The sequence below is a fragment of the Planococcus sp. 1R117A genome, from assembly GCF_051417975.1.
In the GTDB taxonomy this organism is placed as follows: Bacteria; Bacillota; Bacilli; order Bacillales_A; family Planococcaceae; genus Planococcus; species Planococcus shenhongbingii.
The window spans coordinates 980,416-1,036,995 of sequence record NZ_JBPRLO010000001.1 but is presented as its reverse complement, the minus strand read 5'-3'; the positions used below and the strand labels follow the sequence as shown (position 1 = coordinate 1,036,995).

Annotated in this window: 57 protein-coding genes, 1 pseudogene and 2 riboswitches (2 of these 60 cut by a window edge); of the genes and pseudogenes, 37 read left to right on the top strand and 21 right to left on the bottom strand. The window is 45.6% G+C overall.

Features of this window, described 5'->3' with window-relative positions; genetic code table 11:
* Nucleotides 1-395, top strand: partial view of an NUDIX hydrolase gene (locus tag ACSFXN_RS04870; protein ID WP_437149049.1) — the 3' portion only. The gene continues 220 nt to the left of window position 1, outside the view; only the last 395 of its 615 coding nucleotides appear in the window; its start codon lies beyond the left edge, outside the window; the stop codon is at nt 393-395.
* Nucleotides 396-592: 197 nt separating this feature from the next.
* Nucleotides 593-1,666, top strand: a complete 1,074-nt coding sequence (locus tag ACSFXN_RS04865; protein ID WP_437149164.1) for a branched-chain amino acid aminotransferase — start codon at nt 593-595, stop codon at nt 1,664-1,666.
* Nucleotides 1,667-1,931: 265 nt separating this feature from the next.
* Here the strand turns inward: ACSFXN_RS04865 and ACSFXN_RS04860 are convergent, their stop codons facing one another.
* From ACSFXN_RS04860 to ACSFXN_RS04850, 3 genes are all read right to left on the bottom strand, one after another.
* On the bottom strand, nt 1,932-2,732 hold the full coding sequence (locus ACSFXN_RS04860; RefSeq protein WP_437149048.1) for a hypothetical protein: 801 nt from the start codon (nt 2,730-2,732) through the stop codon (nt 1,932-1,934).
* A gap of 183 nt (nt 2,733-2,915) precedes the next feature.
* Complete coding sequence (locus tag ACSFXN_RS04855; RefSeq protein WP_437149047.1) at nt 2,916-3,902, bottom strand: hypothetical protein; 987 nt, start codon at nt 3,900-3,902, stop codon at nt 2,916-2,918.
* Nucleotides 3,903-3,979: 77 nt separating this feature from the next.
* Complete coding sequence (locus ACSFXN_RS04850) at nt 3,980-7,954, bottom strand: Ig-like domain-containing protein (RefSeq protein ID WP_437149046.1); 3,975 nt, start codon at nt 7,952-7,954, stop codon at nt 3,980-3,982.
* Between the two features lie 446 nt (nt 7,955-8,400).
* Here ACSFXN_RS04850 and ACSFXN_RS04845 point away from each other — a divergent pair, with 446 nt between their 5' ends.
* Nucleotides 8,401-9,285, top strand: coding sequence for a proline iminopeptidase-family hydrolase (locus ACSFXN_RS04845; protein WP_437149045.1), 885 nt, complete (start codon nt 8,401-8,403; stop codon nt 9,283-9,285).
* 319 nt (nt 9,286-9,604) lie between these two features.
* On the opposite strand, the gene ACSFXN_RS04840 is transcribed toward ACSFXN_RS04845, so the two are convergent.
* Entirely contained in the window at nt 9,605-10,684 is a 1,080-nt protein-coding gene (locus tag ACSFXN_RS04840; RefSeq protein WP_437149044.1) for a winged helix DNA-binding domain-containing protein, read from the bottom strand.
* Between the two features lie 310 nt (nt 10,685-10,994).
* Between ACSFXN_RS04840 and ACSFXN_RS04835 the strand changes: the two genes are divergently transcribed.
* Nucleotides 10,995-11,864, top strand: coding sequence for an amidase (locus tag ACSFXN_RS04835; protein ID WP_437149043.1), 870 nt, complete (start codon nt 10,995-10,997; stop codon nt 11,862-11,864).
* 98 nt (nt 11,865-11,962) lie between these two features.
* Here the strand turns inward: ACSFXN_RS04835 and ACSFXN_RS04830 are convergent, their stop codons facing one another.
* Nucleotides 11,963-12,343, bottom strand: a complete 381-nt coding sequence (locus ACSFXN_RS04830; protein WP_437149042.1) for a VOC family protein — start codon at nt 12,341-12,343, stop codon at nt 11,963-11,965.
* A gap of 319 nt (nt 12,344-12,662) precedes the next feature.
* Between ACSFXN_RS04830 and proB the strand changes: the two genes are divergently transcribed.
* Both proB and ACSFXN_RS04820 read left to right on the top strand, forming a co-directional pair.
* Complete coding sequence (gene proB, locus ACSFXN_RS04825) at nt 12,663-13,796, top strand: glutamate 5-kinase (protein ID WP_437149041.1); 1,134 nt, start codon at nt 12,663-12,665, stop codon at nt 13,794-13,796.
* On the top strand, nt 13,789-15,057 hold the full coding sequence (locus ACSFXN_RS04820) for a glutamate-5-semialdehyde dehydrogenase (RefSeq protein WP_437149040.1): 1,269 nt from the start codon (nt 13,789-13,791) through the stop codon (nt 15,055-15,057). Before proB ends, ACSFXN_RS04820 begins: the two co-directional genes overlap by 8 nt.
* A 64-nt stretch (nt 15,058-15,121) precedes the next feature.
* Here the strand turns inward: ACSFXN_RS04820 and ACSFXN_RS04815 are convergent, their stop codons facing one another.
* The 5 genes from ACSFXN_RS04815 to mtnW all read right to left on the bottom strand — a co-directional run bounded on the left by ACSFXN_RS04815 (nt 15,122) and on the right by mtnW (nt 18,724).
* Nucleotides 15,122-15,535, bottom strand: a complete 414-nt coding sequence (locus ACSFXN_RS04815) for a DUF4395 domain-containing protein (protein WP_437149039.1) — start codon at nt 15,533-15,535, stop codon at nt 15,122-15,124.
* A gap of 125 nt (nt 15,536-15,660) precedes the next feature.
* On the bottom strand, nt 15,661-16,197 hold the full coding sequence (locus tag ACSFXN_RS04810; protein WP_437149038.1) for a 1,2-dihydroxy-3-keto-5-methylthiopentene dioxygenase: 537 nt from the start codon (nt 16,195-16,197) through the stop codon (nt 15,661-15,663).
* A 27-nt stretch (nt 16,198-16,224) separates the two neighbouring features.
* Complete coding sequence (locus tag ACSFXN_RS04805) at nt 16,225-16,842, bottom strand: methylthioribulose 1-phosphate dehydratase (protein WP_437149037.1); 618 nt, start codon at nt 16,840-16,842, stop codon at nt 16,225-16,227.
* Nucleotides 16,839-17,504 carry a 2-hydroxy-3-keto-5-methylthiopentenyl-1-phosphate phosphatase gene (locus ACSFXN_RS04800; RefSeq protein ID WP_437149036.1) on the bottom strand — a complete coding sequence of 222 codons (666 nt, stop codon included), beginning with the start codon at nt 17,502-17,504 and terminating at the stop codon, nt 16,839-16,841. The genes ACSFXN_RS04805 and ACSFXN_RS04800 overlap by 4 nt, the downstream gene beginning before the upstream one ends.
* Before the next feature lie 5 nt (nt 17,505-17,509).
* On the bottom strand, nt 17,510-18,724 hold the full coding sequence (gene mtnW / locus ACSFXN_RS04795; protein ID WP_437149035.1) for a 2,3-diketo-5-methylthiopentyl-1-phosphate enolase: 1,215 nt from the start codon (nt 18,722-18,724) through the stop codon (nt 17,510-17,512).
* A 73-nt stretch (nt 18,725-18,797) separates the two neighbouring features.
* Nucleotides 18,798-18,907, bottom strand: a riboswitch (SAM riboswitch).
* Nucleotides 18,908-19,089: 182 nt separating this feature from the next.
* A riboswitch (SAM riboswitch) is annotated at nt 19,090-19,244 on the top strand.
* Nucleotides 19,245-19,317: 73 nt separating this feature from the next.
* Between mtnW and mtnK the strand changes: the two genes are divergently transcribed.
* The 5 genes and pseudogenes from mtnK (at nt 19,318) to ACSFXN_RS04770 (ending at nt 25,274) form a co-directional block, all read left to right on the top strand.
* Nucleotides 19,318-20,508 carry an S-methyl-5-thioribose kinase gene (mtnK, locus tag ACSFXN_RS04790; RefSeq protein WP_437149034.1) on the top strand — a complete coding sequence of 397 codons (1,191 nt, stop codon included), beginning with the start codon at nt 19,318-19,320 and terminating at the stop codon, nt 20,506-20,508.
* Nucleotides 20,505-21,563: an S-methyl-5-thioribose-1-phosphate isomerase gene (gene mtnA, locus ACSFXN_RS04785; protein WP_437149033.1), complete on the top strand. Its 1,059-nt coding sequence runs from the start codon at nt 20,505-20,507 to the stop codon at nt 21,561-21,563. Before mtnK ends, mtnA begins: the two co-directional genes overlap by 4 nt.
* A complete protein-coding gene (locus ACSFXN_RS04780) occupies nt 21,563-22,645 on the top strand; it encodes a sugar ABC transporter substrate-binding protein (protein ID WP_437149032.1) in 1,083 nt (360 codons plus the stop codon). The genes mtnA and ACSFXN_RS04780 overlap by 1 nt, the downstream gene beginning before the upstream one ends.
* A gap of 112 nt (nt 22,646-22,757) precedes the next feature.
* Nucleotides 22,758-24,313 (top strand): annotated as a pseudogene (locus ACSFXN_RS04775) (sugar ABC transporter ATP-binding protein).
* Nucleotides 24,237-25,274, top strand: coding sequence for an ABC transporter permease (locus tag ACSFXN_RS04770; RefSeq protein ID WP_437149031.1), 1,038 nt, complete (start codon nt 24,237-24,239; stop codon nt 25,272-25,274). Before ACSFXN_RS04775 ends, ACSFXN_RS04770 begins: the two are co-directional and overlap by 77 nt.
* A 25-nt stretch (nt 25,275-25,299) precedes the next feature.
* Here ACSFXN_RS04770 and ACSFXN_RS04765 read toward each other — a convergent pair whose 3' ends face one another.
* Both ACSFXN_RS04765 and ACSFXN_RS04760 read right to left on the bottom strand, forming a co-directional pair.
* On the bottom strand, nt 25,300-26,097 hold the full coding sequence (locus ACSFXN_RS04765) for a hypothetical protein (RefSeq protein ID WP_437149030.1): 798 nt from the start codon (nt 26,095-26,097) through the stop codon (nt 25,300-25,302).
* 208 nt (nt 26,098-26,305) lie between these two features.
* The gene (locus tag ACSFXN_RS04760; RefSeq protein WP_437149029.1) at nt 26,306-26,842 is read right to left on the bottom strand and encodes a dihydrofolate reductase family protein; all 537 of its coding nucleotides are present in this window, start codon (nt 26,840-26,842) and stop codon (nt 26,306-26,308) included.
* 378 nt (nt 26,843-27,220) lie between these two features.
* Here ACSFXN_RS04760 and ACSFXN_RS04755 point away from each other — a divergent pair, with 378 nt between their 5' ends.
* From ACSFXN_RS04755 to ACSFXN_RS04745, 3 genes are all read left to right on the top strand, one after another.
* Entirely contained in the window at nt 27,221-27,613 is a 393-nt protein-coding gene (locus ACSFXN_RS04755) for a cbb3-type cytochrome c oxidase subunit I (RefSeq protein WP_437149028.1), read from the top strand.
* 133 nt (nt 27,614-27,746) lie between these two features.
* A complete protein-coding gene (locus tag ACSFXN_RS04750) occupies nt 27,747-28,757 on the top strand; it encodes an EAL domain-containing protein (protein WP_437149027.1) in 1,011 nt (336 codons plus the stop codon).
* Between the two features lie 97 nt (nt 28,758-28,854).
* Nucleotides 28,855-29,448, top strand: coding sequence for a flavin reductase family protein (locus ACSFXN_RS04745; protein ID WP_437149026.1), 594 nt, complete (start codon nt 28,855-28,857; stop codon nt 29,446-29,448).
* A gap of 45 nt (nt 29,449-29,493) precedes the next feature.
* On the opposite strand, the gene ACSFXN_RS04740 is transcribed toward ACSFXN_RS04745, so the two are convergent.
* The 4 genes from ACSFXN_RS04740 to ACSFXN_RS04725 all read right to left on the bottom strand — a co-directional run bounded on the left by ACSFXN_RS04740 (nt 29,494) and on the right by ACSFXN_RS04725 (nt 33,281).
* Complete coding sequence (locus ACSFXN_RS04740) at nt 29,494-30,501, bottom strand: FecCD family ABC transporter permease (RefSeq protein ID WP_437149025.1); 1,008 nt, start codon at nt 30,499-30,501, stop codon at nt 29,494-29,496.
* Complete coding sequence (locus tag ACSFXN_RS04735; protein ID WP_437149024.1) at nt 30,498-31,496, bottom strand: FecCD family ABC transporter permease; 999 nt, start codon at nt 31,494-31,496, stop codon at nt 30,498-30,500. Before ACSFXN_RS04735 ends, ACSFXN_RS04740 begins: the two co-directional genes overlap by 4 nt.
* A gap of 66 nt (nt 31,497-31,562) precedes the next feature.
* Nucleotides 31,563-32,483: an iron-hydroxamate ABC transporter substrate-binding protein gene (locus tag ACSFXN_RS04730; protein WP_437149163.1), complete on the bottom strand. Its 921-nt coding sequence runs from the start codon at nt 32,481-32,483 to the stop codon at nt 31,563-31,565.
* Nucleotides 32,484-32,489: 6 nt separating this feature from the next.
* Nucleotides 32,490-33,281, bottom strand: coding sequence for an ABC transporter ATP-binding protein (locus tag ACSFXN_RS04725; RefSeq protein ID WP_437149023.1), 792 nt, complete (start codon nt 33,279-33,281; stop codon nt 32,490-32,492).
* A 229-nt stretch (nt 33,282-33,510) separates the two neighbouring features.
* Between ACSFXN_RS04725 and ACSFXN_RS04720 the strand changes: the two genes are divergently transcribed.
* On the top strand, nt 33,511-34,560 hold the full coding sequence (locus ACSFXN_RS04720; RefSeq protein ID WP_437149022.1) for an NAD(P)/FAD-dependent oxidoreductase: 1,050 nt from the start codon (nt 33,511-33,513) through the stop codon (nt 34,558-34,560).
* Between the two features lie 92 nt (nt 34,561-34,652).
* Here the strand turns inward: ACSFXN_RS04720 and ACSFXN_RS04715 are convergent, their stop codons facing one another.
* On the bottom strand, nt 34,653-35,852 hold the full coding sequence (locus tag ACSFXN_RS04715; protein ID WP_437149021.1) for an MFS transporter: 1,200 nt from the start codon (nt 35,850-35,852) through the stop codon (nt 34,653-34,655).
* Nucleotides 35,849-36,247, bottom strand: coding sequence for a MarR family winged helix-turn-helix transcriptional regulator (locus ACSFXN_RS04710; protein ID WP_437149020.1), 399 nt, complete (start codon nt 36,245-36,247; stop codon nt 35,849-35,851). Before ACSFXN_RS04710 ends, ACSFXN_RS04715 begins: the two co-directional genes overlap by 4 nt.
* 224 nt (nt 36,248-36,471) lie before the next feature.
* On the opposite strand from ACSFXN_RS04710, the gene ACSFXN_RS04705 reads away from it, so the two are divergent.
* The 17 genes from ACSFXN_RS04705 to ACSFXN_RS04625 all read left to right on the top strand — a co-directional run bounded on the left by ACSFXN_RS04705 (nt 36,472) and on the right by ACSFXN_RS04625 (nt 50,653).
* Entirely contained in the window at nt 36,472-37,287 is an 816-nt protein-coding gene (locus ACSFXN_RS04705) for a protein phosphatase 2C domain-containing protein (RefSeq protein WP_437149019.1), read from the top strand.
* Nucleotides 37,288-37,300: 13 nt separating this feature from the next.
* A complete protein-coding gene (locus ACSFXN_RS04700) occupies nt 37,301-37,876 on the top strand; it encodes a GNAT family N-acetyltransferase (protein WP_437149018.1) in 576 nt (191 codons plus the stop codon).
* A gap of 124 nt (nt 37,877-38,000) precedes the next feature.
* Nucleotides 38,001-38,858: an effector binding domain-containing protein gene (locus ACSFXN_RS04695; RefSeq protein ID WP_437149017.1), complete on the top strand. Its 858-nt coding sequence runs from the start codon at nt 38,001-38,003 to the stop codon at nt 38,856-38,858.
* A 156-nt stretch (nt 38,859-39,014) separates the two neighbouring features.
* A complete protein-coding gene (gnd, locus tag ACSFXN_RS04690; RefSeq protein ID WP_437149016.1) occupies nt 39,015-39,905 on the top strand; it encodes a phosphogluconate dehydrogenase (NAD(+)-dependent, decarboxylating) in 891 nt (296 codons plus the stop codon).
* 34 nt (nt 39,906-39,939) lie between these two features.
* Complete coding sequence (gntK, locus tag ACSFXN_RS04685; RefSeq protein WP_437149015.1) at nt 39,940-41,484, top strand: gluconokinase; 1,545 nt, start codon at nt 39,940-39,942, stop codon at nt 41,482-41,484.
* Between the two features lie 356 nt (nt 41,485-41,840).
* Nucleotides 41,841-43,499 (top strand): FAD-binding dehydrogenase, encoded by a 1,659-nt coding sequence (locus ACSFXN_RS04680; protein WP_437149014.1) that lies wholly within the window; start codon nt 41,841-41,843, stop codon nt 43,497-43,499.
* Complete coding sequence (locus tag ACSFXN_RS04675; RefSeq protein WP_437149013.1) at nt 43,499-43,837, top strand: hypothetical protein; 339 nt, start codon at nt 43,499-43,501, stop codon at nt 43,835-43,837. Before ACSFXN_RS04680 ends, ACSFXN_RS04675 begins: the two co-directional genes overlap by 1 nt.
* A gap of 137 nt (nt 43,838-43,974) precedes the next feature.
* The gene (locus ACSFXN_RS04670; protein ID WP_300990714.1) at nt 43,975-44,379 is read left to right on the top strand and encodes a GNAT family N-acetyltransferase; all 405 of its coding nucleotides are present in this window, start codon (nt 43,975-43,977) and stop codon (nt 44,377-44,379) included.
* Between the two features lie 194 nt (nt 44,380-44,573).
* Nucleotides 44,574-45,488 carry a DMT family transporter gene (locus tag ACSFXN_RS04665; RefSeq protein WP_437149012.1) on the top strand — a complete coding sequence of 305 codons (915 nt, stop codon included), beginning with the start codon at nt 44,574-44,576 and terminating at the stop codon, nt 45,486-45,488.
* Between the two features lie 136 nt (nt 45,489-45,624).
* Complete coding sequence (locus ACSFXN_RS04660) at nt 45,625-46,161, top strand: GNAT family N-acetyltransferase (protein WP_437149011.1); 537 nt, start codon at nt 45,625-45,627, stop codon at nt 46,159-46,161.
* A 120-nt stretch (nt 46,162-46,281) separates the two neighbouring features.
* Nucleotides 46,282-46,911 (top strand): nitroreductase family protein, encoded by a 630-nt coding sequence (locus tag ACSFXN_RS04655; protein WP_437149010.1) that lies wholly within the window; start codon nt 46,282-46,284, stop codon nt 46,909-46,911.
* 119 nt (nt 46,912-47,030) lie between these two features.
* Nucleotides 47,031-47,573, top strand: a complete 543-nt coding sequence (locus ACSFXN_RS04650) for a GNAT family N-acetyltransferase (RefSeq protein ID WP_437149009.1) — start codon at nt 47,031-47,033, stop codon at nt 47,571-47,573.
* A gap of 1 nt (nt 47,574) precedes the next feature.
* A complete protein-coding gene (locus ACSFXN_RS04645) occupies nt 47,575-48,273 on the top strand; it encodes a Type 1 glutamine amidotransferase-like domain-containing protein (protein WP_437149008.1) in 699 nt (232 codons plus the stop codon).
* Nucleotides 48,274-48,440: 167 nt separating this feature from the next.
* Nucleotides 48,441-48,962 carry a GNAT family N-acetyltransferase gene (locus tag ACSFXN_RS04640; protein ID WP_437149007.1) on the top strand — a complete coding sequence of 174 codons (522 nt, stop codon included), beginning with the start codon at nt 48,441-48,443 and terminating at the stop codon, nt 48,960-48,962.
* A gap of 71 nt (nt 48,963-49,033) precedes the next feature.
* A complete protein-coding gene (locus ACSFXN_RS04635; RefSeq protein WP_300990708.1) occupies nt 49,034-49,498 on the top strand; it encodes a nucleoside deaminase in 465 nt (154 codons plus the stop codon).
* Nucleotides 49,499-49,541: 43 nt separating this feature from the next.
* The gene (locus tag ACSFXN_RS04630) at nt 49,542-49,748 is read left to right on the top strand and encodes a hypothetical protein (protein ID WP_437149006.1); all 207 of its coding nucleotides are present in this window, start codon (nt 49,542-49,544) and stop codon (nt 49,746-49,748) included.
* 209 nt (nt 49,749-49,957) lie between these two features.
* Entirely contained in the window at nt 49,958-50,653 is a 696-nt protein-coding gene (locus ACSFXN_RS04625) for a DUF2294 domain-containing protein (protein ID WP_437149005.1), read from the top strand.
* 75 nt (nt 50,654-50,728) lie between these two features.
* On the opposite strand, the gene ACSFXN_RS04620 is transcribed toward ACSFXN_RS04625, so the two are convergent.
* Nucleotides 50,729-50,923: a hypothetical protein gene (locus ACSFXN_RS04620; RefSeq protein WP_301855884.1), complete on the bottom strand. Its 195-nt coding sequence runs from the start codon at nt 50,921-50,923 to the stop codon at nt 50,729-50,731.
* A 482-nt stretch (nt 50,924-51,405) separates the two neighbouring features.
* On the opposite strand from ACSFXN_RS04620, the gene panB reads away from it, so the two are divergent.
* The gene (panB, locus tag ACSFXN_RS04615) at nt 51,406-52,239 is read left to right on the top strand and encodes a 3-methyl-2-oxobutanoate hydroxymethyltransferase (RefSeq protein ID WP_437149004.1); all 834 of its coding nucleotides are present in this window, start codon (nt 51,406-51,408) and stop codon (nt 52,237-52,239) included.
* A 231-nt stretch (nt 52,240-52,470) separates the two neighbouring features.
* On the opposite strand, the gene ACSFXN_RS04610 is transcribed toward panB, so the two are convergent.
* Both ACSFXN_RS04610 and ACSFXN_RS04605 read right to left on the bottom strand, forming a co-directional pair.
* Nucleotides 52,471-53,769, bottom strand: coding sequence for a murein hydrolase activator EnvC family protein (locus tag ACSFXN_RS04610; RefSeq protein WP_437149003.1), 1,299 nt, complete (start codon nt 53,767-53,769; stop codon nt 52,471-52,473).
* Between the two features lie 273 nt (nt 53,770-54,042).
* The gene (locus ACSFXN_RS04605; RefSeq protein ID WP_437149002.1) at nt 54,043-54,495 is read right to left on the bottom strand and encodes a universal stress protein; all 453 of its coding nucleotides are present in this window, start codon (nt 54,493-54,495) and stop codon (nt 54,043-54,045) included.
* 202 nt (nt 54,496-54,697) lie between these two features.
* On the opposite strand from ACSFXN_RS04605, the gene ACSFXN_RS04600 reads away from it, so the two are divergent.
* From ACSFXN_RS04600 to ACSFXN_RS04585, 4 genes are all read left to right on the top strand, one after another.
* Nucleotides 54,698-55,399, top strand: coding sequence for a Crp/Fnr family transcriptional regulator (locus ACSFXN_RS04600; RefSeq protein ID WP_437149001.1), 702 nt, complete (start codon nt 54,698-54,700; stop codon nt 55,397-55,399).
* 292 nt (nt 55,400-55,691) lie between these two features.
* Nucleotides 55,692-55,814, top strand: a complete 123-nt coding sequence (locus ACSFXN_RS04595) for a cytochrome C oxidase subunit II (protein WP_300990701.1) — start codon at nt 55,692-55,694, stop codon at nt 55,812-55,814.
* A 45-nt stretch (nt 55,815-55,859) separates the two neighbouring features.
* On the top strand, nt 55,860-56,327 hold the full coding sequence (locus ACSFXN_RS04590) for a cytochrome c oxidase subunit II (protein WP_437149000.1): 468 nt from the start codon (nt 55,860-55,862) through the stop codon (nt 56,325-56,327).
* Nucleotide 56,328: 1 nt separating this feature from the next.
* Nucleotides 56,329-56,580 carry the beginning of a b(o/a)3-type cytochrome-c oxidase subunit 1 gene (locus ACSFXN_RS04585; RefSeq protein ID WP_437148999.1) on the top strand. The gene runs 1,401 nt beyond the window's last position, so the window shows 252 of its 1,653 coding nt (coding positions 1-252); the start codon lies at nt 56,329-56,331; its stop codon lies beyond the right edge, outside the window.

The following is a 56,580-nucleotide window of genomic DNA, read 5'->3' as shown; positions in this document are numbered from 1 at the left end:
CTGCTTTGCGCGAAACCGATGAAGAACTTGGAATCAGTGAAGACGAAATTTCAGCCGTGTTCCCGCTTGATTATATGGTGTCCCCGTTTGGCATGATTATTTACGCGTTTGCGGGTTTTATCGACCCGGCAGCGGAGTTCAAGCCGAACCCTGCAGAAGTGGGAGAGCTGTTCAGCGTGCCGCTGTCTTTTTTCCTTGAAAATCCACCGCGGGTTTACCAAATCAACTTTGATGTCCAGCCGGAGGAAAGTTTTCCTTATGATCTGATTGTGGGGGGCCGGGATTACAGCTGGAGAACGCGGAATTTGGAGGAGTATTTCTATCTCTACGAAGACAAAGTAATCTGGGGACTGACCGCCAGAATCCTGTCGCATTTCATTGATATCATCAAATAAGAAAGTGTTGCTGCGAAAGCCTTGTAATAGGTATCGAAGCAACACTTTTTATTTATCATTTCAAAGAAAGGGTTCGGGTCTTTTTTCTTAATTTTTTCAGTATTTCAAAAGATGTCTTTCGAAAACTTGTGTATAAGTGTATGATTATTCACATTACGTGATAATATTGTTCATTTTGGAAGGAGTGCTTCATCTTGTTGACCATCAATGAATTGGAAATCGTACAAAGCACAACAAAGAAAGATAAGCCATCACAAGACCAGGTCCCTTTTGGAACCATATTCACTGACCATATGTTCACGATGGATTATGAAGCGGGCAAAGGCTGGCATGAACCGAAAATCGTTCCTTACGCTCCCATTACATTAGATCCGGCGGCTATGATTTTTCATTATGGCCAAACGGTTTTTGAAGGGTTAAAAGCTTACCGTACAGAAGAAGGGCGCGTCTTATTGTTCCGCCCGGAAAAGAATTTCGAACGCCTGAACCTATCGAGCGAACGCTTAAGCATCCCGCCGATTGATGAAAAGGCAGTGCTGGAGTATTTGACGAAGCTGATTGAACTTGAAAAAGACTGGGTGCCTTCAACGGCAGGAACGTCGCTTTATATCCGTCCGTTCATCATCTCAACAGAAGCCAATCTGGCTGTCGGACCGTCCCGGACTTATAAATTTATGGTCATCCTGTCCCCTGTTGGTTCGTATTTCACAGGCGGATTGAAGCCGGTGACGATCCACGTCGAGGACCAGTTCACAAGAGCTGTAAAAGGCGGTACCGGAATGGCGAAAACAGCCGGCAACTATTCTTCAGGGTACCAGGCGCAGGCCAATGCGAAAAAACTTGGCAATGCGGATGTGCTGTGGCTTGATGGGGTAGAAAAGAAATACATCGAAGAAGTCGGCAGCATGAACATTTTCTTCAAAATCAATGGAGAAGTGGTTACACCTGCGCTAAACGGCAGCATCCTGAAAGGGATTACCCGCATGTCGATCATTGAATTGCTGGGTACTTGGGGAATTTCTGTCACTGAGAAGAAAATCTCCATCGATGAACTTTATCAGGCATTCCAGGACGGTTTGATCGAAGAAGTATTCGGTACCGGAACGGCAGCCGTCATTTCACCAGTGGGAGAACTTAACTGGCAAGGCAAGAAAATGGTCATCAACAACCACGAAATCGGTGAATTGTCCCAAAAACTATACGATACGATCACCGGCATCCAGACCGGCAAAGTGGAAGATACGCTTGGGTGGACAGTGGAAGTGAAATAAATAATATGAACAAAAGCATCCAGCTTACAATGGATAATCCGTTCAGTTATGTAGTGCAAAATCTAAATTAATCATATAAAAAGAGTCCAAATTCGCATAAGAATTGGACTCTTTTTATATGGATAAATAAGGCTTTGTAAAACGTTTACTGATTATTCAAATATAGTCCAGGAAAGCCATAATGCCAATTCAGTTTTAACTGCTTCCTTTAACGAAGTTTAGAGCAGAATAAGAAAGCGAGTTCAAGGTTTACCGGAATAGGATGTTAAGAACCTAACCCTGCAAGTCCTTGCATGACGACAAAGATGATGAAACCGATGATCGGTATACCAAAAGTAAGAATCCAAAGTGAAACTGTATTTTTTCTTGTTAGAAGGACTGGATTTACAACAGCTGCCTTTCTAAAGTAACCGTATGTTAAAATCAGCGCCGGTATAATTAGAAGAAGGCTGAATGCGTCAATGGTATCCAATGGGTATATTCGCAAGAACTTATTGAATAGCTCATTGTACGTATAAGGCAACAAATGGAATGAAAAAGACAAGAAAACAGCAATTATATTGTACTTTGCGATTGCGTTATTTGAATACATTTTATAAGTCGAAAACAAATAAAATATAAGTACGAAGAATGTAATAAGGTATGTAGCAATATGACTTATATAATAATTCATTATCCCAGAAATGACGAGATAAAAACAAATGGTATTAACCATAATAAAAGCGATTTTCTTTTTGTCAGCATGTTCGGCTTTGCGCATGTAAATCATCCAAATTGCTAATCCTACAAATATGAAAAAATGCAATTCGGGTGAAAGCAGTAAAATGAGTGTCCCTAAAATAAAAGAGAAAAAAAGGTTTGGCATCGTCTTGTGCAATGAATGGTAGACTGTTTTTTTATTTCGCCAAACCGAAAAAATAATCAAACTAAGAACCGAAGTCCAAAATCCATAAACTAATAATGAATTTCTTAAAGCGTAATGGTAGCTTAAGTAACCTTCTATTTGAAGTATATTGAATGCAAATACGATAAAAGCAAGCCATTGCAAGACTAAATAATAGAACAAAATATCAACTCCTTTTCCTTATCTTATTCCAGAGGGTTCCAATATCAAGAAAAACCCATGATGCAAAACAGCATGAGTTATCAGAAAGGACGCTAAAATACTGATTTTATTTTAGTATGTTCGAGTGAATTCTTTATTCAACTTATCAGCTTTATTAATTGAGTAGGATGTTTTATGCTGCGTTCATTTTTTTATATAGACAAGGGATGGTTCATTTTCGAGACGAACGGTTAATTTTCCGTCTTCCAGCTGGAGTTCAGTGTCCGTACCGTCCAAGTAGTTCAGCTGATCGCTCCTGGAAGAAAAGATTCCCCCTATTTTTTTATCAGGGAAGTCGTCGCCGAGATAGACGGCGTAATTATCGGGTTCTTTATCCCAATAACCGCTCGAAGAAAGTTCATTGAAGCTTACCCGGTATTGGTAAGGGAATTGCTGTTCCGGAAGATAGCCTATTTCTTCATCGATAACGATTGAATAATAATAATTAGAACCTTGCTCTTCAATATATTCGCCGGCAAGGCCTTCCAGAAGAGTGGCTTCCCTGAGCAATACTTCTTTACTTAAAGGGTCAAAAGTATCGGCATCATAAGAAATTCTGTATTCCTGCAATCCTTCGCAAATCTGGGAGTGACAAGCCGCTTGTTCCACGTAAAACCGGATAACAAGTTCCACCGGGCCTTCCGTGGAATAATTGCCTCTCGGGCTGCCGCTGTAAAAAGTGTAAAAATCCGTTTCATAATGGGAGTTTTGGTAGATGAGCTCGTATCCCAGTTCTTGCTCGAGGGCATCCAGCTTCTTTTGAGCATAACGATCGATATTGTCCTCAAACGCATATTTTTCAATGTGCTTTGTCATATAGGCATTGCCAATGGTGCCATGGACAGCTATCAGTGAATGGAAAGCAACAAAGCACAGCAATGTATAAGCGACCAGTTTCAAGATGGAATATTTATGTTTCTCAATACGAAGCCGTTTTGACAACAAGGACATAGCTGCGAGATGGCATCCGAAAATAATGAGAGGAAAACCGAAAAAAGCACCCATAAACATGATTTCTGCCAATAAATTCGTAGGATCATACCAATTATCGATGATGCAGCTGATATAAATGGCGATAAAAAGGAAATTGCCGCCTGAAAACACAACAGCTTCTTTTACCCAATTCTTCATTCTTTTTCACCTGTCCATTCGTTTAGTTGGCAATTAATAAAACAGCACCGCCGAAGCGGTGCTGGATGTCTGTCTATCTATTTCTTAATGCTGAACACTGGCGAATCCTTAATGGTTGTCTGGCCGTCAAGCGTGATAGTGATGACCGCTTTATACTGGCCGACTTCCAAATCTTTCGTCCCCAGATTGAAGATGTACTGGTTGTCAGATAAGTCGTAGCGGAACAGATTGCCCACTGTTGCGTTTGAAGTAGAAGTCACTTGAACTTCTTCGCCAACAGCGTTGCCAGATGCTTTGACCAAATGGATCGTAGCCGTTGCATCTTTCGCAAACAAGCTGCCGTCTGCGATCTGGAATTTCACTGGTACGGTTCTGTTTTTCTGGAATGCGCTCTTGCCGTCAGCTTTGACCGGCTCAAGAACACCGCTAAAGCCGTAGACATGGTAGGACATTGTATAGGTGCTCACATTGCCTGCTTTATCCGTTGCAGAGACAGTCACTGTCTGTTTCCCGGTTTTTGACGTATCCAATTTAGTTGTTGCCAACTGGAGGTCCTGGTCAAGATTGTCAGCCGCTACAGGAATGACATTTACGTCTTGGCCTTGCATGAAGCGCTGTCCGTCAAACAGGCCTTGCAAGCCGCTGATGACTGGAGCTGAATTGTCCACTGTGTAGCTGATCGATGCGGTTGTTTGGTTGCCTGCTGCATCGAGCGCCGTAACATTTAGCGTATGTGTGCCTTCAGACGTGATCAATTCATCCGCTTGCACTTTTCCTAAATGGGTATCTGTTGCTGTGAAATAGTTGCCGCTGCCTAAAGCATCAACAAGAGACTTGCTAGTGTAATGAGCACCGTTTTTCAACTGAAACGCGATTTCCGGAGTTGTGTTGTCCACTGTATACGCAATAGTAGAAGTGGACGAGTTGCCGGCACGGTCAACAGCTGTAACGGTTGCTTTGTAGCTGCCATCCGCTTTCGTTTCAAGTGCATCAGCTTCTACAGTGAAGTTTTCGTGATTGTCTTTGACTGCGTAATACTGTCCAATATTTTCTAATGCTGCAGCGTTGTATACGCCATTTTCATCCAGTAGGAATGAAATGCTTGGCGCTGAGTTATCAACTGTATACGAAATTGTTTTCTCAGTTTTGTTGCCTGCTTTGTCGGTTGCCGTAATGGTGTATTCATGTGTTCCTTCTTCAGTTTCGAAATCGCTTGCGCTGTCAGAAGCCGGGTTGGCGTCAACGATTGTATAAGGCTTTTCAGTCAGTGACTGAAGATGCGCGCCGTTATAGAAACCGCCGTCTGCCAGTTTTTCTTCTTCAAGCTCAATGACTGGAGCCGTATTGTCGACATGGTATTCAACGGAAACCGTTGTTTCGTTGCCCGCTTTATCGATTGCTGTCACGGTCGCAGTGTGCGTGCCGTCTGTTGTAGCAAGTGGAGAAGCGTCGACGTCATACAAGTTAGCATCTGTTGCTTTCCAGTACTGGCCTAATTCTTCTAATGCAGCAAGGGTATAGTATTTGCCTGCTTCAAGAGACACTGAAACTTCAGGTTTCGTGTTGTCGATCGTGTAGCTGGCTGTAGCTGAGTTGGTGTTCTTTGCCAAATCGGAAGCACTGACTGTCACGCTGTTTGTGCCTTCAGCCAAACTTGCTTCCTCTGCAGAAACAGATTTTTCATCCAGGTTTTCATCTGTTACCGTATAATACGGATTAAATGCCTTGAAATTATTCGTTGTATAGAATCCTTCGTTGTTAAATCCGAACAAAATAGTCGGTTTTGTGTTGTCCACCGTGTAATGGATTGCTTTTTCGGCTTTGTTGCCGGCTTTATCGGTTGCGGTAATCGTTGCTACATGCTTGCCTTCAGTCAAAACCAGCTCGCTTGCAGCAATTTTTTCTGCATCCAGGTTAGCATCTGAAACGCTGAAGTATTCACCAAGCGTTTGAAGGGATTCCGCGTTGTAGAATCCGCCGTCCACTAAAGCAGACGTGATTTCTGGAGCTGTATTATCAACTGTGTAAGTTACTTCGGCTACGCCTGCATTGCCGGCTTTATCGGTTGCTGTGACGCTAGCTGTATGGGCCGCTTCATCAGTCGTGTTCCAGCCGATGACGTTCGACGTGTAAGCATGCGCTTCATCCACTGTGAAAGCAGGCTCTTCCGGCAGATCAGCCGACTTGTAGACACCGCCGTTAGCAGGTGCACTGATTGCCACTTTCGGTGCTGTATCATCCACTGTATAAGAAACGCTGTTAGTTGTGCTGTTGCCTGCTGCGTCCATGACGGTTACGGATAAAGTATGGGTGCCTTCAGCAGCATTAAATTCATCTGCAGAAACTACACTGACAACGCCGTTGTTATCTGAAGCGGTAAAGTAGTCTTTTGGAAGATTCGCTGATTGGTAGAAACCGCCGTCTTCAAGGTTGAATGAAAGTTCAGGAGCTGAATTGTCCACTGTGTAAGTGACGGTTTCAACAGAAGCGTTGCCCGCTTTATCTGTAGCCGTTACAGAGAAAGTGTGAGTGCCTTCTTCAAATTTCAATGAATCAGCCACAACTTTTTCGTCATCCAGGTTGGCATCTTTGGCTGTGTAAAAATCAGCCAGCTCTTTCACATGAGCGGAAGTATAAAAACCGCCGTTTGCCAATTTTTTAGCATCAATCGCAATAACCGGAGCAACCGTGTCGACTGTATAGTTCACAGTTTTCGTTGTTTCATTGCCGGCAAGGTCAACCGCTGCAACAGAAGCCTGGTGGCTGCCGTCTTCAGTTGCAAAGCCGTCCGCTTTTGTGCTGAAATGATTCAAGTCGTTAACGGAATAAAATTCTTTCACAGCGCTTAAAGCGCTTTGGTTATAGAAACGGCCATCTTCCAAATGGATTGCTACTTCCGGTTTCGTGTCGTCAATGGTATAAGAAGCTTTTGCACTGTTTGTATGGCCCGCGAGGTCAGTCGCTTCAACCGTTAAAGACTGATGGCCTTCAGAAAGGACAGGTTCTGCCGAGACGGTTTTCGAACTGTCCAAGTTGTCATCCTGCACATCAAAATACGGGCTGAATTTCTTGAATGCAGAAGACGTATAGAAACCGCCGTCTTCAAAATTGAATGAAATCGTTGGAACATCGTTATCGACGATATACGTGATGGATTTCTCCACTTTATTGCCGGCTTTATCTTGAGCGGAGATAACAACTGTGTGCTCACCGTCTGTCACGTCCAGCGGGTCTGCCTGGGAAGAAGCTAGGTTTTGTTCACTGATTGAATAATAGTCGCCTTGCAATGCTTTTAAAGCATCCGTGCTATAGACGCCGCCGTTTGCCAATTGGGAAGTGATTACCGGAAGCGTATTATCAACCGTGTAATTAACAGAGGCATTTCCAACATTGCCGTAAAAATCAGTTGCCGTAACTTGGAGAGAATGCGCTCCTTCCTCTTTGCTCCAACCGGTAGTGCTGGCATTCCAAGCGCTTTCATCTTTCACCGTATATTCCGGCTGCTCCGGAAGCTGGCTTGACTGGTAGAAGCCGCCGCTGATCGGCTTGCTTATAGAAACGGTCGGGGCAGTGGTGTCGGTTGGAAGAACCAAAACGCGCATGTTGTCTACGGTTTTGTTTTCAAGAATATTGTTGCCATTCTTGCCTTTCTCGTTTTCAATAGTTACATTGACCGGCATATTATAAAGATTGGGTGAAGCTTTGCTCGCATCAACTGTAATTTCAACGTTCGGAGCTGATAAAGTTTTCCCTTCAAAATTGATTGCTTTAGGCGTATCTGAAGTAATTTTATCGCCTACCAAATAATATTTGGTATCAACAAACAATTTCCCTTTTGTGTTTGGAGTGCCTTCTTTATAAGATAACGTGATATTGAATGTTTTAACCGAACCTTGTTTAAGTTGGAAATTATCTTGGCCGATGGCTGTGAATTCCGCCGCTGCCTCCAATTCCGCCGCCAAAGTGGTGCTGGTTGAAATAACCCCCGATAATAATACCGCTGAGAACACAGTTAATCCTTTTGCTGCTTTTCTACTCTTTTTCTTTGCCAATTTCTTTTCCCCCTTTTAATCTAAAAGCTTTTCTCCCGATTCTGCAAAGCGACCGCTCTTGATTTTTGATACCTGCATTTTCGCTTTTAAACAAAGAGTAATTCATGTTAAACAAGGACTTATAGACTAACGTGTTGGAATAAATTCGTCATTATTAAATCTGTTTAATATAAATTACCTAACAAATGGATTATATCACCATATAATTAGAAAATATAGCTAATTTTAAATAATTTTAAGATAAAAGTAATGTAAAAACATTAATGTTATAGTGACATAAGTATTACCTTTCGTTAAACGCTACGGGACGTTTAATTCATTTAATGTTTGTACCAGAAAAATTATATGAAATGATTGAATAACAAAGACAAGGCATTAAAGGAATTTTCAGAAAAGCAGGGAATTATTACTGAAACAACTAATTAGGAGAGAAAGGAGACTAGTGGATGGAAAATGTTACAGAAGGGTTTATCCCGGTCAAAGGGGGAAATGTCTGGTACCGGATCACGGGCAATGGTCCAGGTATTCCGTTGCTGTTAGTGCACGGCGGACCAGGTGGAAAAAGCAATGACAAAGATCCGCTGCGGCAATTGGGAACGGAACGCCCGATCATCCAGTACGATCAATTGGGCTGCGGAAAATCAGGACATCCAGCAGATAAAGATATATGGACAATAGAGCATTATGTAGAAGAGCTGGAGCATGTCGTCGAGGCGCTTGAGCTGGAAGAATTTCACCTGCTCGGCCATTCCTGGGGATCGATGCTCGCCGTTTCTTATCTATTCAAGAAACCTACAGGCGTCCGCAGCGTCATTTTTTCAGGTCCGGCATTAAGCGCTAATCGGTGGATCACGGATCAGCGGAATTACTTGAAAGAACTGCCGAAGGAGATGCAGGATGCCATCGAGCAAAGTGAACGGGATGGAACAACGGATTCAGAAGCATACCAGCAGGCGATGATGGCGTTCTATAAGCGCCATATGTGCCGCCTGGATCCTTGGCCAAAAGAGATGAAAGAAGATTTTGAGGCAACGAACAGCCGCATCTATCATTATATGTGGGGAGCTTCGGAATTTACCGTGACCGGAACGTTGAAGGATTTTGATGCGACCGGGCGTCTGCATGAAATTGAAATTCCTGCTCTTTTCACTTGCGGGCGCTACGATGAAGCGACGCCTGAAACGACTGAATACTATGCAAGCCTGGCTCCGGATTCGGAATTCCATGTTTTTGAAAACAGTTCACATATGCCGACGCTTGAAGAGCCGCAAGCTTATGCCGATACCATCCGGGAATGGGTAAACCGCCAGGAATTGCGTCCCGGTGCATAGAAGAAAGAGGATTTTCCGGAATTGGCGTCTGTAACCGAACAACTACGATGCGTGATACTTTTATAAAGGGGAAAGAAAGAGAATTATGGCTGCAGAATCAGTTATTTCCCGGGAAATAGTATCCGCAAGAAAACAACAATTCATCTATAAAAAATGATGCTGGCGCTATGAATTCATTCTTAATAAAAGAAAAGTATACGGATTTTGGTAAATAAAGAAGTGATGTATTCTTGAATGAAATGGCCGCTATATTTGGCGGGATAGGAGGGCCCATTGAAAAAAGTGGTTGAGTTCAGATTGCTCAACCGCTTTTTTATATTTACTGTCCATCAATAATCGGCATTTCCAGAAAAGCGCCGAAAGCCATAGCGGCCTGATTCCAAGAAGGCGGTAAATCGTACTCGGGAGAAAAAAGGTCGAACTTCAAGACAATGCCGTTTCTTGAGAGATCTCTTTTCCAAGTGCCGACGACTTGTCCATTTTCAACAATTATAGGAAAGAAAATACCGTTTTTTCCTGGAGCTACTTTGCCGGAGTACTTCATTGGCAAGACGCTGCTGCGGTCTTTATAGCCCAATAGGTATTCATCAAAAGCAGGTAGCAGCTGAATTGCTGATTCTCTCGGCAAAGAAAAAGAGGAAGCTTCTTCAGAAAACCAGTACTCAGCTTCTAGCCGCTTTTGCGAAACCAAGAAAGGCTTGGCCAATTCCAGTCCAGCTCGTGCTTCTTTCATCGTCAAACCCGACCACCAGGCAAAATCGTGTACCGTTGCAGGGCCATGGCTATTAAAATAACGTTTCGCCAGTTCGAGGAGCGCTTCTTCTCGTGCCATTTCCTTGGCCTGAGGTGCCCATTCTTCAAGCAAGACAAATGTCTGCTGTGTCCCTTCGACTGGACCGAGACAGAGCAAGCCGCATTGGGACCAATGCCATAAGATATGGTAACCACGCTGATTATCAGTAGGAATTCCTGATGCCTCCAACAGCTTCAACATGGCAGGGCGGGAAAGGCGCTTGCCGCCGCTAAGGGAAGCCCGGAAAATTTCTGCTGAACGCTGCAAAATTTCGTCGTCCAACTCCAGTTGCTTCAAGCGTCCTTTGCTCGAAGCCAATATGCGGGGAGCCGTTAAACTGAGCAGCCATTTGCTGTCTTCAGGAGCGATAAAATGGAGAGTGCCCCGCATTGGCCAGGTACGAATGATTTTCCCTTCTATGAGAGACTGTTCAACGGCGGCCAACATACCCGATTCCATCCGCTGTCCAATTGCCCATAGCGCTTGGGGATAGTTCTGTCCCTGCATGGCGCCCATCCATTTGACCACATCTTCAGCTGCCTGGAATTTCTTTCCCTCGATATACTGGGCAGCCAATCGCCGCCAGCCGATTTCCATATGATCCATAACTTATTGCCTCCACTCTGTTTAGTTGGACAGATAAAGCATAACTGGATTGAGTTGTATTTATAAGCGGCTTCATTTATCGGTTAGGCCATATATTTCCTTGGCTTATTAATTCCAGTATAGCGTTTAAAATTAAAAAGAAAAAACATTAGACAGATTATTTAGATAGTAGTAAACTAAATCGGTTGATACTAAAATAAGGAAAAAATGTATGAGTAAATATCTGGTCGAATTGTATTTGAAATAAAAGGGATTGAAAAGAGAACGGCAGGTTTTTGCAATTTTAATGAATATACTGGGGGTATGGAAAGTGAAGAAAGTAATGATGGGGGTTGCTTTGTTAGTGATGCTGGTATTTTCAAATGGAACGCCGGGTGAAGCTGCTGCAGCAGAAGTCCGGGCAACGTGGCTGTGGAATCCTTGGGAACTTGTCAGCGATGAAACGGGAACGCTGGCGTTTCTTGAAAGCAAGAATGTGAACAAAGTCTATGTCCAAATAGATCGGGATATTCCAAAAGCGGTTTACCAAAGCTTTATCGAGAAAGCAGCTGCACAAGGAATGGCAATCTACGCATTGGATGGCGCACCGAATTGGGTAGCGAAAAAAGGATTTACTAATCAGGATCAGTTAATGGCATGGATCAAAAACTATCAAGCAGGTGCAAGCTCCGCGCAGAAATTTTCAGGCATCCATCTGGACGTTGAACCTTATTTATACAGTGGTTGGTCAACAAATCAGAGAGCGACCATTCTGGCTTATCAGGATTTGATGAAAAAAGCGAACGCCAGCGCCGCGAGCCTTGCGCTTCCTTTAGAAGCTGACCTGCCTTTTTGGTTTGATGAAATTTCCTATAAAAATATACACGGAAGCGGAATACTGGCTGAATGGATGATTGCGAATACAAGCAGTGTAACGCTCATGGCCTATCGCGATGCGGCGCCTTTGATCATAGATGTGGTAAAGAATGAAGTGAATTTCGCTGCTAACTACGGGAAAACCATCGTAGTTGGTGTGGAGACCGCTCCAACAGATGAAGGAGACACCATTTCTTTTTATGAAGAAGGAGAAATGTATATGAATGGCCAGCTGGCTGAAGTCCAAGCATATTATGCAAATATGCCTGGCTATGGCGGCATTGCGATCCATTACGTGGATAGCTGGAAAACAATGGCCCCTTAAGATTTCAAAAGAAAAGGCATCCGTGAATTCACGGATGCCTTTTTTATTGGGCTTTTCCCCTGTGGCAGCAGAGAACTTCCACTGGATGAAGTTTCTCTTTACCCCGCTTCAATTTCGCTCATTAACGCGTGGGTATTGCCTTGTGTATCGTGAAAGAATGCCATCCATGTTTCAGTCTGGCCCATTTTGGCGACCATATGCGGCTCATCGATAAAAGAAACTCCCTTGCGTTTAAATTCGGCGTGGGCTTCATGGATTTGCTCTACTGTAAAATACAGGATTGAACTGGAATGGGCAAATTCCTCTTTTTCAGGAAGGCTCAACAGCAGGCGAATGCCGTTGCAGTCGAAAAAAGCCAACGAACCGGTATTGAATAGCAAAGGCAGTTCTAAAACATCTTGATAAAATTGTACAGCTTTCTCCAAATCCTTTACAGGCACCCCAATTTGCCCGATTTGTTGAATAGAATGAACTTCCATCAAAGCTCTCTCCTTTGCCAATTAAATTTTAAATCCTCTACAGAATATTTAAACTATATCATAATAAATTGACAATTAAAGCACTGAATTGCGGTTTTGCGTTCAAGCTTATAAGCAACTGTAAGCTGTACTTCCGAATAAAGTTTGAAGGCATTATGAATAACGAATGTTTACAGTTAAGTAGTGAAAGTGAAAGATTTGTTATATTTTCGTGAATATTTGTGAAAATCGGTTGATTAAAAATTCAATGTATTGCATAATAATGCTATTAAACTTTTTTGAATGGTCTTGGGCGATTAAAAACAGGTGGTGACTGTAAGTGAAGAAGAAAAGGATTGTCGTTAAAATAGGCAGCAGCTCATTAACGAATCTTAGCGGTGGGCTCAGCCTTGAGAAATTGCAGGAGCATGTCGCAGCATTGGCCTGCTTAAAAGAAGCGGGGCATGAAGTTATTTTGGTTTCCTCAGGAGCAGTGGCAGCAGGATTCACGGATCTCGGTTATGCCGTCCGTCCGGTCAGCATTGTAGGCAAGCAAGCCGCAGCATCCGTCGGCCAAGGGCAATTACTGCAGGCTTATTCAGAGGAGTTCAAGAAACATGGTGTGATATCGGCTCAATTATTGCTGACGCGGCAAAATCTATTGGCAAAAGATTTGTATCAAAATGCCGAGGCTACTTTAAGTGAACTGTTAAAGCGCAATGTCTTGCCTATTATCAATGAAAATGATTCAGTTTCTGTAGAAGGACTGACATTTGGCGACAACGACATGCTGTCAGCGTTGGTCAGCGGACTTGTCCAAGCACAGCTTCTCATCATTTTAACGGACATCAATGGAATTTACCGGGAAAACCCGCGCAAAAACCCGAATGCTGAAAAATACGATTTTCTTTCCGAAATCCCGGATGAATTGATCCAGGCAACTTCAAGTGAAGGTTCGGAACTCGGCACCGGCGGGATGAAATCAAAAGTGGAAGCAGCACAAACTGCGTTAGCTCTAGGTGCACAAATATTTATCGGCACGGGTTCCGGCAGTGAAAAACTCTTGGACATTCTTGAAGGAAAAGGAGACGGGACCTATATCGGAGATGATCCTCAGGCGACGGTGAAAAATTCCAAACAATGGCTTGCTTTGCATTCGATACCACTTGGAAAAATCAAAGTCGACGATGGTGCAGCATTGGCTATTTCCGAGCAAGGGAGAAGTTTGCTTCCGGTTGGAGTCATTGATATTGCAGGGAGTTTTACTGCCAATGACGTAGTGGAAGTTATTGACCCATCAGGGGAAGTGGTGGGGCGCGGCCAGGTGAATTACTCTTCTGAAGAGCTTTCGGAGATCAAGGGCCTGTGCAGCGAAGAAGCAAATGTCATCACCAAGACCGGCAAGCGCCAAGTAGTCATTCACCGCAATCAATGGTTCAGCCATTCAGGAAAGGGGACAATAACAAATGAGTGAACTTCTTCAAGCAGGCAAAACAAGTGATTTACTTCAAAAAGCCCAACTTGCTAAAACTGCAGCTGCGGTTATGGCTAAAACAACGACTGTCCAAAAAAATGATGCCCTTCGTTTGATTTCCAGCCAGTTGCTGGAAGAGCAGGCGTTTATACTGGCTGAAAACGAAAAAGATATAACCGCAGGAAGAGCGAGCGGAATGAGCGAGTCGCTGGTTGACCGGCTCAAATTGGATGAAGAACGGTTAAGCGATATAGCAGCGGCCTTGATTCAATTGACAGAACTGGAGGATCCGGTCGGCGAAGTGCTCGAACAATGGGAACGCCCGAATGGCCTCGCGATGTCGAAAATCCGCGTTCCGCTGGGTGTTGTAGGCATGATTTACGAAGCGCGCCCCAATGTAACGGTGGATGCTTCAAGCCTTTGCCTGAAGACAGGCAATGCGGTAGTGTTGCGCGGAAGTTCAACCGCCATCTATTCTAATAAAGCCTTGGTGAAAGTGATTCATCATGCTTTGGAGAAAAGCGAATTGCCGGCAGACGCGGTTCAGCTGATCGAAGATACAAGCAGAGAAACAGCGGCACAAATGTTCAAGCTGAACTCTCATCTGGATGTGCTGATTCCACGAGGTGGCGCAAAACTGATCCAGACGGTTGTTGAAAATGCCAGCGTACCGGTCCTTGAAACAGGCGCCGGAAACTGCCACGTCTATATCGATGAAACTGCCAATGCTGAAATGGCCATCTCTATCGCTCTCAATGCAAAAATACAGCGTCCGTCCGTCTGCAATGCCTGCGAGACCATCCTGGTACATAAAGAATGGGCAAAGCATCACCTGGCTGAACTCCTTGATGCCTTGCAGCAGCAAGCGGTCCAAATCCACGGTGACGAAGCAACTCAGCAATACGGCGAAGTGATCCCGGCCAGTGAAGAAGACTGGGGCACGGAATATCTGGGGCTGGAAGTAGCCGTCAAAGTGGTGGACTCAGTCGATGGAGTGATTGAACACATCAATTTATACGGCACGAAACATTCGGAAGCGATCATTTCAGAAACTCTCGAAAACGTCGACAAATTCTTTATGGAAGTGGACTCTGCAGCCGTTTACCATAACGCATCTACACGTTTTACCGACGGTTTTGAATTTGGATTTGGGGCCGAAATCGGCATCAGCACGCAAAAGCTTCACGCGCGCGGTCCAATGGGGCTGCCTGCTTTAACTTCCACAAAGTACTTGATCCAAGGCAATGGCCAAGTGAAATAACCATAAGGAAAGGCCGGAAAGCAATCGCAGTGATTGCTTTCCGGCCTTTTTTGTATGTAAGAGCTTAATTTGCCGCGTTTGCTCTTTTATGCCGCCACATCATATAGCGGTAACGGATCGTACAGCCGATGCAATAGCCCATCAGCGCAACTCCTGCTGCTGCGACCACCATAATGCTGAAAGCATAACCCATTAGCGTAAAACCGAATAGGAAAGCTGACAGCGATAATCCCAGGCAAATGGTGGCAATCCATTGATTGAAAATCTGCTGAGCGCGGTCTTCCTGAATATAGTGGTTTGCCGGTTTTTTCAAAAATCGTCTCCCGACTAAAATCACCGGGTTCTTGCCGGTTATAAGTGTCAAGACGCCTGCGGCAAATGGCAGGAACAGAATCGATTTATGGAAAATCAGCGCCAAAATGACGGTAAGGACAATAAATAATTGATTGGATTGAACAAGTGGTTTTGGAATTGTCATGCGGAAGCCTCCTCTGGCCGTTTCCATTATACTAAGTTGCTTAGCGTGAATAAAGGAGATGGACTCCGCTTGCACAATAAAAAACACCGGCATCAAATAAAATGCCGATGTTTAGTACTGCAAATTCAGTTCTGTACGCTTTCTTCTTCCTGGTAAACAGGAACCCATCCTTCAGTCGTCACGAAAATGCGGACTGCGACAACTTTGCGGTCATCTGCCAATGTAAAGTAATGGGTGATGTTTTCAGGCACCGAGATCAAATCTCCAGGAGACAGGTGCACTTCAAAAAAGCGCTCGTCTTTTCCTTGGATGATGAAAACGCCGTGCCCGCTGACGATGTAACGCACTTCATCATCTGTGTGAATGTGTTTGCGCTGGAAATTTTTCAGCAGTTCATCCAATTTCGGATTTGAATCGGACAGCGAGATGATGTCTGCTGCCTGGTAGCCGCGGCGTTCTGAAATGTCGTCGATTTCCGCTTTGAAAGCTGCCAGAATTTCCTCTTTTTCTTCATCGCTGAGATTGAATTTCTCGCGCAGGTGCTCCGGCAATTTATTGATGTCCCAATGCTCGTAAATAACTTCCTGCTGTTCGAGGAATGCTGCTACTTCGTTTTGTGCTTCGATTGTTTCGTTTGTTCCTTGAATTTTAATGATTGCCATTATGAATCTTCCTTTCCGCTTTCAGTTTTAATGTGAATGTATTTGATACAAAGCCATCTGATACTGGAAAAGAAACTCACTTGCTTCCAGCAGTTTCTTGGCTTCAAAACCGTTTTTACCCCACACGGTAATGCCATGGTTGCGGATCAGCACTGCGCCGCTATCGGCAGCCAAGTGTTTTCGGAACTCTTCCGCAAGGTCAGGGATGTGGGCGTGGTTTGGGATGATGGGGATGGTCAACACCGCATCTTCATCCCATAAACCGAATGCTTTGATGAGTTCAAGGCCTTGGAAATCAATTTTTCCACGGTTCCCGTATATTTCCGAAATGATGTTATTGGCAACGGTATGGATATGGAGGCTGCATCCCGCAGCCGTTTTCGAATAAACTTCACAATGCAGCAAGGTTTCAGCCGACGGCTTCAAATGTGTCTCTTCAACTGCCTTGCCGTTAGCATCCACCAGCAAAAAATCTTCTGCCGTGCGTTTGCGCTTGTCTTTGCCGCTGGCCGTCACCAGAAATTCAACAGGTGATTCTTGGACTTTAATGGCTAAGTTGCCGCTCGTTCCCATGAACCAGTCCCGGAGCGCCAATTCGTCTTTGATATCTGCGAGTTCCTTCCATCGCTCCTGAAGCGCCGTCATAGTTTCACACCCAGACGAGCGTCGATGATGGAAGTGACATCCCGGAAGTTTTCAAACGGCTCATACGGCAAGCCGAGCTCTTCGCATTTCTCGATTAAAAAATCGCGGGCAATGACAAGGTCTGCCCGTTTCGCCGCTTCAAGATCGGTGATGGAGTCTCCGATGACGATGCTTTTCGCGCCGTTTTCAAGCAGCTCACGGATAATGGACGGCTTGCAGCAGCCGCAGCCTTGGCTCGTGCATTCGTTGTCGCATCTATGCGGGAAATTAATGTGGATCGTTTCTCCTGAAAAATCCGCTTCGTTGCAGTAGACGCCGGCGAAAGGGCCGAATGGTTCGAGCAGCGGATAGACAAAAAAGTCAATGCCGCCGCTGACGATATAAAGCGCAATATCCTGTTCTTTGGCGTAAGCCACGAATTCAGAAAAGCCGTCACGGATTTGCGCCTGTTCCAGCACATAGCTGACAATGTCGTGTTTTTTCGCTGAAGGCAACAGCGAGAACATCTTTGCCACGCCTTCTTTTATGGAAACCCGTTGGGCCAGGATATCGTCTTTGACCGGTTCCCAGCCGGGCGGATTGAATTTTTTCATGATTGCGATGATGTTGTCGTTGTTGGTCACCGTGCCATCAAAATCGCAGAAAATCACTGGTTTGCTCAAAATGCTTACCCCCATATTGCCAATGCTGTTTTTAATTCTTCATGCTGTTCGGAAGCGTCGACGAGTGTTTTTTTGCTTAAAACGGCATCAACTGCCTGGCGGAAAGCTTTACCGCCTCCGGCTGCACCGTCCGGATGGCCATGTACGCCGCCTCCTGCATTGATGATGCTGTCAATTCCGAAATCGTTGATCAATAACGGAACAAGTCCGGGATGGATGCCTGCAGAAGGCACTGGGAAGCTTTGCTTCAACGGACTGTCCTTCACCAATTCCTCGCCAAGTGCCAGTGCCTGCGCTTTTTCAAGAGCAACACTGCCGTAAGGGGAGGGGAACAAAGAAAAGTCGGCGCCTGCGTAGCGGACCAGTTTTCCGAGTGCCAGAGAAGTGGCCAGTCCATAAAAGTTGGAAGAAGTGAAAGCGCCGCTGAATGCTGGATGCGCCATGAGCGGCAGCCGGATATCCGGATCTTCTGCCAGTTCCTGCAGCACATCCAGACCATAAGCATGGACATTGAACAGCAAGGCATCCGCCCCAAGTTCGCGTGCTTTTTTTGCCTTGTCACGCAAGTTCGAAGTGCGCCCCGACAAGTTCACCGCATAAAGCGTCCGGTGCCCGGTTTCTTCAAAGACCTGTTGCAGCACGTTTTTCCCTGTGGTGATCCGCTTCTCAAAAGGCGTCAGTGGATTATCAAAAAGGATCTCATCATCTTTTACCAAATCCACTCCGCCGAGCGCCTGCTGGCGAAGCTGCGACGTCAGGAAATCCAAGTCGCGGCCGATGACGCCTTTGAAGATGCTCATGACAAGCGGCCGGCCGGTAACGCTAAGCAATTCCCGAATTCCGTCGATGCCGAACCGCGGTCCCGGAAAATGGGAGAGCAGCTCTTCGTCAAACTCCAAATCGAGCAGCTTAACTTCACCATCCAGCGACAATTTGCCGAAAACAGTGGTTAAAATTGCTGGGAAATCCGCTGAGAAGTTGGCACTTGGATACGAAATCTTCACCACAGCCTTGATTTCATCCGGCTTTAACGGATGCGGGGAATCTTCAAATTCCGTTACTGAAACGACATTTCCTTTATGGTGTTTTAATTGCTGCTGTTCCAATAATGGCAGGTCGGTCCACGATCCGATCGTCAGGCCCAGGGCGATTCCTTCTGCCTTTTCCCCGAATGAACCCGCTTTGCCATACAGCTGGTAAGTCGCTGTTAAACTGCTCATTGCATTCACACTCCTGTTAAAAATCAAAATAAAAAACCTCTTCAAACAAGAAGAGGTTAATAGGCTTAACAACTTCTTATTTCTCAGCCGCATAAATCGGCTGCAAGAATTAGCACCGTGTCCATTAATGGACCGGTTGCCGGGTATCATAGGGCTCGTCCCTCCACCTGCTCTGAATAAGAATGCGTATTCAATTTGGGTTAAATAATTTGGGTTAAATAAAGAAATTAGTTTTGATTATTTCATGCTTAAAGCTTTCTGTCAATGAATATTCGCAAAATTATTTGTAGTTAAAAAAGTTATTGACAGTCAATTCTGAACCGTGATAGGATTCTTCTCAACAGCATATAGTTACTCAAATAGTACTCTTATCAAGAGCAGGCAGAGGGAAATTGGCCCTATGACGCCCAGCAACCGACCGTAATACCTTCGTGAGAAGGGGCGCTTTTGCGCCGGAATGCAAATTCCGCAAGGCACGGTGCTAATTCCATCAGAAATGACCATTTCTGAAAGATAAGAGGCATGGAATCTATCATTCTAGGCCTCTTTCTTGCGGAAAGAGGCTTTTTATATTGACCCGGAAAGGTAGATGAATGATGACAATAGCATCCGAACAATACGAAGCATTAACCGAAGAAAAAGCCATTGCACTGGCTCAGAGCCTATACCCATTCCCTGAAGGAGCGGAACTTGTGTGCCGCGAAATCGGCGATGGGAACTTGAATTATGTATTCCAGATCAAAGATCCTAAAAGCGGAAAAGGGTTGATCATCAAACAGGCATTGCCGTATGCGAAAGTTGTCGGGGAAAGCTGGCCGCTGACTTTGAAACGCGCAACGATTGAAGCGAACGCTCTTCAAAAGCACGGCGAATTTGCACCGGGGCTGGTCCCGGCCGTTTATGCCATGGATGAGGAACTGGCGATTACCGTAATGGAAGACTTGTCTCATCTGACGATTGCACGCGAAGGGTTGATCCAGGGGGCAGCCTATCCGAAACTATCGGAACACATCGGCGAGTATTTGGCGCGCACGCTGTTCCATACATCCGATTTTGCGCTGCACCCGTTTGAGAAAAAGCGCTTGGCGGCCGAATACTCCAACCCGGAACTGTGCAAAATAACAGAAGACCTTATTTTCACCGACCCGTTTTTCAATAACGACACCAATGATTACGAACCGGAGCTTCAAGCCACGGTCGAAGCTATCTGGAACAACGGTCCATTGAAACTTGAAGCGGCAAAGCTGAAGTTCAGTTTTTTGACGGAAGCGGAAGCGCTATTGCATGGGGACCTTCATACCGGCAGTATTTTTGCCAGTGAATCGGAAACGAAAGTCATCGACCCGGAATTTGCTTTTTACGGTCCGATTGGCTTTGACGTCGGCTTGTTTCTGGCAAACTTGATCGTTCAGTCAATCACCCGGAGCGGCGAAGAACGCCAAGTGATTGTGAACCATATCGAACGTACATGGGAAGTTTTCTCAACCCGCTTTTCAGAACTTTGGGACCGGGAAGGCATTGAAGCATACAAAAAAACAGCAGGCTATAAAGAGTTCATATTGGAAAAGATATTCCGCGACACGCTTGGCTTTGCCGGCTGTGAATTAATTCGACGCACAATCGGACTGGCACATGTTAAAGATCTGGACAGCATTGAAGATAAGAATTTGCGCATTCGTTTAAAGAAACAAGCTTTGCAAACCGGCGAAGCGCTGATTTTAAAACGTTCCGGGTTAACAACAATCAGTGCGGTATCTGGTCTGCTTGAGGAGCTGAAGCAATGACAATTCCATTATCAATTGCCTGGACAGACGGGCAGTTGGTCATCTTAGATCAACAGAAACTGCCGCATGAAATTGACTATTTGACACTCGAGACGATTGAAGATGTCTATGAAGCCATCTTTACGCTGAAAGTTCGCGGCGCGCCGGCCATCGGCATCGCCGCCGCTTATGGCTTAGCACTGGCAGCCCAGCGGCACGATGCTGAAACAGTGGAAGCATTCCTGCATTATGTGCGTAAAGATGCGCTTTATCTAGGAGAGTCGCGTCCGACGGCCGTCAACTTAATGTGGGCGCTCGATAGATTGCTTGAAGCCGTTCAAAAAGCTGAATCTGCAGAAAATGGAAAAGCGCTGCTTATCGCAGAAGCGGTGCGCATCCACCAGGAAGATGAAGCTTCCTGCCGGCAGATCGGCGAATACGCCTTGTCGCTTTTGGAAGGGCATAAACGGGTGATGACCATCTGCAATGCCGGATCGATTGCCACTGCGAAATATGGAACAGCCTTGGCGCCATTTCACCTTGGAAGCGAACGCGGCCGGAAATTTGAAGTGTTTGCATGTGAGACCCGCCCGGTATTCCAAGGTTCACGGCTGACCGTCTGGGAGCTTCAGCAGTCAGGAGTGGACGTCACGCTTATCACCGACAGCATGGCGGCCCACACCATTGGGGCGAAAGACATCGAAGCCATTATCGTGGGCGCGGACCGCATCGCGGCAAACGGCGATACCGCCAATAAAATCGGAACACTCAACTTGGCGATTCTCGCTGATGCTTATGGGATTCCATTTTATGTAGCGGCGCCCGCATCAACGTTTGACGTCACCATTGACAGCGGTGCAGAAATACCAATTGAAGAACGGAAAGCGGAAGAAATCACTCATATTGGCAGCCGGCCGGTAGCGCCTCTGGGCACGAAAGTCTTTAATCCTGCTTTTGATGTGACTCCATCCCGCTTTATTACTGCAATCATCACAGAAAAAGGAATCATCAGACCTGATTACTACCAAAATATTCCCGGAGTTCTTAACCTCTATGCAGAAAAAGGAGAAAAATAATGAAAAAACAATCGCTCTTATTATTAACCATTTTATTGATCATCAGTGCATTTCTGGCTGCCTGCCAGCCAAAAGGCGAAGGCAGTGAAGAAAAGACGCCGGACGCTGCGAAAGCAGAAGCCTCGGATAATCCGTTGGCCGGCAAAAAAGTCGCGCTCATCATGCAGCAAAACTTAGGGACGTTTTCTGCGCAGTATATCGAAGGCGTGGAAGAACAAGTCGGGAAATTCGGCGGCAACGTAACGGTCTTTACATCGGACGGCGACTTGGCAAAAATGGCATCCAACTTGGACGCAGCCATCAACCAAGGATTTGACGGAATTTTGATTGACCACGGCACCAAAGAGGCATTGAACCAAGGCGTTGAAAAAGCAGTGGAAAAAGGAATTCCGGTTGTCGCTTTTGATGCAGGAGTAGATGTTGAAGGCGTGGTTTCTTTAGAACAAGGCGATCAGCAAATGGCTGAAATGACATTGGAAAAATTGGCTAACGACCATGATGGAAAAGCCAATATCGTAAAAATCTGGGTAGCCGGCTTTGCCCCGATGGAACGCCGCCAAGTCGCTTACGAAGAATTTTTGAAAAATAATACAGGCATCAAAGAAGTCACGGCATTCGGTGCAGCGACTCAAAACACAGCTCTTGATACACAGGCGCAAATGGAAGCGGTATTGAAGCAATATCCGAATGAAGGCGAAATCACAGCAGTCTGGGCCGCCTGGGATGAATTTGCAAAAGGTGCAGTGCGCGCCATTGAACAATCCGGTCGCACCGATATCAGCGTCTACAGCATCGACATGAGTGATGAAGACTTGCAGATGATCCAGAAAGACGGCAGCCCGTGGGCAGCTTCGGCAGCAGTGGATCCGGTTGATATTGGCCGCATTCAAGTGCGTTACCTGTATCAGCAAATCAATGGTGAAAATCCGGAACAGAAAGTGGTTCTGGAACCGATTTTTGTAGATGCGGAAAAATTACCTGAAGAAGCCATCACAACCGCTGAATTGAGCGAGTACATCGAAGGCTGGGGCGCGAGTGAACAAGGGTATACGGACGCGCTTAAGAAGTTGGAAAGTAAGTAAGGAAAAGCGGAAGCACCCAAGAATCTGGGTGCTTAAGCCTCAACAATAGGAAAAGTGAGCGGAGCTGTCCTGTACAACGGGGCGGCTCTTTTCTAAGAAAGGAGCAAAGCCGATGGGGAATTCTTTGCTGTCAATGACAGGAATCCGAAAAACGTTCGGAAATGTAACGGCATTGGAAAGGGCAGAGTTCGGTCTCGAACAAGGAGAAGTGCATGCCTTGCTTGGCGTCAACGGTGCTGGAAAAAGTACATTGATCAAAATATTATCGGGCGTTTATGGACAGGACGCGGGAGAAATCCGGCTGGATGGAAACCTGGTTCAGCTGCAATCACCGAAAGCGGCGAAACAGCAAGGCATTTATTGTGTTTACCAGGAAGTGGATACAGCAATCGTGCCGGAATTATCGGTTGCTGAAAATATTCTCCTCGATACTTTCGCAGCTGGCGGCGGACTGTTTGTCTCCAAAGCAAAAATGTACGTGCAGGCGCGTGAAGCGTTGGCTCAATTGCAGTCGGAAAATCTTAATGTTAAACAAAAAGCGGCCCAGCTGACATTGGCGGAGAAACAATTAGTGCTGATTGCCGGGCTCTCGTCCATTCAGCGAAAATCATCATTTTTGATGAACCGACAGCCCCGCTGTCAATCCCCGAAGCCGACAAGCTATTTACGGTCATCAATAAATTAAAAAAGCAGGGAGTCGGCTGTATTTTTATCTCTCACCGGCTGCCGGAAGTGTTTGAAATCAGCGACCGCATCACGGTGATGGCAGAAGGTAAGTGGGTGAATACGTTTGAGACAGAAACGGCTGTGCAGGAAGAAGTTGTTGAAGCGATGCTTGGAAAAACGCTCAGCAATGAACTGGTTCACCGTGAACATGAAATCGGCGCTCCATTGCTGGCTGTGAAAGATTTATCTGACGGCCAAAAATTGAAAAACCTGTCCTTCACTGTGGCATCCGGGGAAATCGTTGGCGTCGTCGGGCTTGTCGGGGCAGGAAAGACTGAATTAGCAAAAGCCTTATTCGGCGGAACTCCGTTAACCTCAGGTACGATCGAACTGTCAGGAAGGCAGCTGAAACTCAGGAATCCTGGAGATGCCATTAAAGCAGGGATAGCGCTGGTGCCCGAAGAGAGGCGGAAAGAAGGATTATTCGTCCAAGAATCCTTACAGGCAAACGCATCGTTTCCCAATCTGAAAAAATTCTCGCCGCAGCTGTTCATGGATAAAAAATCGGAAAAAAGATTTGCCGAAGAAATCATCAGCCGGCTTAAAATTAAAACGGACAGCACGGATACACCACTTGTCCATCTAAGTGGTGGCAATCAGCAAAAAGTAGCAATCGGCAAATGGACTTCCCTTGATTCTGCGGTTTATCTCTTTGATGAGCCAACAAAAGGAGTCGATATCGGAGCCAAAGTGGATATTTTCAAGCTGATCCGCCAACTGGCGGAAAGCGGCAAAGGCTGTCTTTATTTTTCCAGTGAAATTCATGAAGCCATCGGAATTTCAGACCGGATTTTGGTTATGTACAATGGTCAGATCGTGAAAGAGTTTTCACGGCAAGAAGCGACCCAGGAAAGGATTTTGTTATATGCAAGCGGTGGAAAAGAAGAGCACGGCAAAAACCCAAAACTCAGCACAAGAGAAAGCAATCCAGTTTCTGTTTAAATACGGCGCCATCGTCTTATTGGTATTCATCATTCTTTATTTCAGTACAATCAGCGATGCTTTTTTCACGTATGGAAATTTTACGGACATTCTTCGTTCCATTTCAATTGTGACTTTGCTGGCGCTGGGAGTAACATTTACGCTAGTAGTGGATGGTTTTGATTTATCGGTCGGTTCGACGATGTCGTTATCGACGGTAGTATCCGCTTCATTGATGGTTTGGTATGAGATGCCTTTATGGCTGGTCCTGCTGCTGCCAATCCTGGTGGGGGTTTTGGTTGGAGTGGTCAATAGTTTATTGATTGTCGTCATTGGAATTCCGGATCTGCTCGCGACATTGAGCATGATGTACATCGTGGCAGGGCTGCACCGGACCTATACAGAAGGCTATTCCATTTATAATAATATGCCGCTGACCTCCGGCGGCACAGCGCCTGGCCAGTTTTCGGAAGCGTTTCTGTGGATTGGGCAGGGGCAGATGCTCGGCTTGCCAGTACCGGTATGGATCATGCTGATTTTGGTGCTGGCTTCTTATGTGGTGCTAAATCATACCCGGTGGGGCAGAATCCTCTATATGACCGGCGGAAATGCGGAAGCGGCCAGTTTATCAGGAGTGAATGTCAAAAAAGTGAAGTTCACGGCATATGTGGTTTCCGGTGTTTTTGCTTCGATGGCAGGAATCTTGTTTACAGCACGTGTCGGATCCGGCCAGATTGATGCAGGTGCTCCGTTGTTGATGGAAGCAGTAGCGGCTGTATTCGTCGGCTACTCGGTGCTTGGCGCCGGCAAGCCGAATGCACTTGGCACTTTTTTCGGGGCAGCGGTCATCGGCATCCTTTTGAACGGTCTGACGATCCTCAATCTTCCATACTATGCATTCGATATCATTAAAGGCGGCGTTCTGGTCGCCGCCCTTGCAGTCACTTACATTTATGCAAAAAATAAATTCGCTAAAACTTGAATCAGGTTAACAAGAAAGGATCGGTTCAATGAACCGATCCTTCAGACTGTAGACAAAGTGGATTAGGAATGAATAAAACTGTATAAATCCCAACCGATCCGGCCACTTCGCTTTCCGTGGGCACGGCCTTAGCCGCTTCACTCACTGCGTTCGCTCCAGGGTCTTCGGCTCGTGCTGGTCCCACAGGAGTCTCGTGGCCGGACCGGTTGGGGGTGACGCTGTCCACGTTGTCTTTTTCAGAAACCATATAGGCATAATAGCCAAGCCCAAGGCCAAATGTGAGCACCTTGCCAAAAGCCTGCTCAATGGGTTCTTTCATTGTTTCGATTTCATTTGGTGTGATGGTCATCCAGATCCGGCCATTTTCCAGGACGGCTGGAAAATGGAATTCCGTTTCAAAAAAGCCGACTTGCGGAATCTGTCTGCCTTCTGTTGTCCTGATGATGTCGTTGCTGACAAAGCCTTCGAAAGGCTTATATTTTTCATATTTTAATTCACTGTTGCCGATTTGTATCCGCGGTATTTTGATGTTCTGGTAATAAGGGTTATTGGCATACTCAGAAGCCTCTAACTTATGGAAAATCTTGTTGAAATAATTATGGAATACTGCTTTATCTATAGGATTATCGACAATATCAAGTCCAAAAGCAGCAGCAAGTATCACTGCGAAGGCATATTCAGAAGACACTCCGGCGCCAACAATTTCATCAATTTCTTCCTTGCCGATAAAGTCAGGTGCATTGTTCAAATAATTGCTGAGCCAATCGAATACTTTGTAATTGTCTCGTTTTATTTTTTCATCTATTTCATGATCATGTTCCATTTTTTCACCTGATTTAAAATTATTATTTGCTATCTTCAGGCCGACTTCTATAAGGGCACTTAGATTTCATTTAACCAAAATAAAAAATTTTTCTCTAATGATTTGCCGAAAATGCTGGGTTCTGCAGATTCCTAAGCGTACTTGCCCATACAAAAAGACTGCCGATAAACGAAACATCCAGCAGCCTTTCACTATTCTTTTCAAATGCTTACTTATCAGGTACATAACTTGAAATGACCACTCCTGAATCCGTGGTTCGGCTGTCTGTCAGCATGAATTTCTTCTGATCCATACCTTCTTTAAACAAGCGCTTCCCTTCACCAAGTACAAGGGGGAACGTCAAAAGATGCAATTCATCAATCAAGTCATGCTCCAACAGCTTCTCTACCAAGGTTCCACTTCCATAAACCAGCAATTTCTTTTTGGCTTTCTTTAAATTTGCAATCTCTTCTGCAGCATTTTCTTTAATGAACGTCGCATTCCATTCTGCTTTCGTTAAAGTTGTCGTTGCGACATATTTGGGCATCTCATTTATCCGGCGGGCAAAACCTTCTTCATCATCTCTCTCAGGCCAGCGTGCTGCAAATTCTTCATAGGTGATTCGTCCAAGCAATAAAGAATCACTTGCGGACAGCAAATCCAGTTCAAACTTAGCAATTTCATCGTTCCAGTAAGGGGCGGTCCAGGAAGGCAATTCCATGACACCGTCCAGCGTCACATACATTGATACGACAATTTTCCCCATACGAACAGCTCCTTTTTGTCGGCTTTGAAGAAACAACAGAGAGTATTGTATAGATTCTCCGTTGGCAAAAAAATTCCTTCATTTTGAAAAGTGCAAGTAGATAGAAAAGGAGCCAATATACTGTTAAAATTAACAGAGAAAACAATTTAGAATCTTCAGAATTAAGTAAGAGGATAACAGGGGAGCCTTATTTTCAAAAGTAAGCAAGTAGAAAATTCATGCTAGGTGACTTGGCTACGCTACCTGTGAGAACACGGTCATTGAAAGGAGGCATGACTTTCCCTTGCTCTACAAAAAAGTGTGAACCGCGGCGTGACTCCAAGGAAAACGTTGATTTTCGTAGAAGCTATGGTTAATACGAAAGGAGTCTGGAGTAAGATGGGCACTGCTTTTATTAAAGTAGCGGCTGTTTATCTATTGATCGGCCTTACCTTAGGGATTTATATGGGGATAGTTGAAAGATTTGAATTTACCCCTGTACACGCCCATATCAATTTGGTTGGCTGGGCCACAATGGGGATATTCGGGCTAATCTATAGTGCTTTTCCGAGAGCAGGAAACAGCGTGTTGGGAAAAACTCATTTTTGGCTCTATAATATCGGAGCATTGCTTTTATTGGGGGGCATGGTTTTGTTTTCCATTGGAGAAGAAGGGACGGCTTTTCCGATTGCCGTTACCGGAGCACTGACCGTTGTAGCTGCCACTTTAGTATTTATCGTAAATCTGTTCCGGAATGTTAAAGCGCATGAAGCTTTCAGAAGAAACGAATAAAATAGCAAGTTAATTGAAGACACTTTATTTCCTGGGAAATAAAGTGTCTTTTTCTGTTTTTAGAAGTGATTTCCTTTTCTATTTTTTGCCAATCAAGTAAACTTTATTTAACAGGAAAAGGGAGGACTACCGAATGCAATGCAATAATTGCTCCGTAGCGGAGTTGAAGTTCGAGATAAAAGTGGAAGGCGAATCCAATCTGTCGGCATTGCCGCAAATAGTTGACCATATGGAAAGGCGAGGCATCCCCGTAAAAGCGAAAGAGCAGGGGCTTCTCATTCCGGAATCCGGCGCAAAAGAATTCATGGATTTCTGCCGTCACTTTATGGAACTTGAACAAGTCACGTTTAGGGTGAATACGGGGGCTTGGAGGCCGTTTGCCGAAATTGAAACGGTGATGGATATGCAATGGATTGATGAAGTGATCCAGAAAGAATTGATTACTTGCCATTACCAGCCGATTGTTGATGCCACCGGGAAAATTTTTGCCTATGAAATGCTGGCACGTTTCCAAAACGAGGATGGTTCCGTCATCTATCCGAATGAAATCTTTCCGGCTGCCAAAAACCGTGGACGCCTTTATGCGCTCGACCGGGTATGCCGGATGACGGCAGTCAAGTACGCCGCAGCTTTAAAAGATGTAAAAGCATTCATCAACTTTATTCCGACTTCGATTTATTCGCCGGAATTTTGTTTGCGTTCTACTACGCTTCTGGCAAATCAATTGGGCGTAAACCCGGAGCAGCTCGTATTTGAAGTGGTCGAAACTGAAAAGGTGGAGGACTTAGAGCATTTGAAAACCATTTTGGCGTATTATAAAGAAAAAGGATTCGAATATGCGCTTGATGATGTCGGGGAAGGCTACAGCACAATCGAAATGCTGGCCGATTTAAAGCCGAATTACATGAAACTGGATATGCAGTATGTCCAGGGAGTCTCAAATGACGCTGCTAAGCAAAAGATAGCGCTGCAGTTTCTTGAAAAAGCGCTCGAAGTCGGTTCTGTGCCGCTTGCTGAAGGGATTGAAGAACGGGCCGACTTTGACTGGCTGAAACAGCAAGGCTATCAGCTTTTTCAAGGCTATTATTTCGGGAAACCTGCTGCCAGCCCGCTGGAAGTGAATTTCGCCTCTTCAGCCAGATAAAAAAATGTTCTAACGCAAGGCTTTCTACATATAATAGCTTAAAATATTTTTCCATTAACAACATCTATAGAGAAACCAAAAACCGGGAGGAATCGTTATGCTTTCGTTTGATCCAAACCAACAAACAGAACGCGAGAATTATAAATTGCTGGTCGGAAGCGTCATTCCTCGCCCGATTGCTTTTGTCACCAGTATGTCAGCGGACGGCCTCGTTAACGCAGCACCGTTCAGTTACTTTAATATTGTTTCATCCGATCCGCCGCTGCTGTCGGTTTCTGTCCAAAGCAGAGCAGGAATGCCGAAAGACACAGCGCGCAATGCCATGGAAACAAAAGAATTTGTCATCCATGTCGTCGATGAAACGAACGTCGGGGAAGTCAATAAAACAGCGGCATCACTGCCGCCGGAAGAAAGCGAAATCGATTTGACGGAACTGACGCTTATCGACAGTGAAATAGTGAAAGTTCCTTCAGTCGAGCAGACAAAAGTCCGCTTTGAATGCCGGCTGGAGCAGGCAGTTGAACTTGGAGGGACCCGTCTCCTTATTGGCAGAGTCGTCCGGTTCCATATTGACGAATCCATTTATGACAACGGGCGCATCAACCCGGAAATTCTGAAGCCTGTCAGCCGTTTGGCGGGAACCAATTATGCCAAGCTTGGCGAAATTTTCTCAATGAAAAGGCCTGATTAAACTTAAAATACCCTTTGAGAATAGTAGAGTTCTCAAAGGGTATTTTTATTTCTTCAAAAGCAAGTACATAAAATAAGGGGCGCCAATTAAAGCAGCCATAATGCCGGCAGGAATGCCATTCGGCTCCAGCAAATTGCGGCCGACAGTATCCGCCAGCAGCAGGAGCCAGCCGCCAATCAAGATAGCAAGCGGCAGAAACAATTGATTGCGCGGACCGACAAGTGCCTTGGCGATATGAGGAGCCATCAGCCCGATAAAAGCAATGCCGCCGGTAACAGAGACAGCGGAAGCGGCAAGCGCCACGGCCGCCAATAACAGAACGATGCGTTCTTTTTCAAGTGAAATGCCGATTCCGACTGCAACGGGTTCACTGAGGCTCAGTATATTCAACCGGTTCGCTTTGTATAAAGTAAACGGCAGCAATACCAACAGCCAAGGCAAAAGCGCCCAGATGAATGGCCAGTCCGTCCCCCAAATATTGCCGGCCAGCCAGTTGGCGATAAAATCGACTTTTTCCCGTTCCGCAGAGGACACCAGAATGATCATAACGCCGGATAACGCCGTTGAAAAGCCAATCCCTACCAAAACGAGCCGGACTGGCTGCAGACCGGTTTTCCGGTTATAAGAACAAGCATAAATCAGCAGCGCCGTCCCTAAAGCCCCTGCCAAAGCGACAAGCGGCAAAAGATAAACGAATGAATCCACTTCAATCGGCATAAAAAGGAAAAATACCGCAATGGCGACGCCGGCGCCTGAATTGATGCCAATGATGCCAGGATCTGCCAAGTCGTTGCGCGTCACTCCTTGCAGGATGGCACCGGACAAGGCAAGCGCCATGCCGGCAAGCAGCGTGATTAAAATACGCGGCAGCCGAATTGAAAATAAGATAAAGTCCTCTTTGAATGTTCCTTGTCCTAAAATGGCCGGCAGCAGCCGGTCAAAAGAAAGGGAAGAGTAACCCGTCGCCATGCCGAGGATGGCTGTCGCTGCAATCAACGCGACCAGCAATCCGAAATAAAGGCGCTGTTTTCTTAACAAAGCTGGATGAATCATGCGAAAGCACGCCCTCCTTTCCGGACGATCAATAAGAAGAACGGCAAGCCGAACAGCGCGACAAGCGCTGCCACCGGTGTTTCAAATGGGGCGTTGATTGTCCGGCCAAGCAAATCTGCGAAAAGCATGAAGATGGCACCCGAAACAGCAGACATCGGAATGATGTACCGATAATCAGTGCCGACAATCGCCCGGACCACATGCGGCACCATTAAACCAATGAAAGCTAAATTTCCGGCGAGCGCAACAGCGGCTCCTGCGAGAATGGTGATGGCGATAAAAAGAACCGCCTTAATGTGAACTGTCTTTTGGCCAAGTCCGACCGCTGTTTCTTCGCTCAAACTGAGGATCGTCAGCTGCCTCGATAGGATAATGGCAATAATTAGTCCACATGCGATAAATGGGACCACTATTTGAAGCTGGCTCCAGGAGGTGCCAATCAGTCCGCCGGCAGTCCACATCGACACGTCTTTGGAAATCTTGAAATACAAGCCGATTCCTTCTGCAAAAGCTGAAAGAAACGCCGATACAGCTGCCCCTGCCAAGACAATGCGGAAAGGGGAGAACCCGCCGCGCTTTGTTGCCCCAAGCCCGAATACGATAGCAGCACCGATAGCAGCGCCGATGAAACAAGCCACCGTAATCCAGAAATAGTTGGCCGCTGGAAGAAAAGCGAGCGTTACGGCTAATGCTGCATTTGCGCCGGAAGTAAGGCCAAGAAGGCTGGGGTCCGCCAAGGGATTGCGGGTCATTCCCTGCATCATCGCCCCTGAAACTGCGAGCGCAGCCCCAACAAAAACTGCAGCGGCTTCCCGCGGCAGCCGGATTTCTCTTACAACGTTTATATCATCACTTGAAGCCCCGGAAAATAAGGCGAGCCAAACGTCTTTTAAAGGGATGTCTGCAGCTCCGAACACAATGGCAGTTACAAACATGGCTGCAAACACGAGCAAGCTTATGATTAATTTTATTAAAAATGGCATTTTGCCGTACATGCATCATCATCTTTTCTGTAAGAGGGTAAAAGAGGGATTCCGTGTCCAGAATCCCTCTTTGATGTATTACTTGCCTAGAAACTTCTCGATAAAGAACTCGAGTTGATATTCCAATGTGAGAGGATCATTAAAGTAAAATTCCTTAGAAGGGACTTCAAAAACCTTGCCGTTTTTAACAGCTGGTGTGTTTTTATACAAATCTGTTTCCTGGAAAGAATTATCCTGTTCGCTGTCTTTGCTGAAGATGACATAGTCTCCCATGTATTCAGGAAGCACTTCTTGAGATAACGCGTAGTAACCATCCTTCAATGCCATTTCCTTCACTTTTTCAGGCATTTTGAGATTCATTTCCTGGTAAAGAATTTCAGTGCCGCGTCCCCAGTTATCGCCGAAGACGTAAAGCTGTTTATCAAAGTTTTCGATAACGGAAACGGTTGCCTCGTCTCCGATTTCAGCACGAATTTCTTCCCCTGCCTGTTTGGCGCGGCTTTGGAAATCTTCAATCCAAGCTTGCGCTTCTTTTTCTTTGTTCAGCACTTTCCCGATTTCCAAATGCTGTGACAGATAATCCAGTTTGCCGTATGTAAATGTCACGGTCGGAGCAATTTCCTTCAACTTGTCGATATTTTTAATCGTCGACATGCCAATGATTAAATCCGGCTCAAGTTCAATGATCTTTTCCAGATTGTCTTCAGTCACTTCTTCTACATTTGCTAACTCCTTATCAAAGCGAGGGTTATTTTTTGACCATGAATCTACTCCGACAAGGGGAACATCAAGCGCCATCGCATCACCCGCATAAGTGGACAATACAATCACTCGCTGTGGATCAGCAGGCACTTCAACAGGGCCGTTTTCGGATTCATATGTAATCGTGCCGGATTTGCCTGCAGTACTTTCGGCTTCCGCTTCGTTCGCTGTTTCTTTGCCGCAAGCTGCAAGCAGCAGAATGGTTAATAAGAGAAGAGGCAATGCTAATTTTTTCATCATGGGTTAAACTCCTTTGATTAAGTTATAGGTGATGCACATCGGTTTTTGCGTTCTTGGGTCCAGGCCGATTTCCGCGTCAATCCGGAAAACCTTTTTTAAGACAGGCTGCGTAATGACTTCATGGCATGTGCCGGCTTTGACTACCTGTCCGTCTTTCATGGCAATGAGATGGTCGGCGAAACGGGCAGCCTGATTCAAATCATGGAGCACCATGACAATGGTCCGGCCTTGTTCCTTATTGAGTTTTTCCAGCAGTTCCAGAATTTCAAGCTGGTGGGCCATATCCAGATACGTGGTCGGCTCATCCAGAAAAATCATTTCGGTTTCTTGGGCAAGCGCCATGGCAATCCAGACACGCTGCCGTTGCCCGCCTGATAAAGCATCAACCGGATGAAATTTGAAAAACTGAGTGCCGGTGACATCCAAAGCCCAATTGATCACGTCATAATCCTTTTTCGACAATCGGCCGAATCCTTTTTGGTATGGAAAACGGCCATACGAAACCAGTTCGCCAACAGTCAATCCATTGGCGCTTTCGGGGGTTTGGGGCAGAATCGCCATTTTTTGTGCCAAGGCTTTTGTGCTTTCTTTTGCAATATTGCCGCCATCCAATACAACCGACCCGGACTGCTGCGAAATAATGCGGGTAATCGTTTTCAATAGAGTCGACTTGCCGCAGCCATTTGATCCGATGATTGTGGTGATTTGCTTGTCTGGAATTTCAATGCTTAAATCTTTAACGATCAGCCTTTCTCCGTAGCTAACGTTCAAGTCCTCTGTAAAAAGACGGACCATCCGGCAAAACCTCCTTTTCTAAAACTTTAATCCGCTTGATCGGCCGGTCAGCTTTCTGCTTCTGAGAAATAAAGGGCTGATTGAAAGAAGCTAATCCATTAATTTGGATGAAAGTTTTTTCTTTATTAATAAATTAATTGATAATGATTATCATTTTCAGTACAATCAATACTATAAGTCGTAAGTTTTTCAGTGTCAACTGAAATTTAAAATGAGGAGTGAATCAATTGTGGGAGAACTAGAAGTGTTCGACGTCACCATCATCGGTGGAGGGCCGGCCGGATTGTACTCGGCTTTTTACAGCGGGTTGAGGGAAATGAAGACCAAACTGATCGAATACCAGCCGCAACTTGGCGGAAAAATCCACGTTTACCCTGAAAAGATGATTTGGGACATAGGCGGACAGACTCCCATTCAAGGAGGAAAACTCATTGAGCAATTGGTGGCGCAAGGCTTGACTTTTGATCCGGAAGTGGTGCTGAATGAGAAAATTGAGGCAATAGACCGAAATAAAGACGGGCTTTTTGAACTGGACGGATCTTCTGGCAAACGGCATCTTTCCAAGACGGTGATTGTCGCAGTGGGAGGAGGGATATTAAATCCTCAGAAACTGGAAATCCAAGGCGCAGAGCGTTTTGAAGTATCCAATTTGAATTACACGGTGAAGTCGCTGAAGCGCTTTAAAGGGAAAGTCGTTTTGATTTCCGGCGGCGGCAATTCCGCCATCGATTGGGCCAACGAGCTGGAACCGATTGCAGAGCAAGTTTATGTCACGTATCGCAAAAGTGAACTTGCCGGGCACGAAGCCCAAGTAAAACAGCTGATGAACAGTTCTGCTCAATGCTTATTGAATACCACGATTACGAAATTGATTGCTTCTGATGGAAGAGATGCCATTGAACGGGTCGAACTGACAAATCAGGAAAATGGGGACACCACTTTGCTGCCGATTGATGAAGTCATTATCAACCATGGCTATGAACGGGATGCCACGCTGCTTGAACAAAGCGGCTTGGACATTGAAATCGCCGATGGCTTTTATATTGCCGGCACAGCCAATAGTGAATCTTCCATTCCAGGATTATATGCGGCGGGTGACATCCTTCAGCATCCCGGCAAACTGAATTTAATAGCAGGGACTTTCCAGGATGCAGCAAACGCCGTCAACAAAGCCAAGCAGTTTATCCAGCCGGATGCGAATGGCATTGCCATGGTATCTTCGCATAATGAAATTTTCAAGCAGCGCAATAAAGAACTGGTCAAGCAATTGATGTCCTGAATAGATGGGTCTGCAGGCAGAAAAAGTGAAGGAAGAGGAATAATTTGAATCGAAAAAAAGGCATCCTTCAAGCAAGGATGCCTTTCAATGTTTTAATGCATATAAACAGATTCTTTTTCTGTATGTTCTTTTTTTCCATGGAGAAAATAATAAAGAAAAGCGGTAGCCAGTGCCACAAAAGCCACAATGACATACATGGTGCTGTAGCCGGTCAGGGGGATAATAAAGCCCAAGATATACGGGCCAAATCCGAGTCCGGCATCCATAAAGATAAAGAAAGTGGAAGTGGCAAGGCCCATCCGGTGCGGCGGTGTCAATTTTACAGCGACTGCTTGCGTAGTGGACTGCATATTGCCGAAACCAAAGCCAATTAAAGCGCCGGACAACAATAACGTTACGCTACTGTCGGCGGTACTAAGCAAAAACAAGCCCAGGGCAAAAACAAGGAAAGCTGGATACATAACATAGTTGGCGCCTTTCAAGTCCATCAGCCGGCCAGTGAACGGGCGAGAAACCAGGACAGCTGCTGCATAAACGACGAAGAACAAACTGGCAGTGTCGACCAGGTCGATTTCAATGGCATAGAAGTTGATGAACGATAATACACTGGAATAGCATAAGCTGACAGCCAAAGTGATTAAAGCAATCGGAACCGCCTTCGGTTCAAGGAAGTTGGAAAGTTTAAATCCTTTTGTTTCTGCTGAAGCTGGGATTTCTTTAATCGGCGGGACTTCAACAAATAGGGAAATGATCAAGCTGATGACCCCTAAAGCGAGGCATAGCCCGAAAATGACTTCATAGCTGGTGCGCTGACTCATGAAGAGACCGATAAACGGCCCAAAAGCAGTAGCCATGGTGGCACTCATGCTGAAATAACCGATTCCTTCGCCTTTTCGGGTCATGGGAATAATTTGAGCGACAATAGTTCCGGCGGCGGTGCTCGCCATCCCGAGCGTCATCCCGTGCAGAAGGCGGTTAATCAATAAGAATGAAAGTCCTAGATTTACAAAATAGAATAATGTGGTCAATGTGAATAGGGAAAGCCCGATGACGAGTGTCCGTTTCCGCCCGATGCGATTGATGGTACGGCCGATCACCAGCCGGCCAATCAACGTACCGATGATGAATATGCCTGTGACAAGCCCGGCTTCACTCGTAGTGGCATCGTATTCTTCTACGGCATATGCGGCAATGGTGACCATTAATAAATAAAAGATAAGAATAAGAAAGAAATTGACTATTGAAGAGACGATAAAATCTTTTGTCCACAATTTGGGTTTGTTATGGTTCACTTTAATGGCTCCTTGCTGATCAGGTTATTGCGTATTTCTTTCATTACGCCAATCGCTTCTTTTTGCCGCGCTTCTGACACACCTTCAAGGATATCTTGCTCAAAGCGATCGACGCTGATCCGGACATCCGCATAAACTTTTCTGCCGAGCCCGGTCAGCTGCATGGGCTTTTCGCGCCGGTCTTTGCTTGGGATAGGCTCGATGTAACGCAGTTCTTCCAAGCGGCTGACAATCCGTGTCACCGTCGGTTTTTCGACTTGCTGGTATTGGGCAAGTTCAACAGGTGTAGCTGAACCGTTGTTGGCGAGATAATACAAAGTGGACCACTGAGCTCTGTAAAGGTCATGTTTGCCAAGTTCTATATTAAGATGATGTTCAAAAGGGCGATATAACAATAAAAATTGCTGGAAAAATTCCTGGTACGTTTTAATAAGAAGAGCTCCTTTATAAATAGTTAGTGAAGAAAATGGTTAGTCATGATAACTAATATACAATAACAAAATTACCTCTGCCTGTCGAACTTTTTCTGAAAACTTTACAAAGAGAAAATCAGGGAATTTGTTCCATTATTTAGGCATCTCACTTATAATTTTAGAAATATCGAAAAGAGGTATGCCATTTGAAGACAATAGCAGGAGAAATCAGTTGGGTCGGCAGCCGGGAAAGTTTTATCGACCGTCCTAATGTTTTGGCGTTGGAGCACGCTGTTGTCGGGCGCTTCGGCGGCAATTCATCGGCGGGACAGGTTAAAAATGAAGATGGTTGCCTGGTATGGATTAACGAACAGGAAGACTGGGAATTTGTCGTGGTGCTGGATGCTCACAATACGGCGGAAAGTGCTGAAAAAGTATTGGAACAAGTGGAAGCCAATAAAGGCTCAATAGAAAATTTGTTGAACCGGCAACTTACTGCTGAATTTTTTAAATCACTTGAGAAAACTATACTGGATCTTTTCCGGAATGAAGACTTTCGTTCAATCTGCCGGAGTGTGCAAGGAGAAACCGCTTGCCTCATTGCAGCAAGAAAAGGGAAGTACATCTGGTGGTTTTCAGTCGGCGATTGCCTATTGTATTTATTCCACCCGGAGCTGGTTAACTTCGGACAGTACCAGCTGAACCAGCGCCAATTTTACGAATGGATCGGGCAAGTGAATACTTTTGAAGGACCGGTGCCTTGCTATTCAAGCGGCACGAAGGAGTTAAGGCAAGGTGAAAACCATTTATTCATCACGACCGATGGATTGATTGAATGTCCAGGTGAACCGTTTGGGGAACCACAAGCGATATTGGTGCGTTTTGCAAATGTTTCAAACGAACAAGGAGTCCGAAACTTATTAAAGGCTATTCAGGAAAACGGAGTGCGCGACAGCACGACGATTGTTTCCTGGAAAGTCCGGGTTGCGGAAAAAGCAGCTATGGCAAGCAACCAAGCATAAAGGAGAGATGACAATGACGGAGACGGAAAAAATTTATGCCAATTTGCCGGTTTTAGAAACAGAGCGCCTGATTCTCAGGAGACTGACAATCGAAGATGCTGAGGACATGTTTGATTATGCATCCAAACCGATTGTTTCCAGATTCATGCCATGGGAAGTACATCAAACAGCGGATGATACGAAGGAATTTATATGGCTGATCTTAGATGGCTATAATCAGCAAAACAAGCTGACATGGGCGATAGAATTGAAAAGCGAAAAGAAAATGATCGGCACCATCGATTTTATAAAATGGCTGCCGAAACATGGGCGGGCAGAAATCGGCTATGCGTTGTCTCCTAAGTATTGGGGAAACGGCTTTACCCAGGAAGCGGCCAAAGCATTAATCGCTTTCGGTTTTGAGAAGATGCAGCTGAACAAAGTAGAGGCACCGATTGTTCCGGACAATTTTCAGTCACAGCGCGTGCTGGAAAAAGTGGGAATGGTGTGTGAAGGAGTAGCTCGCCAGCATTTTTACATGAAAGGGGAGTACGTCGATTTGGCAATGTACTCGATTTTGAAAGAGGAATTCAATTCGGGTGCTTTCTAATAAAGTCAGGAAGTATCAGAAAAAGAAGGGGTTATTGCATGGATAATCAGCAGTCAGAAGAGAGCACAAAATGACAGGATAACCTTACATAAAAGAGCTAAGATACAAATAAGGAGTGAGCGATATGGGGTGGGTGGAATCGCTGCAGCAGGCAATCGACTATATGGAAGATCATTTGGATGAACCATTGGCTATTGAGCAAATAGCGAAACGGGCGAATGCCTCGGTGTTTCATTTTCAGCGGACATTTACGATTTTGACAGATATGACGGTCGGCGAATATCTGCGGGGAAGGCGTTTGACTCTAGCGGCCCATGAGTTATCGAATACGGACAACAAGATCATCGATATCGCCTATAAATATGGCTATGACACTCCGGAAGCATTCTCCAAGGCTTTTCGGCGGCAGCATGGCATCACGCCAAGCGAAGCCCGAAGAAATCTGGGAGAGCTGAAATCCTATAACCGCCTGGCACTCCAGGTGAAACTGAGAGGGGCAGAACCGATGAAGTACAAAATTGTGGAGCGGGACGGTTTTAAAGTGGTGGGCTTCAAGCGGACATTTTCAACGGCCAATGAGGAAAACATGAAAGGCATCCCGCAAATGTGGCGGGAAACCAATGCTAACGGTTTGGACGAGAAGCTGTTTAAACTGAACCGTGGAGAAATTGAAGGTGTTTTGGGAGTTTGCGTAGCTGGAGAAGGAGCCGATATGGATTATTGGATTGCTGCTGAAACAGACCGCGAGGCCACGGAAGAATTTGAGCAGATGGAAATTCCACCATCCAAATGGGGCGTATTTGAAGTCCATGGCCCGATGCCTGATGCCATGCAGAACGCCTGGAAGAAAATTTTCACGGAATGGTTCCCGTCCAACCCATACGAATATGCCGGCACTCCGGAACTGGAAGTGTACCCGCATGCAGACCCGTACCAGCCGGATTCCTATTCGGAGATCTGGATTCCGTTGAAAAGCAAATGAAAATTGAATGAAAAGAGCGGCTGCAGCGACTTGCAGCCGCTTTTTTTGATGGCTGTAGATTGCAGGAGCCTGATCCGCAATAAAGGATTCTGCAGTCATATAGAGAAAAGTAACGTAACGGGATTGATTCTTGAAAAATCAATTGGAGGGGTAAATATGCAAATCGGAATGATCGGCCTTGGAAAAATGGGCTTGAATTTGGCGCTTAACCTGAAAGAGCATGGACACACAGTAATTGGCTACGATAGTCAGAAGGTTAGCGGAGATAAAGGTTTCGAGCAGGCAATGTCCGTAGCGGAACTTGTGGAAAAGCTGGAAATGCCAAGGATTGTATGGCTGATGGTGCCTGCTGGAAACGTGGCCGAATCTGTCATCGAAGGATTGGTCCCTTTTTTAGCTGAAGGTGATACTATCATTGACGGCGGCAACTCGAATTACCAAGACAGCAAGCGGCGGGGGCAAGCGCTGAAGGAAAAGGGGCTTTATTTTTTCGATTGCGGCACGAGTGGCGGTACAGAAGGAGCACGGAACGGCATCTCGGCAATGATTGGCGGCGACGCACAAAAGTTTGCGGAAATTGAACCGCTGTTTCAGGACATTTCAGTGGAAAACGGTTATTTATATGCCGGCGAATCCGGAAGCGGGCACTTTCTGAAGATGATCCATAACGGCATCGAATACGGCATGATGCAGTCAATCGCCGAAGGATTCGAGATTCTCCATAAAAGCGATTTCGATTTTGACTATGAGAAAGTAGCGGGGGTATGGAACAACGGCTCCATCATCCGCTCCTATCTGATGGCGCTGACGCAAAACGCTTTCTCCAAAGACAAGAAGCTTGAAGGCATCCGAGGAATCATGAATTCTTCAGGGGAAGGCAAATGGACCGTCGAAACCGCGCTCGACTTGAATGTGCCGGCGCCGGTCATCACATTGTCGCTGATGATGCGCTACCGTTCACTCGAAGACGATACCTTCACCGGAAAAGTCATCGCGGCATTGCGTAATGAATTCGGCGGGCATGCAGTAGAGAAGAAGAATCATTGAAACGGCAGGACCTTAATTAGAGAGGAGGATTCCTATGCCGGAGCCATCGTATTATCTCGGCGTCGATATTGGGACAACTTCAACAAAAGCAGTACTGTTCAATAAACAAGGAAAAGTGATTGAAAGTGACACGATTTTGTATCCTCTTCATACACCAAACCAGCTCATTGCTGAACAGGATCCGGAAGAAATTTTCCAAGCTGTGCTGGGCACTGTGCGTGAAACAATCCGCAAAAGCGGCATTCGTTCCGAATTCCTAAAGCTGGTGTCGTTCAGTTCAGCGATGCACAGCTTTATGGCAGTGGATGAAAACGGCGGACTCTTGACCCGCAGCATTACATGGGCGGATGTGAGAAGTGCGCCTTACGCCAAAAAGATCATAGAAGAAATGAACGGCCACGAAATTTATCTGCGTACGGGAACGCCTATCCATGCCATGTCACCGCTGGCGAAGCTGGTTTGGCTAAAGGCGGAGCAGCCGGAAGTATGGAAGACAGCTGCTAAATTTATTGGAATCAAAGAATATGTTTTTCATCAATTATTCGGGGAGTATGTCATTGATCATTCCATTGCCTCGGCTACCGGATTATTCAATCTGGTACAGCTTGACTGGGACACACGAGCGTTGGAAGTTGCGGGAGTGGATGCCAGCCGATTGTCGAAACCTGTTCCGACCACTTATCAAATGAAGGGATTGGCGGCGGAATACGCTGCTGCTATGGGGATTCCTGAAGAAGTGCCTTTTATCGTCGGAGCAAGCGACGGAGTGCTGGCGAATCTTGGAGTGAATGCCATCAGACCGGGCGTCGTTGCTGTGACCATTGGAACAAGCGGCGCCATCCGTACCGTTTCTCCGGTGCCGAAACTCGATCCGAAAGGGCGTACCTTCTGCTATATCTTGATGGAAAACAAGTGGGTGATCGGTGGGCCGGTCAATAATGGCGGCATCGTGCTCCGCTGGCTGCGGGATGAATTTGCTTCCTCTGAAGTGGAGATGGCTAAACGGCTTGGCATCGACCCTTATGACGTTATGACCAATGTGGCATCAGCGGTTCCTGCCGGTTCCGAAGGCTTGCTGTTCCATCCATTTTTGACGGGCGAGCGGGCACCGCTGTGGAACGCCGATGCACGCGGTTCGTTTTTCGGGCTGAACCTCCATCATCAAAAGCCGCATATGATCCGGGCGGTCCTTGAAGGGATTATCTTTAATTTATATACGGTGCTGCTGGCAGTTGAGGAATTGGCGGGGGAACCGGTGCACATTCAGGCATCCGGCGGGTTTGCCCGTTCTGAAATGTGGTGCCAGCTGCTGGCGGACGTCTTCGACAAGCCGGTGACTGTTCCGGAAGCTTTTGAAAGTTCCTGCCTGGGTGCTGTGGTCCTTGGGAGATATGCCCTTTCGGAGATTGACGATTTTAACATCGTTTCGAAGATGATCGGTGAAGAGCGCACATACTACCCGGATAAAGCGGCAAGCGGAATCTACAGAGAGTTGCTGCCAATCTACATCCGGTTATCGCGGCTTCTGGCAGAAGAATACGAAAGCATCTCTGAGTTTCAGCGCAAGCATTTGAAATGAAAAAAGTGGTTCTGAAATTGTCTGCAAACAATTTCAGGCCGCTTTTTCTATTGATTTTGGCTAGTTGGGCATAAAGTAGACAGGGGTGGGCATAAATACGGAAAACTTGGGCATAAAATAGTAGAACTTGGGCATAAAAAGCCTGAACTTGGGCATAATTAAAACTCAGTCAAGATCGTAACTAGTAAAATTCCCGATTTAAAATGAATTTCATCCTATTTCATCCCTTGCATAGCTTTATAAAAATTTTCATGATTATATTATCAGAAAATACTAAAAAATATCTATAATCTTCCAAACGCTTCTGCTACGATGGAAATAGAGACGGAGATTCAAGGCGCAAAGGGGATGTCGGGATGGATTACGATGCAATCGTAGTAGGAGCGGGGCTAGCAGGACTGGTGGCGACAACCGAAATTGCAGACAGCGGAAAGAAAGTCCTGCTGCTTGACCAGGAACCGGAAGCGTCACTCGGAGGGCAGGCGTGGTGGTCATTTGGCGGATTGTTTTTGGTTGATTCACCGGAACAGCTGCGTTTAGGAATAAAAGATTCAAAAGAGCTTGCCTGGCAGGACTGGCTCGGTGCAGCAGGTTTTGACCGGCAAGAAGATGAAGACTATTGGGGCAGAAAATGGGCAGAAGCTTATGTTGATTTTGCTGCAGGCGAAAAGCGGGCTTGGCTTGCTGCAAAGGGCATCAAATTTTTTCCGGTGGTCGGCTGGGCAGAACGCGGCGGTTATTTGGCGGAAGGGCATGGCAACTCGGTTCCCCGTTTTCACATCGTCTGGGGGACAGGACCCGGAATTGTCGAACCGTTTGAGCGCCGCTTGCGGCAACATATAGAAAACGGCTTGGTAAAGTATCACCCGCGCCATCAAGTGGATGGCTTGCAGTCAAGCGGCTCTTCCGTAACGGGAGTGTTTGGTTCAGTTCTCGCTCCAAGCGAAGTGCAGCGCGGAGAAGCCAGTTCCCGGGAAGCGATTGGCGAATTTACATATCATGCAAAAGCAGTCGTTGTGACAAGCGGCGGCATTGGCGGAAACCATGAACTGATCCGAAAAAACTGGCCGGAGCGGCTTGGAACCCCTCCTGAAAAAATGCTGGCGGGTGTGCCGGCGCATGTAGATGGCCGGATGCTTGCCATCACAGAAAAATTTGGAGGGCGCATCGTCAACCGGGACCGCATGTGGCATTACACGGAAGGCATCAAAAATTGGAATCCGGTCTGGAGCCGTCACGGCATCCGCATCCTGCCTGGCCCTTCGTCGATTTGGCTCGATGCCAAAGGCGAACGGTTTCCGGCCCCAAACTTTCCGGGATTCGATACACTTGGTACGCTGGAAACCATTCAGAAAACCGGCTACAGCTATTCCTGGTTTATCTTGACACAAAAAATCATAGAAAAAGAATTTGCCCTGTCCGGTTCCGAGCAGAATCCGGACCTCACAGGCAAAAGCATACGCCAGGTGCTGGCACGTGTCCGTCCAGGCGCGACCGCACCGGTCCAGGCGTTCATGGATAAAGGAGAAGACTTTGTCATTGCCGATACATTGGAAGAACTGGTCGACGGGATGAACCGATTGACCGGTGACACACTGCTCGATACCAGTCACATTTGGCGTCAGATTAAAGCGCGCGACAATCAGCTCACCAATAAATTTGGAAAAGATCTGCAAGTGACGGCATTGCGGGGTGCCCGAAAATACATTGGGGATAAATTGATCCGTGTAGCAAAACCGCATGAAATATTGGATCCGGCAAATGGCCCATTGATTGCCGTGCGTTTGAATATCGTCAGCCGCAAAACCCTCGGTGGTCTGCAGACGGATTTGTCTGCCCGTGTTTTGAACGATGCCGGACAGCCAATTCCGGGGTTATATGCTGCCGGTGAAGTCTGCGGATTCGGCGGCGGGGGAGTCCACGGCTATCGGTCTCTTGAAGGGACGTTTCTCGGCGGCTGTCTGTTTTCAGGAAGAGTGGCAGGAAGAGCAGTAGCAGAAAGGGGAGAAGAGTAATGGTGAAGCATGTTAAAGGATTGAGTTGGATTTCTTTTTTATTGGTATTGGGAGGATTGATACTGACTTTTTCAAGTGCCCGCTTCGGAGTAGCAAGAGGGAATTCTTGGTTGGCGCAGCAAGTCGAAGGAAGTGATACTGAAATTTATTACCGAGTCGTCGAAACGTACATGACCGGCTTTATGATGCTGGGCAGTATTCTGTTCGGAATGGGTTTATTGATCGGAATACTGACTTTCTTTACTTCGGTGTTATTCGATGAAACGGAGGAAAGCAGCAACACGGAAGGGCAATTAACGAAAAGCGGGAGGCGGAATCCTGGCAATCGATTTTCATAATCCGTTAATCCACTCTTCTTATGCAACGAGAACAGCAGGTCCGGAAAAATAAAGGAACCTTTGCTTTACTGAAAAGATTAAAGGACCTGCATTAATCTAAAATATAAACCTAAATACTCGAAAGGGTGGATCCGATAATGGAATCAGTAAATGCTTTTATCATTCGCCGTTATGAAGAGCGTGATTTTCCTGCCATCCACGAGCTGAATAAAGCAGAAGGCTGGAACAATCTGGTGGAAAAACACGAAGACACGAAAGAAGCATGGAAGCATTCCAATGCGGCTTTTGTAGCAGAAATGGAAGGGGCAGTGGCAGGCTGCCTTCGCGGACTGACGGATGGCCATATCACGTTTTATATCGCTGAATTGCTGATCCATCCGGAATGGAGAGGACAAGGGATCGGAAAACAGCTGCTCAGCCATGTCCATTCCCTTTATCCTAAAACCCGATTTGAACTCCTTGCTAGCCAGACATCCCGGTCGTTTTATGAAGCTCTCGGCTATCGGGCTTTTTATGGCTTCCGGAAAACCATTGAAGAATAAAGCAGAAAATTCGACCGGTATATTTTAACCTGCTGCTTTTTTGAATATCCGGATAGCTGTTTGTGTCGAAAAAGCGTTTATAGAGCAGACAAAAGAGGGAACTTAAAAGAACATCAATCTTACTTCAATGCTACTTGTACTTAGGAGGAAAACAAAACAAGGGCTTGAAAAAGCCGATAAAAAGAGGGATTGTGATGAGCCATCTAAGATTGTATATCATCCTTGTCATCGTCATGTTTGTTTGGGGCATTAATCTGCCGGCAGTAAAATACTTAACGACTCAAATGGAACCGGTCACGATGACATCTTTCCGTCTATTTCTGGCAGCCATTACTGTCTTCGCTGTATTGTCATTTACGGGGCTGATCCGCAGACTGACAAAAACGGAATGGCGCTATGTCATTGCAGGATCTGCATTGAACGTCGTTATCCACCATTATTTTATATCCGTCGGTTTATCACTGACTTCGGGAACAAATGCCGGTCTGATTATCGGGACCGGACCAATTATGACGGCGATCTTCAGCTTGTTTCTTTTGCGTTCAAAACCGTCGAAACTGCAATGGCTTGGATTCATCCTCGGATTGATCGGCGTTACAGCAACGGTATTGGCGGGAAATGGCGAAACGAGCAGTGTCTCTATAGGAGATTTTTACATATTCCTGGCGATACTTGGCCAGGTTTTAAGCTATATGGTCATCAGCAAAGCGTCTAAAACACTTGATCCGCGCCTGCTGACGGCTTACATGTTCCTGCTCGGATCAGCCGGTTTGTTCTTGATCAGCCTTTTCCGGGAGCCGGGGGAATGGCGCATGTTCGGGGAGATGGATAGTCTGTTTTGGCTGCTTGTCATCGCTTCTGGCATCTTTGGAACAGCGATTGGCCATATGCTCTACAATTATTCAGTAGGTGAGATCGGTCCTACAAAGGCGGCGATTTTCATCAATTTGAATACGTTGTTCGCTTTATTGGGTTCCGCTTTTTTCCTTGGAGAAGTTCTCACCCAAGCCCACTTAATCGGCTTTGTGCTGGTGGCGTTTGGAGTACTGTTCGGCTCTGGGGCTGCAGAAGAACTCTGGCGGATGCGGGTACAATCAGTGAAGCAATGAAAAACCGCTCCTTTTAAAAGGGGCGGTTTTTATGCCAGTTATCATACGGTTGACTAGTTTCACATGGAACTTTAACTAAAAGGAGAATGGGTAATTGTTAAAGCCGAATAATTTATAGACAGGGAAGTGGAAAAGGATGAAAGGCAAGAAAATATATTTACGCAGATTAACTTTTGACGATCTGGAGGATTTAGTGGATTTGGAAATAAGGAATAAGGAATTGTTCGAGCAGTTTTCCGTCACTCGCCGGCCAGATTTCTATTCGATTGAAGGGCAGGCGCTCCGCCTGCAGATGCAGGAAGAAAATTGGCAGAAAGATGAGCAGTACAATTTCGGGATATTTTTGAATGGCGAAGATATATTGGTTGGATCAATCAATCTGGTTCAAGTAGTCCGCGGTCCGGTGCAGAGTGCCATCATGGGCTATACCATTGATCAGCTTCATAACGGACAAGGTTATGCAACAGAAGCGGTCAACCTGCTGGTGGATTTTGCGTTCCAGGAGCTTCAGCTGCATCGAATTGAAGCGGGTGTCATGCCGCATCACGTAGCTTCGATCCGCGTGCTTGAAAAAGCGGGCTTCCATAAAGAAGGCATCGCCATAAAGAATGTCCAGATTAATGGCGCCTGGCAGGACCACCAAATATTAGCCATCATCAATCCGGAAGATTAAAAACTTGCCTCAGCCATTGTACGTTCTCCGATGGAGCAACTTCTTTGACACTTAATGTCAGTGGTGATAAGTTATTTTCATCCACTTACTAAAAGTAAGCTGGATCTAAGGAGGATCATCATGACAGTATACGTAGAATCGCCTTTAGTTAAAGTAATGAAAGAAAGAAAATCGGTCAGAGCATATGACCCTGACTTTAAAATTTCAAAAGAAGAACTGGAGGAAATGTTGACGCTTGCGACTTCAGCTCCTTCTTCAAGCAATTTGCAGGCTTGGAATTTCATCGTCATCCAAAACCAGGAAGTGAAAAAAGAGCTGCGCGCTATTGCCAATAACCAGGCGCAAGTAGAGACATCTTCAGCTGTCATCGCCGTTCTTGGAAATATCGATGCTTATAAGAATGTGGAAAAAATTTATACGCAAAACGTGGAAGAAGGCCATATGGACGAAGCCATCAAAGAACGTTCTGTAGCCAATACGTACAAAGTATATCCAAATGCCCTGGTGGAAGCACGCATGAACATTGCTGCATACGACGCAGGGCTTGTGTCGATGCAATTGATGCTGATTGCCAAAGACCGCGGCTATGACACCATCCCGATGGGCGGATTTGATAAAGCGAAGTTTGCAGAACATTTTGAGTTGCCGGAACATCTTTTCCCAATCGTCTTGATTGCGGTAGGAAAAGCGGCGGCTCCAGCTTTTGGAACATCCCGCTTGCCGCTTGAGGAAGTTGCCCGTTTTATCTGAAGAATGCCCGGAACCCGAAATGCTTAAAAGCATTTCGGGTCTTTTTATTGCCTAAAAGTGCAGGAGAGTATAGAGGAAACGGCGAAAAAGTGATACATGGAATAAAAGGAGGAGACTTCATGGAATTTCCGGAACTTGAAACCAACCGCCTGCAGCTGGTCCAAATCGGCCAGCAATACGCTGAACGCTTTTATGAAATCATGTCACGGGAAGACGTGACTGAATATTACGGAATGGACAAATTGATCAACCAGCAGGAAGTGGAAGCGATTGTCAATTCCTTCCAAATTTTCTTTGACAGTATGCGAGGGATGCGTTGGGGAATCGTTTTGAAAGAAAGCGGAGATTTTATCGGCACAATCGGCCTTAATAATTTGAATGTACGGGCAAAGAAGTCTGAAATCGGTTATGAACTTCACCCGGACTATTGGAGGCAAGGCATTATGAAAGAAGCCATTAAAGCTGTACTGCAATACGCATTTGAAAATCTGGATCTGGTGCGTATGGGTGCTGTAACGTTCCCGGAAAACAAGCCTTCAAGCCAGCTGTTGAGAACAATGGGTTTTGTAGAAGAGGGAAGGCTGCGGAGTTATTTGTATCAGGGTGGACAGTCGCACGATGCCTTGATTTTTTCATTATTAAAACCGGAGTGGGGGAAGTAAGGTGAAGCAAATCATTGCGCTTGGCGGCGGAGGATTTTCTATGGAACCGGAGAACCCTCTGCTTGATCGATACATAATGGACCAAGCAGGAAAGACGGAGCCGAAGATCTGTTTTGTGCCTACTGCGAGCGGAGATTCCGATCAATACATTTCCAACTTTTATGATTTTTTCAATGGACAGAATTGCGTTCCTTCACATTTATCGCTATTTAAACCACCAGCAAAAGACTTGGAAGCATTTGTTTTGGAAAAAGACATCATTTACGTCGGCGGGGGAAATACCAAAAACCTCCTGGTTCTCTGGAAAGAATGGGGGCTGGACAGTATTTTGCGGAAAGCCTGGGAGCAGGGCATCGTGCTGGCTGGAATCAGTGCGGGTTCCCTTTGCTGGTTTGAAGATGGCGTAACCGATTCATACGGAGATCAGCTTGAGCCGATCCGAAGCCTCGGTTTTCTTAAAGGCAGCAATTGCCCGCATTATGATGGAGAAGCAGAAAGACGCCCAACGTATCAGAAACTGATTGCTTCTGGAACAATTCAGAGCGGAGTGGCAGCGGATGATGGAGCGGCCATCCATTATATCGGCCAAGAAATCCACCGTATTGTGAGTTCAAGGCCAACTGCCAAAGTTTACCGGGTGTCTTTTGACGGACAAGTGCTTGAAGAAGAACTTCCGACTGAGTTTCTGGGCTCGGAATAACGGGAAAGCATGAATTTACAAGACTTAAACAACAATCAATAAAAACGGATAAGAGGGACGCATTATGCTGAGAAACGAACAAGAAATCATTTCGGCCATTCAAAAAGGTGCTTGGATGATGGAATCCGCTAGTTCGCTCAAAAGTTGATGGGAAAGGAAAGCCGGTCATGAAAATCGAAACCGCAAGGCTTGAATTCCGGCAATACCGGGATGAGGATTTTAATTTCCTTTATTCCCTTTTAGCCGATCCGGAAGTGGTCCGCTTTATCGGAAATGGGCAGACCCGCAACCGGGAAGGGGCTATAGAGTTTTTGTATTGGATTTACCGCTCCTATAAGGAAAACCCTGAACTGGGCCTCCGGGTGCTTATCCGCAAGGAAGATAATATACCAATAGGCCATGCCGGGCTTGTGAAACAAACGATTGAAGGGATAGAGGAACTGGAAATTGGCTATTGGATTGCCAAGGACTATTGGAGGCAAGGCTATGCTGCAGAAGCCGCGAAAGCACTCCGGGATTACGGAATCAGGCAACTGGGCAAGAAGCGCTTTATTTCTTTGATTCAGCCGGAAAACATAGGGTCCATGAAAGTAGCGGAACATATTGGAATGGCGTTGGAAAAGGACATTCAATTGGCTGGCAAGGATGTGTATGTGTATTCATTGGAAGAGCAGGAGAATAAAGAATAGGCAGATTCAGCTTGGAATATCGCGTGAGCTTAAAAGCTGCTGCACATTCGAGAAGTATTGGAGGAGTTAAAGTGGATCAATTTATGGAAAGAGCGGTAGAGCTGTCACTCGCTAATGTGCGCGAAGGCGGCCAGCCATTTGGAGCGGTATTGGTGAAAGACAACCAAATCCTGGCGGAAGGCGTCAATGAATTGCATAAAATCCAAGACGTCAGCGGGCATGCTGAAATGCTGGCAATCCGGCGTGCTCAGCAAGCGCTGAAGGCGGACAGCCTGGCAGGGAGTATTATGTATGCCAGCGGTGAGCCGTGCCCGATGTGTTTGGCAGCGATGTATATGGCCGGGATAGAGGAAGCTTATTATTGTGCTTCAGTCGAAGAAGCAGTGCAGGCCGGCCTTGGAAAATCTCAAATCATCTACGAAGATTTGAGAAAACCAAAAGCGGAGCGACGCTTGTCCATGACCCAGATGCCGCTGGCAGAGGACCAGGAAAATCCGCTGGAGCTATGGGTGAAGGGCAGCAGCGAAAAGATATAAAAAAGGGAACTATGCAGATAACGAGTTCAGGAGGGGTTTCAAGATGGTCAATAATCAGTCCAACTCCGGCAGCAAGTCTTTTGACAAAGCGGTGCCTAATAAAGGCAGGTTCCAACTAATAATTCATGAAAAAGAAAAGCGTGAGGGATGGAATGTAAAAGCGGCCAAACATCCTGTACTTACGGCAGCAGCCATAGCAGGCTTGGGCTCATTGATTTGGAACGCTGCCAGTAAGTTTAAAAGAGAGTAGAATCAGTTTGAAGAAAGCATTGTCCTGTGAGCGGACAGTGCTTTTCTTACTGAAGTTAATTTTTGAAAAGGAAAATAGATCCTTTAAAAAGAAAGGGTTTGCTTTTTTTTTTTGCAAAGGGAAAAATATGAACAATACAGGAGCCGCTAAAAATTCTTGAAGCCTTTTACGAGGAAATGCAGACTTATTAAAATGGGAGATGCTGTCATATGCCGAAAGAAAAAACACTGCAAAGTGAAATCGGAGACTACCTTTCTACATTGCTGCGCACTCATTTCGGCAAAGGGCCAACATCGACGTATGTGCCGGGTGCCGGGCCATTTATCGCTATTCATCTCCGCGGTTTTTTAGCGCCGGCAGAAAGAATTCTGGTCGAGCAAAAAGAATGGAAACGGGTGCTGGAAACAAGGGATTTGCTGATGAATGAACTGAAGCAGGAAATCAAACTGAACTTATGGAAAATTGCAGAACTGAATGTCAAAGAAATCTATGCAGACTGGCATCTTGAGCAAAAAACAGGATTGATTGTAGTGGTCCTTGATGATGAACAGGGGCAGGAAAATTGGCTATGGCCGCCGGATGTAAACGAAGAAGAATTTTACAAGCAAATAATTATTGGCAGCCAGGAAGCACAAAAAGAACCGGTCGAGACATATATTTATTGGTTGAATGACCGAACGGTTTTAATCAGACGATTGGGCATTCTACTGCAGCTCGAAAAAGAACTAATAAAAAATGGTTTTGAGGAAGAACGGAAGATAGCCAAACGGCCACTGGAATATAAAATAATAGCAGAAGCTAATTTGCAGCCCCTATTAAAACGAAATATCATTGAGACATTTGTAGACTGGAATTTTGAACTGGACATCGGCTATTTGGTTCTTATTTTGGAACCGTTGGAATAGCAGTTCCATAAAAAATACAAGGAGGAATATCAACGTCGATATTCCTCTTTGTTATTCATTCTTTAACTTGCATCATTAATCGATGAGAAGAGGAACTTCATGGCAATACGGGCATCTTACATAGAACTTTTCGTTTTCAAGACTTCTGATATAATCGTGTGAGTTGGTATACTCTATAGATTCGGAAGGCACGTTTTCAACTGAGCACCGGCCGAGTGCATATTGCTGTTCATGGACATGTTTTTTATTGTGGTCAACAATATACTTCATTGTAATCACCATCCTTTCTTTTTCAAATGCCAAAAAAGCCGAAAAGAATCGCTAAATTCTTTTCGACGTTGTTTACAACACTAATGTCTGCCACATCCAACCAAAAGGTGAATGCCTCTATTTAAATCATGAACAGCTTACCTTGATACTAACCCCAAGTTCCAAATCAGAAACGCTATAGTTCTCTGATTATTCAAATCTTACTCTCTCTTTCTGTAGAAGTAAAGCTAGGAAACTTAGCCTTGCTTTTTGTTAAAAACTGAAGATTGTAACTCCAGCATGACATCTGATATAGTGATGGTGAGGGCAGTATCTTAACCGAACTGCACCGGTAAAACCATTAATATCAGCAACTGCATAGTTCTGCCTTGATCTGAAATTGACAGGGACGGAGAAACCTACTTTTTAAATTTCTGCCCGTCTGTCCAGTTTGGGACCGACGGGCTTTTTGGCTGGTTTTCCTCCCGGAAGGAGAGAAAAAAATGAAAAACACAGCATCATTTATCAAAATGAAGACACAAGGCGAGAAAATCGCCATGCTCACGGCCTATGATTATCCATCAGCAAAACTTGCGGAAGAATCGGGAGTGGATGTTATTCTGGTTGGCGATTCACTGGGCATGGTCGTTCTTGGCTATGATTCAACCGTGAAAGTGACGGTTGAAGACATGATTCACCACGGAAAAGCAACACGGAGAGGCGCACGGGATACGTTTCTACTGGTCGATATGCCGTTCGGCTCGTACCATGGAAGCCTTGACCGGACACTTGAGCAGGCGATGCGGATTTTCCAGGAAACCGGCGCGGAAGCGTTGAAACTTGAAGGTGCCGATGAAGTGATTGATGTGATCAAACTGCTGACACGCACCGGCATTCCGGTAGTGGGGCATCTCGGCTTGACGCCGCAGACAGCAGGTGTGCTGGGAGGCTATAAAGTGCAAGGAAAAACAGCACATGCGGCCCAAAAACTTATCGAAGATGCGAAAGCATGCGAAGCGGCGGGGGCCTGTATGCTGGTCCTCGAATGCATCCCTTATCAGCTGGCACGCGAAGTGACAGCTGCGTTGTCGATTCCGATAATCGGCATCGGAGCAGGTGCCGAAACAGATGGCCAGGTGCTGGTGTACCATGACACATTGAAATACGGCTCGCACCATCTGCCGAAATTTGTCCGTTCCTATGCAGAGACGGGTGAAATTATGAAAAACGGCCTCAGTGCTTATGTTGAAGAAGTAAAATCAGGTGCGTTCCCGGCAGAAGAGCACCGCTTCACGATGAAAGAAGAAGAACTGCAGCAATTGTACGGCGGTAAATAACAAGGAAAAATAAAACCAGCAGGCAAGACATTGGCCGAAGCCTGCGAGGCCAAGTCTTTGCGACGAAGTGCGCAGCACTGCAGGAGCACAAGGTTTTCGCAAGTGAACGAGGAGGCTTAGGACTCGCATCCCGCGAAAAGCGTTCGCATTGGTGCGAAATGAAAGAAGAACATAGAAGTTTTTCAACAAGCTAAAACCAGCAGGTATCCAAGAGATACCTGCTGGTTTTTATTATCGGATATATGGTGCCGGGTTGACTGCGTTAGAGCGTGCACCGTTCCAAGAGCCGATATGAATTTCAAAATGAAGGTGAGGACCGGTAGAGCGTCCTGTGCTTCCCATTTCACCGATTTTCTGGCCCTGGGAAACTGCTTGTCCAACAGAAGTGCCGAGGCGGTTCATGTGGCCATACACAGTTGAATAAGTCCGCCCGTTAATCGAATGGGTCAGGATGACAACATTTCCGTAACCGCCCATATAGCCAGCGTATGAAACATACCCGCTTGCAGAAGCGACAATTGTTGTTCCAGTAGGATTTGCGATATCAAGTCCTAAATGGTTTTCTGCTCCTGCACCGATGTTGCGTCCACCGAAACCGGATGTATAGCGGCCAGCTGCCGGTTTGATGAATGTCGAGCTGCCGACTCTCGCCATCGAAGCTTGGGAAACAGATGAGCTGCGTGCCGCCTGTGCTTTTCTGGCAGCTGCCGCTTCGCGCTGGCGTTTTAATTCCGCTTGTCTTGCCACTTCGGCAAGGCGGGCTTGTTCTTTAGCAATCTGGCTTTCCAAGCCCGCGCTGATGTTCATTTGTTTTTGATGTTCTTTTTCCAAAGCCGCTTTTTCATTAGCCAAACGTTCTTGCTCGGCTTTCAATTCTTTTTCAAGCTGTGCCTGCTCTTTTTTCTGGCCATCAAGAGATGTTTTCAGATTCACAAGCTCGGCTTTCCGGACTTCCTGTTCAGCCAGCTTCGCTTCCACTTGTGCTTTTTGTTCAGCGAGCAGTTTTTTATCTTCCGCTTGTTCACGCATGATTTCACGGTCGGCTTCAATTAATGTGTTTACTGCCGAAAAACGGTCGATAAAATCGATAAAGCTGTTCGCGCCAAGCAATACATCTATGTAATCTACAGATCCGCCGCTCAATTGAATCGCGCGTGCGCGTTCTTGCAGCAAGACAGTTCTTTCATCAATTTTGCGCTGCAGCTCTGTAATGGAAGCTTGCAAAGCTTCTATTTCTGTTTTTGTTTGATCAATCTGAGCTTGGACCTCATCAATTTTTGTTTGTGTTTCTTGGATTTTATTGTCCAATTCAAAAATTTTGCCGGCAATCTCTTCAAGCTTTGACTGGTTTTGAGAAATTTGTCCTGCTTTTTCTTGAATGCCTGAGTTCAATTCGTTTTGTTTCTGTTCAACTTGCTGCTTCTTGCTTTCCAAGTCGCTTAGCTTATCCGCATTCGCTTCAGGAATCGAAATTGACAAAGCCATGATGGCTGCGATTACAGCGGTTGTGCATTTGGTTAATAAATTCACTTTTCTTTTCCCCTTCCAACTATGTAACTCTATAATAAATCTATATGTAGATTGAAAAATCTCGCTATATGTAACAGATGAACCCGCCTATAAAAAAACCGACAATAGTATTGTAACATCATAAAAATCTATTTTTTATTACAGTTATGTATCATTTTTTAAAAGAGAGAAAGCCTAAAGTACCGCCATTCGCTTTGAGATTCAAAGAATCATCACAAAAAAAGCCTTTCCTTATTTAAAAGGAAAAGCTTTTTTTATATTATTTTAAAAAGTTTAAGCTTCTTTTTCTTCAGTCCGAACAATTAAAACGTCACATTTTGCGGCGCGAACAATGCGTTCAGAGACACTTCCCATAAAAATACGTTCAGCAGAATTGGTGCCTGTCGCTCCGCAAATGATCAGGTCAATATTGAAGCGGCGAACTAGATCCACTGGAATCAGCGTTTTAGGAGAACCCATTTCAATTACAATATGGACCTCCGTTGCTCCAGCTTCGACTGCTTTGTTTTTATATTCTGACAGCAAACTTTCCGCTTGTCTTTTAGATTCTTCAGCGAATTCACGGCCATAAGATTCGATTGTCCCAAATGAGCGGTTATCTATGATACTGGTTAAGTATAAGGCCGCCTGGTTGCGCGCTGCGATTCCTACCGACTTTCTAAAAGCCAGTTCGGCTTCCTTAGAACCATCTACAGCGACTAGTATCTTTTTATATAGCATAGTCATGTTAAATTCCTCCTTCTCTATACTGATATACTTCGACAATTAAACCTGCGTTCCCTCTTTTTAATAAATTTAAAGGAAAATTTGTCCAAAAAATAAATGGGCATAAAGCTCTCAGGAAATTGTAAAGCTATTAAATACAGATTATGTTACTCTTTATTCAATAGAAAGACGTGAAAATTCAAAGTAGCAGCGAGGTGATCGTATGAAAGAGAAAACGATAAGTTCAAACATATCCGATGAACTAAAAGAACTGCTGTCTATACGTCATATGATTAAAGAATACAAAAAAGGCGCCTATTTATTCCGCGAAGGGGATACCGTCAAAGGCATTTATCTTATTCGTTCAGGAAAAGTGCAAATTGGAAAAATCACACCTGATGGAAGAGAGCTGACTTTACGCATTTGTGGACCCGGCCAATTAGTGGGAGAAGTGACTATCTTTTCGGATCACCCCCTTTATATGCTGGATGCTAAAGCAATTGAAGACGTCGTCTGCATAAAAACTGCTATAGAAGACCTGGAAGATGCATTGCTCGAAAATTCCAAGCTGGCTGTGGCGTTTATGAAATGGATGGGGATTGACCAGCAAAAGACCCAGACAAAATTCCGCGACCTTATGCTGCACGGCAAAAAAGGGGCGCTGTATTCGACGTTGATCCGTTTATGCAATAGTTATGGGGTGGAAAAAGACGGCGGTATTTTGATTGATATGGCTTTGACTAATCAGGAGCTGGCCAATTTCTGCGGGATGACACGTGAAGTGGTAAACCGTCTATTGAGTGATTTGAAAAAACAAGGAAAAGTTTCAATAGTAGAAGGAAAACTGCTGATTCGTGATCTTCGCCATTTAAAAGACGAAATTAATTGCGAAAATTGCCCGATCTCTTTTTGCAGAATTGATTGAGAAATGAAGGAAACAACCAGTTGGGCATAAACCGCTCCGAGTTGGGCATAAACCCTTCAGAGTTGGGCATAAATTAGCAAAAGTCGGGCATAAACACTCCAAAGTTGGGCATAAGCAAAAAAATAAGGCAAAAAAAGAAGCTGCACCGAAGAAAATCCGGTGCAGCTTCTTATTTTGTCTAAAATTTGACAGCTGCTGTAAAAAATAATGCAGGTGTGATATATATCACAATGCTTTAGTGACTAAAGGATTACTCTGAACACAAGAGAAGGATAATAAGAGGTGAGGGAAAATGAGCAAAAAAATCCAGGAGCCGGAAGCCGATTTGAGAGGAACGCTAATCAGTGTGTTTTTCGTGGGCATCGTCATTATTGCCATGTGGGTTGCGGTTTATTTAATGTATGTAGCAAGATGAGCCGGGCGGTTTATCTATGCAGGAAGAGAAAAGGAGTAGATTAAGATGCATCTTCATAAATATGAAAAAATCTGGCTGGCTTTCGGGGGTGCCGCCTTGGTTGTATTTTTGAGTGTAGTGGGAGTCAGCGCATTTTCCCATGATCACACACCAGCGGGAGGGATGGAAACCATCGATCCCAAAAAAGTAAATGAAACAGCTCCTTTTGACAAGCCAGGAGTAACACAGCTTGATGACGATACGTACCAAGTGGCAGTCATATCAATGGCGTTCGGTTATAATGCACCGGAACTGAAAGTGCCTGCCGGAAAAGAAATCATCTTTAAAGTGACCAGCACGGATGTCGTCCACAGTTTTACCATTGATAACACGAAAGTCAATTTAATGGTGGTTCCCGGACAAATTACCACTAAGTCCTACACATTCGAGAAACCTGGAAAGTATTTGATTCTTTGCAACGAATATTGCGGTACGGGCCACCACATGATGTTCAACGAAATAGAGGTGTATTGAAATGATTGCTGTACAAGATCGGAAAATCGCAATATGGAATATCGGTGTCGCGTATATAGCATTTCTAATAGGTACGTTATGCGGCTTGCTTCAGGTTTTTATCTGGAATGATGCCTTGCAGTTGCCTGCCTGGCTCGATTACTATCAAATTTTAACGGCACATGGTGTGCTGCTTGCCCTTATTTATACAGCATTTTTCATTTTTGGCTTTTTTGTTACTGGCATGAGCAAAACCCTCGGAACGTTCGGCCCG

What these genes read in the sequence shown, in the direction of transcription:
- ACSFXN_RS04855 (WP_437149047.1), bottom strand. Translation starts at nt 3,902, where the DNA reads ATGAAGAATTGGGTAAAAGAAGCTGTTGTGTTTTCAGGCGGCAATTTC.
- ACSFXN_RS04845 (WP_437149045.1), top strand. Translation starts at nt 8,401, where the DNA reads ATGGAAAATGTTACAGAAGGGTTTATCCCGGTCAAAGGGGGAAATGTC.
- ACSFXN_RS04840 (WP_437149044.1), bottom strand. Translation starts at nt 10,684, where the DNA reads ATGGATCATATGGAAATCGGCTGGCGGCGATTGGCTGCCCAGTATATC.
- ACSFXN_RS04830 (WP_437149042.1), bottom strand. Translation starts at nt 12,343, where the DNA reads ATGGAAGTTCATTCTATTCAACAAATCGGGCAAATTGGGGTGCCTGTA.
- ACSFXN_RS04820 (WP_437149040.1), top strand. Translation starts at nt 13,789, where the DNA reads ATGAGTGAACTTCTTCAAGCAGGCAAAACAAGTGATTTACTTCAAAAA.
- ACSFXN_RS04815 (WP_437149039.1), bottom strand. Translation starts at nt 15,535, where the DNA reads ATGACAATTCCAAAACCACTTGTTCAATCCAATCAATTATTTATTGTC.
- ACSFXN_RS04810 (WP_437149038.1), bottom strand. Translation starts at nt 16,197, where the DNA reads ATGGCAATCATTAAAATTCAAGGAACAAACGAAACAATCGAAGCACAA.
- ACSFXN_RS04805 (WP_437149037.1), bottom strand. Translation starts at nt 16,842, where the DNA reads ATGACGGCGCTTCAGGAGCGATGGAAGGAACTCGCAGATATCAAAGAC.
- mtnW (WP_437149035.1), bottom strand. Translation starts at nt 18,724, where the DNA reads ATGAGCAGTTTAACAGCGACTTACCAGCTGTATGGCAAAGCGGGTTCA.
- mtnK (WP_437149034.1), top strand. Translation starts at nt 19,318, where the DNA reads ATGATGACAATAGCATCCGAACAATACGAAGCATTAACCGAAGAAAAA.
- mtnA (WP_437149033.1), top strand. Translation starts at nt 20,505, where the DNA reads ATGACAATTCCATTATCAATTGCCTGGACAGACGGGCAGTTGGTCATC.
- ACSFXN_RS04780 (WP_437149032.1), top strand. Translation starts at nt 21,563, where the DNA reads ATGAAAAAACAATCGCTCTTATTATTAACCATTTTATTGATCATCAGT.
- ACSFXN_RS04770 (WP_437149031.1), top strand. Translation starts at nt 24,237, where the DNA reads ATGCAAGCGGTGGAAAAGAAGAGCACGGCAAAAACCCAAAACTCAGCA.
- ACSFXN_RS04765 (WP_437149030.1), bottom strand. Translation starts at nt 26,097, where the DNA reads ATGGAACATGATCATGAAATAGATGAAAAAATAAAACGAGACAATTAC.
- ACSFXN_RS04760 (WP_437149029.1), bottom strand. Translation starts at nt 26,842, where the DNA reads ATGGGGAAAATTGTCGTATCAATGTATGTGACGCTGGACGGTGTCATG.
- ACSFXN_RS04755 (WP_437149028.1), top strand. Translation starts at nt 27,221, where the DNA reads ATGGGCACTGCTTTTATTAAAGTAGCGGCTGTTTATCTATTGATCGGC.
- ACSFXN_RS04750 (WP_437149027.1), top strand. Translation starts at nt 27,747, where the DNA reads ATGCAATGCAATAATTGCTCCGTAGCGGAGTTGAAGTTCGAGATAAAA.
- ACSFXN_RS04745 (WP_437149026.1), top strand. Translation starts at nt 28,855, where the DNA reads ATGCTTTCGTTTGATCCAAACCAACAAACAGAACGCGAGAATTATAAA.
- ACSFXN_RS04740 (WP_437149025.1), bottom strand. Translation starts at nt 30,501, where the DNA reads ATGATTCATCCAGCTTTGTTAAGAAAACAGCGCCTTTATTTCGGATTG.
- ACSFXN_RS04735 (WP_437149024.1), bottom strand. Translation starts at nt 31,496, where the DNA reads ATGTACGGCAAAATGCCATTTTTAATAAAATTAATCATAAGCTTGCTC.
- ACSFXN_RS04730 (WP_437149163.1), bottom strand. Translation starts at nt 32,483, where the DNA reads ATGAAAAAATTAGCATTGCCTCTTCTCTTATTAACCATTCTGCTGCTT.
- ACSFXN_RS04725 (WP_437149023.1), bottom strand. Translation starts at nt 33,281, where the DNA reads ATGGTCCGTCTTTTTACAGAGGACTTGAACGTTAGCTACGGAGAAAGG.
- ACSFXN_RS04700 (WP_437149018.1), top strand. Translation starts at nt 37,301, where the DNA reads ATGACGGAGACGGAAAAAATTTATGCCAATTTGCCGGTTTTAGAAACA.
- ACSFXN_RS04695 (WP_437149017.1), top strand. Translation starts at nt 38,001, where the DNA reads ATGGGGTGGGTGGAATCGCTGCAGCAGGCAATCGACTATATGGAAGAT.
- gnd (WP_437149016.1), top strand. Translation starts at nt 39,015, where the DNA reads ATGCAAATCGGAATGATCGGCCTTGGAAAAATGGGCTTGAATTTGGCG.
- gntK (WP_437149015.1), top strand. Translation starts at nt 39,940, where the DNA reads ATGCCGGAGCCATCGTATTATCTCGGCGTCGATATTGGGACAACTTCA.
- ACSFXN_RS04680 (WP_437149014.1), top strand. Translation starts at nt 41,841, where the DNA reads ATGGATTACGATGCAATCGTAGTAGGAGCGGGGCTAGCAGGACTGGTG.
- ACSFXN_RS04675 (WP_437149013.1), top strand. Translation starts at nt 43,499, where the DNA reads ATGGTGAAGCATGTTAAAGGATTGAGTTGGATTTCTTTTTTATTGGTA.
- ACSFXN_RS04670 (WP_300990714.1), top strand. Translation starts at nt 43,975, where the DNA reads ATGGAATCAGTAAATGCTTTTATCATTCGCCGTTATGAAGAGCGTGAT.
- ACSFXN_RS04665 (WP_437149012.1), top strand. Translation starts at nt 44,574, where the DNA reads ATGAGCCATCTAAGATTGTATATCATCCTTGTCATCGTCATGTTTGTT.
- ACSFXN_RS04660 (WP_437149011.1), top strand. Translation starts at nt 45,625, where the DNA reads ATGAAAGGCAAGAAAATATATTTACGCAGATTAACTTTTGACGATCTG.
- ACSFXN_RS04655 (WP_437149010.1), top strand. Translation starts at nt 46,282, where the DNA reads ATGACAGTATACGTAGAATCGCCTTTAGTTAAAGTAATGAAAGAAAGA.
- ACSFXN_RS04650 (WP_437149009.1), top strand. Translation starts at nt 47,031, where the DNA reads ATGGAATTTCCGGAACTTGAAACCAACCGCCTGCAGCTGGTCCAAATC.
- ACSFXN_RS04640 (WP_437149007.1), top strand. Translation starts at nt 48,441, where the DNA reads ATGAAAATCGAAACCGCAAGGCTTGAATTCCGGCAATACCGGGATGAG.
- ACSFXN_RS04630 (WP_437149006.1), top strand. Translation starts at nt 49,542, where the DNA reads ATGGTCAATAATCAGTCCAACTCCGGCAGCAAGTCTTTTGACAAAGCG.
- ACSFXN_RS04625 (WP_437149005.1), top strand. Translation starts at nt 49,958, where the DNA reads ATGCCGAAAGAAAAAACACTGCAAAGTGAAATCGGAGACTACCTTTCT.
- ACSFXN_RS04620 (WP_301855884.1), bottom strand. Translation starts at nt 50,923, where the DNA reads ATGAAGTATATTGTTGACCACAATAAAAAACATGTCCATGAACAGCAA.
- panB (WP_437149004.1), top strand. Translation starts at nt 51,406, where the DNA reads ATGAAAAACACAGCATCATTTATCAAAATGAAGACACAAGGCGAGAAA.
- ACSFXN_RS04605 (WP_437149002.1), bottom strand. Translation starts at nt 54,495, where the DNA reads ATGACTATGCTATATAAAAAGATACTAGTCGCTGTAGATGGTTCTAAG.
- ACSFXN_RS04600 (WP_437149001.1), top strand. Translation starts at nt 54,698, where the DNA reads ATGAAAGAGAAAACGATAAGTTCAAACATATCCGATGAACTAAAAGAA.
- ACSFXN_RS04595 (WP_300990701.1), top strand. Translation starts at nt 55,692, where the DNA reads ATGAGCAAAAAAATCCAGGAGCCGGAAGCCGATTTGAGAGGAACGCTA.
- ACSFXN_RS04590 (WP_437149000.1), top strand. Translation starts at nt 55,860, where the DNA reads ATGCATCTTCATAAATATGAAAAAATCTGGCTGGCTTTCGGGGGTGCC.